This window comes from Pseudomonas sp. BNK-44-b (genome assembly GCF_047456245.1).
Taxonomy (GTDB): Bacteria; Pseudomonadota; Gammaproteobacteria; order Pseudomonadales; family Pseudomonadaceae; genus Aquipseudomonas; species Aquipseudomonas machongensis.
This window is the reverse complement of the sequence record NZ_CP179908.1, coordinates 3,404,788-3,462,458: the sequence shown is the minus strand read 5'-3', so window position 1 is coordinate 3,462,458 and position 57,671 is coordinate 3,404,788. Positions and strand designations below refer to the sequence as shown.

39 protein-coding genes and 1 pseudogene (2 of these 40 only partly in view) are annotated in these 57,671 nt (G+C 63.8%); 15 read left to right on the top strand and 25 right to left on the bottom strand.

Annotation, left to right across the window (positions count from 1 at the left end; translation table 11 throughout):
- From ACMGGG_RS15815 to ccoN (ACMGGG_RS15765), 11 genes are all read right to left on the bottom strand, one after another.
- Positions 1-1,522: the 5' portion of a heavy metal translocating P-type ATPase gene (locus tag ACMGGG_RS15815; protein ID WP_414154034.1), read on the bottom strand. The gene continues 923 nt to the left of window position 1, outside the view; only the first 1,522 of its 2,445 coding nucleotides appear in the window; its start codon is at positions 1,520-1,522; its stop codon lies beyond the left edge, outside the window.
- 148 nt (positions 1,523-1,670) lie between these two features.
- Complete coding sequence (locus ACMGGG_RS15810) at positions 1,671-2,201, bottom strand: FixH family protein (RefSeq protein WP_054894763.1); 531 nt, start codon at positions 2,199-2,201, stop codon at positions 1,671-1,673.
- Positions 2,202-2,216: 15 nt separating this feature from the next.
- A complete protein-coding gene (gene ccoG / locus ACMGGG_RS15805; protein WP_063545649.1) occupies positions 2,217-3,632 on the bottom strand; it encodes a cytochrome c oxidase accessory protein CcoG in 1,416 nt (471 codons plus the stop codon).
- A 290-nt stretch (positions 3,633-3,922) separates the two neighbouring features.
- A complete protein-coding gene (gene ccoP / locus ACMGGG_RS15800; RefSeq protein ID WP_197891584.1) occupies positions 3,923-4,903 on the bottom strand; it encodes a cytochrome-c oxidase, cbb3-type subunit III in 981 nt (326 codons plus the stop codon).
- Positions 4,900-5,097 carry a CcoQ/FixQ family Cbb3-type cytochrome c oxidase assembly chaperone gene (locus tag ACMGGG_RS15795; RefSeq protein WP_054894780.1) on the bottom strand — a complete coding sequence of 66 codons (198 nt, stop codon included), beginning with the start codon at positions 5,095-5,097 and terminating at the stop codon, positions 4,900-4,902. The genes ccoP (ACMGGG_RS15800) and ACMGGG_RS15795 overlap by 4 nt, the downstream gene beginning before the upstream one ends.
- A 5-nt stretch (positions 5,098-5,102) precedes the next feature.
- A complete protein-coding gene (gene ccoO / locus ACMGGG_RS15790; protein ID WP_054894766.1) occupies positions 5,103-5,711 on the bottom strand; it encodes a cytochrome-c oxidase, cbb3-type subunit II in 609 nt (202 codons plus the stop codon).
- The gene (ccoN, locus tag ACMGGG_RS15785; protein ID WP_054894767.1) at positions 5,711-7,153 is read right to left on the bottom strand and encodes a cytochrome-c oxidase, cbb3-type subunit I; all 1,443 of its coding nucleotides are present in this window, start codon (positions 7,151-7,153) and stop codon (positions 5,711-5,713) included. The genes ccoO (ACMGGG_RS15790) and ccoN (ACMGGG_RS15785) overlap by 1 nt, the downstream gene beginning before the upstream one ends.
- 400 nt (positions 7,154-7,553) lie before the next feature.
- Positions 7,554-8,495 carry a cytochrome-c oxidase, cbb3-type subunit III gene (gene ccoP / locus ACMGGG_RS15780; RefSeq protein ID WP_414154033.1) on the bottom strand — a complete coding sequence of 314 codons (942 nt, stop codon included), beginning with the start codon at positions 8,493-8,495 and terminating at the stop codon, positions 7,554-7,556.
- A complete protein-coding gene (locus tag ACMGGG_RS15775) occupies positions 8,492-8,683 on the bottom strand; it encodes a cbb3-type cytochrome oxidase subunit 3 (RefSeq protein ID WP_054894769.1) in 192 nt (63 codons plus the stop codon). The genes ccoP (ACMGGG_RS15780) and ACMGGG_RS15775 overlap by 4 nt, the downstream gene beginning before the upstream one ends.
- A 5-nt stretch (positions 8,684-8,688) precedes the next feature.
- Positions 8,689-9,297 carry a cytochrome-c oxidase, cbb3-type subunit II gene (gene ccoO, locus ACMGGG_RS15770; protein ID WP_054894770.1) on the bottom strand — a complete coding sequence of 203 codons (609 nt, stop codon included), beginning with the start codon at positions 9,295-9,297 and terminating at the stop codon, positions 8,689-8,691.
- 13 nt (positions 9,298-9,310) lie between these two features.
- On the bottom strand, positions 9,311-10,735 hold the full coding sequence (gene ccoN, locus ACMGGG_RS15765; RefSeq protein WP_063545645.1) for a cytochrome-c oxidase, cbb3-type subunit I: 1,425 nt from the start codon (positions 10,733-10,735) through the stop codon (positions 9,311-9,313).
- A gap of 49 nt (positions 10,736-10,784) precedes the next feature.
- Here ccoN (ACMGGG_RS15765) and ACMGGG_RS15760 point away from each other — a divergent pair, with 49 nt between their 5' ends.
- Positions 10,785-11,477 carry an alpha/beta family hydrolase gene (locus ACMGGG_RS15760; RefSeq protein ID WP_414154032.1) on the top strand — a complete coding sequence of 231 codons (693 nt, stop codon included), beginning with the start codon at positions 10,785-10,787 and terminating at the stop codon, positions 11,475-11,477.
- Positions 11,478-11,518: 41 nt separating this feature from the next.
- On the opposite strand, the gene ACMGGG_RS15755 is transcribed toward ACMGGG_RS15760, so the two are convergent.
- Both ACMGGG_RS15755 and ACMGGG_RS15750 read right to left on the bottom strand, forming a co-directional pair.
- Entirely contained in the window at positions 11,519-11,803 is a 285-nt protein-coding gene (locus tag ACMGGG_RS15755) for a pyrimidine/purine nucleoside phosphorylase (RefSeq protein WP_054894773.1), read from the bottom strand.
- A gap of 74 nt (positions 11,804-11,877) precedes the next feature.
- Complete coding sequence (locus tag ACMGGG_RS15750; protein ID WP_063545644.1) at positions 11,878-12,417, bottom strand: exonuclease domain-containing protein; 540 nt, start codon at positions 12,415-12,417, stop codon at positions 11,878-11,880.
- A gap of 346 nt (positions 12,418-12,763) precedes the next feature.
- Here ACMGGG_RS15750 and ACMGGG_RS15745 point away from each other — a divergent pair, with 346 nt between their 5' ends.
- On the top strand, positions 12,764-13,564 hold the full coding sequence (locus ACMGGG_RS15745; RefSeq protein WP_054894775.1) for a substrate-binding periplasmic protein: 801 nt from the start codon (positions 12,764-12,766) through the stop codon (positions 13,562-13,564).
- Between the two features lie 64 nt (positions 13,565-13,628).
- Entirely contained in the window at positions 13,629-14,651 is a 1,023-nt protein-coding gene (locus tag ACMGGG_RS15740; RefSeq protein WP_414154031.1) for a GNAT family N-acetyltransferase, read from the top strand.
- 80 nt (positions 14,652-14,731) lie between these two features.
- On the opposite strand, the gene ACMGGG_RS15735 is transcribed toward ACMGGG_RS15740, so the two are convergent.
- Positions 14,732-15,265: an RNA polymerase factor sigma-70 gene (locus tag ACMGGG_RS15735; protein ID WP_054894776.1), complete on the bottom strand. Its 534-nt coding sequence runs from the start codon at positions 15,263-15,265 to the stop codon at positions 14,732-14,734.
- A 317-nt stretch (positions 15,266-15,582) separates the two neighbouring features.
- Here ACMGGG_RS15735 and ACMGGG_RS15730 point away from each other — a divergent pair.
- Positions 15,583-28,537: pseudogene (locus ACMGGG_RS15730) on the top strand (non-ribosomal peptide synthetase).
- A 47-nt stretch (positions 28,538-28,584) separates the two neighbouring features.
- On the opposite strand, the gene ACMGGG_RS15725 reads toward ACMGGG_RS15730, so the two are convergent.
- The 5 genes from ACMGGG_RS15725 to ACMGGG_RS15705 form a co-directional block, all read right to left on the bottom strand.
- On the bottom strand, positions 28,585-31,467 hold the full coding sequence (locus tag ACMGGG_RS15725; protein WP_414154029.1) for an RHS repeat-associated core domain-containing protein: 2,883 nt from the start codon (positions 31,465-31,467) through the stop codon (positions 28,585-28,587).
- A 111-nt stretch (positions 31,468-31,578) separates the two neighbouring features.
- Positions 31,579-32,337 carry a thiol:disulfide interchange protein DsbG gene (gene dsbG, locus ACMGGG_RS15720; RefSeq protein WP_200602799.1) on the bottom strand — a complete coding sequence of 253 codons (759 nt, stop codon included), beginning with the start codon at positions 32,335-32,337 and terminating at the stop codon, positions 31,579-31,581.
- Between the two features lies 1 nt (position 32,338).
- Positions 32,339-33,175 carry a TlpA disulfide reductase family protein gene (locus tag ACMGGG_RS15715; RefSeq protein WP_063545640.1) on the bottom strand — a complete coding sequence of 279 codons (837 nt, stop codon included), beginning with the start codon at positions 33,173-33,175 and terminating at the stop codon, positions 32,339-32,341.
- Positions 33,175-34,905 (bottom strand): protein-disulfide reductase DsbD, encoded by a 1,731-nt coding sequence (dsbD, locus tag ACMGGG_RS15710; protein WP_414154028.1) that lies wholly within the window; start codon positions 34,903-34,905, stop codon positions 33,175-33,177. The genes ACMGGG_RS15715 and dsbD overlap by 1 nt, the downstream gene beginning before the upstream one ends.
- 113 nt (positions 34,906-35,018) lie before the next feature.
- Complete coding sequence (locus tag ACMGGG_RS15705) at positions 35,019-36,947, bottom strand: transglycosylase SLT domain-containing protein (RefSeq protein WP_063545639.1); 1,929 nt, start codon at positions 36,945-36,947, stop codon at positions 35,019-35,021.
- Positions 36,948-37,182: 235 nt separating this feature from the next.
- Between ACMGGG_RS15705 and ACMGGG_RS15700 the strand changes: the two genes are divergently transcribed.
- Entirely contained in the window at positions 37,183-39,114 is a 1,932-nt protein-coding gene (locus ACMGGG_RS15700) for an ATP-binding cassette domain-containing protein (RefSeq protein WP_112898836.1), read from the top strand.
- A 60-nt stretch (positions 39,115-39,174) separates the two neighbouring features.
- Here the strand turns inward: ACMGGG_RS15700 and ACMGGG_RS15695 are convergent, their stop codons facing one another.
- Entirely contained in the window at positions 39,175-39,615 is a 441-nt protein-coding gene (locus ACMGGG_RS15695) for a universal stress protein (protein WP_063545638.1), read from the bottom strand.
- Positions 39,616-39,724: 109 nt separating this feature from the next.
- Between ACMGGG_RS15695 and ACMGGG_RS15690 the strand changes: the two genes are divergently transcribed.
- The 7 genes from ACMGGG_RS15690 (at position 39,725) to ACMGGG_RS15660 (ending at position 47,923) form a co-directional block, all read left to right on the top strand.
- Entirely contained in the window at positions 39,725-40,162 is a 438-nt protein-coding gene (locus ACMGGG_RS15690) for a hypothetical protein (RefSeq protein ID WP_063545637.1), read from the top strand.
- A gap of 471 nt (positions 40,163-40,633) precedes the next feature.
- Positions 40,634-42,781, top strand: a complete 2,148-nt coding sequence (gene fadB / locus ACMGGG_RS15685; RefSeq protein WP_063545636.1) for a fatty acid oxidation complex subunit alpha FadB — start codon at positions 40,634-40,636, stop codon at positions 42,779-42,781.
- A 30-nt stretch (positions 42,782-42,811) separates the two neighbouring features.
- Positions 42,812-43,987: an acetyl-CoA C-acyltransferase FadA gene (gene fadA / locus ACMGGG_RS15680; RefSeq protein ID WP_054894450.1), complete on the top strand. Its 1,176-nt coding sequence runs from the start codon at positions 42,812-42,814 to the stop codon at positions 43,985-43,987.
- A 78-nt stretch (positions 43,988-44,065) separates the two neighbouring features.
- The gene (locus ACMGGG_RS15675) at positions 44,066-44,317 is read left to right on the top strand and encodes a DUF1653 domain-containing protein (protein WP_054894449.1); all 252 of its coding nucleotides are present in this window, start codon (positions 44,066-44,068) and stop codon (positions 44,315-44,317) included.
- A gap of 100 nt (positions 44,318-44,417) precedes the next feature.
- Positions 44,418-47,027: a type I DNA topoisomerase gene (gene topA / locus ACMGGG_RS15670; RefSeq protein ID WP_063545634.1), complete on the top strand. Its 2,610-nt coding sequence runs from the start codon at positions 44,418-44,420 to the stop codon at positions 47,025-47,027.
- A gap of 89 nt (positions 47,028-47,116) precedes the next feature.
- The gene (locus ACMGGG_RS15665; RefSeq protein ID WP_054894447.1) at positions 47,117-47,638 is read left to right on the top strand and encodes a DUF6586 family protein; all 522 of its coding nucleotides are present in this window, start codon (positions 47,117-47,119) and stop codon (positions 47,636-47,638) included.
- 51 nt (positions 47,639-47,689) lie between these two features.
- Entirely contained in the window at positions 47,690-47,923 is a 234-nt protein-coding gene (locus ACMGGG_RS15660) for a hypothetical protein (protein WP_011534820.1), read from the top strand.
- A gap of 50 nt (positions 47,924-47,973) precedes the next feature.
- On the opposite strand, the gene sulA is transcribed toward ACMGGG_RS15660, so the two are convergent.
- Positions 47,974-48,450, bottom strand: coding sequence for an SOS-induced cell division inhibitor SulA (gene sulA / locus ACMGGG_RS15655; RefSeq protein WP_054894446.1), 477 nt, complete (start codon positions 48,448-48,450; stop codon positions 47,974-47,976).
- Between the two features lie 13 nt (positions 48,451-48,463).
- Entirely contained in the window at positions 48,464-49,072 is a 609-nt protein-coding gene (gene lexA, locus ACMGGG_RS15650; RefSeq protein WP_054894445.1) for a transcriptional repressor LexA, read from the bottom strand.
- Positions 49,073-49,313: 241 nt separating this feature from the next.
- Between lexA and ACMGGG_RS15645 the strand changes: the two genes are divergently transcribed.
- Genes ACMGGG_RS15645 through nagZ form a run of 3 tightly spaced genes read left to right on the top strand, consistent with a single transcriptional unit; the run spans position 49,314 to position 51,613 of the window.
- Positions 49,314-50,027, top strand: a complete 714-nt coding sequence (locus tag ACMGGG_RS15645; protein ID WP_054894444.1) for a TetR/AcrR family transcriptional regulator — start codon at positions 49,314-49,316, stop codon at positions 50,025-50,027.
- A 40-nt stretch (positions 50,028-50,067) separates the two neighbouring features.
- Complete coding sequence (locus tag ACMGGG_RS15640) at positions 50,068-50,592, top strand: L,D-transpeptidase family protein (protein WP_414154027.1); 525 nt, start codon at positions 50,068-50,070, stop codon at positions 50,590-50,592.
- Positions 50,593-50,614: 22 nt separating this feature from the next.
- A complete protein-coding gene (gene nagZ / locus ACMGGG_RS15635; RefSeq protein WP_204360771.1) occupies positions 50,615-51,613 on the top strand; it encodes a beta-N-acetylhexosaminidase in 999 nt (332 codons plus the stop codon).
- Between the two features lie 52 nt (positions 51,614-51,665).
- Here nagZ and ACMGGG_RS15630 read toward each other — a convergent pair whose 3' ends face one another.
- From ACMGGG_RS15630 to mfd, 3 genes are all read right to left on the bottom strand, one after another.
- Positions 51,666-54,566 carry a DEAD/DEAH box helicase gene (locus ACMGGG_RS15630; protein WP_414155818.1) on the bottom strand — a complete coding sequence of 967 codons (2,901 nt, stop codon included), beginning with the start codon at positions 54,564-54,566 and terminating at the stop codon, positions 51,666-51,668.
- A 411-nt stretch (positions 54,567-54,977) separates the two neighbouring features.
- Complete coding sequence (locus ACMGGG_RS15625; RefSeq protein ID WP_063545628.1) at positions 54,978-55,553, bottom strand: CsiV family protein; 576 nt, start codon at positions 55,551-55,553, stop codon at positions 54,978-54,980.
- Between the two features lie 9 nt (positions 55,554-55,562).
- Positions 55,563-57,671, bottom strand: partial view of a transcription-repair coupling factor gene (mfd, locus tag ACMGGG_RS15620; protein ID WP_323453745.1) — the 3' portion only. Its footprint extends 1,341 nt past the window's final position; only the last 2,109 of its 3,450 coding nucleotides appear in the window; its start codon lies beyond the right edge, outside the window — the gene reads right to left on this strand; it ends in the stop codon at positions 55,563-55,565.

Here is a 57,671-nt window from a genome sequence, read left to right as displayed (position 1 = left end):
CCACGGTGTCGATCTGGTTCAGCCCTTCGAGCACGTGGCCGCGGGTCACCAGCAGGCCAAGTTTGTGCAGGGTACCGGTGGCCGTGGTCAGGGCGGTCGGGGTGGCGAGCGAGAGCGCGCAGGGGCAAGTCGCGACCAGCATCGCCAGGACGATCCAGAACGCGCGCTCGGCATCGAGGTGCCACCACCACAGGCCGATGGCCAGCGCCGCAGCCAGGCTGAACAACAGGAACCACTGCGAGGCGCGGTCGGCAATCTGCGCCAGGCGTGGCTTTTCCGACTGTGCGCGTTCGAGCAGGCGCACGATGGCCGACAGGCGCGAATCCTGGCCGAGGGCGTCGACCTCTACGGTCAAGGCGCTCTCGACGTTGAGCGTGCCACCGGTGACCCGGTCGCCAGCCCGTCGGGCCTGGGGCAGGTATTCACCGGTGAGCAGCGATTCGTCGATGCTCGAACGGCCTTCGAGGATACGACCGTCAGCGGGAATCACCGCGCCCGGCAGGACCTGCACATGATCGCCGCGGACCAGCTCGGCCAGCAGGATGCGTTCGGCACGCCCCTGCTCGTCGAGGCGCAGGCACGAGGCCGGCAGCAGGTTGACCAGTTGCGCGGTAGCCGCTGCCGTGCGTTCGCGGGCGCGCCGCTCCAGGTAGCGGCCGGTGAGCAGGAACAGGGCGAACATGCCCACGGTATCGAAGTACAGCTCGCCGCTGCCGGTGATTGCGGTCCAGATCCCGGCGCCATAGGCCAGGGCGATGGCCAGCGATACCGAGACATCCATTGTCAGATGGCGGGTGCGCAGGTCACGAGCAGCCCCTTTGAAGAACGGTGCGCAGCTGTAGAACACGATCGGCGTGGTCAGGAACAGCGCAACCCAGCGCAGGATGGTGTGCAGTTCGGGCGACAGGTCGATGTTGAATTCCGGCCAGGTCGCCATGGTCGCCATCATCGCCTGGAACCACAGCAGGCCCGCTACGCCGAGCCGTCGCAGCGCCGTGCGGTTTTCCCGGGCCAGTTGCTCGGCGGCCTGGTCGGGCTGGTAGGGGTGGGCGGCGTAGCCGATGCCGCGCAGTTCGGCGATCAGCCGCGAGAGCGGCAGTTGCCCGTCGTTCCACCTGACGTGCAGGCGGTGGTTGGACAGGTTCAGGCGCGCCTCGCCAACGCCTTCGAGATTGCGCAGGTGCTTCTCGATCAGCCAGCCGCAGGCCGCGCAACTGATGCCTTCGATCATCAAGGTGGTTTCGGCCAGGGCGCCCTGGTGCTGCACGAAGTTCTGCTGGACGTCGGCGCGGTCGTACAGCGCCAGTTCGTCCTGCAACTGCCGCGGCAGTGCCTCGGGGTTGGCACTGGTCTCGCTGCGGTGCTGGTAATAGTGCTCGAGCCCGCCTGCGACGATGGCTTCGGCGACTGCCTGGCAGCCAGGGCAGCAGAACTGCCGGGGCTGGCCGAGTACCACGGTGCTGAAGCGGTTGCCGGCGGGGACGGGCAGGGCGCAGTGGTAGCAGGGAGTGGGTTGAGTCATCGGGGTCATGCCTGGCCGTGGGCAACAGCGCAAAACCTGTGGGAGCGGGCTTGCCCCGCGATGGCGATCACCTGGACAACATCATTGCCTGGGCTGACGCTATCGCGGGGCAAGCCCGCTCCCACGGGGTCGGTGCTGTTGCAGCGGTTCATTCTTGATGCTCGGCGCCTTGCAGGGCTTCATCGCCCAACTGCAAGGTCACGCCATGCTCGACCTTCTCTTCCTCGAACAGGCGCCATACCTGGCCATTCTCGGTACCCAGCAGCTCGACGAAGCGCCGGCCCTCGACCTTGTCGTCGAGCTGGCCGACATAGCGCCCGGTTTCGCTACGGGCAAGCTGGACCTTGCGGTCCTTGTCCGGCTGGGTCGGCGAAATCAGGTTCAGCTCCAGGGTCTGCGGATCGCTGTTGCCGGTCAGGCGCAGTTCCACCTCGCCGGTCAGGTCGTCCAGATGCACGCTGGCCTTGAGGCCAAGCGTCTGGGCCAGCAGCTCGCGGTCCAGCGAGCGGTTGATGCCTTTGCCAGCCTCGTAGTAGTTGTCGTTGACCAGGTTGTCCGGGTTGCGCACGGCGATGCTGACCATGGTCAGGCTCAGGCACACCGAGGTGGTGAGGATGCCGATGATGATCCAGGGCCAGAGGTGCTTGTACCAGGGGCTGTTGGCGGTGGCGGCAGTCATTGTCGAACGTCTCTCTCAGCGGATCTGTGGGCCGATGAAGCGGCTCTTGGCTTCAACCTGGGTGCCGTTGTCGTCGGCATCCTTGAGGATGAAGGTGATGTCGTTGGTGCTCGAGGGCAGTTTCTCGGGGGCGACCGACAGCTGCACCGGCAGGCTGACGATATCGCCTGCGGCCACGCGGATCTCGCGTTGCCCGGACAGCTGCAGGCCAGGCAGGCCGGCGGCATCGAGCACGTAGACGTGGTCGCGCTGGTCCTTGTTCATCACCTTGAGGCTGTAGACGTTCTCGATCCAGCCTTGGGCGTTCTCGCGGTATAGCACGCGGTCCTTGCTGACGTCGAAGCCGACCAGTGAGCGGGTGGCGAAGGCGGTTGCCAGTGCACCGATCATCACCAGCAGCACCAGGGCGTAGCCAATCAGGCGCGGGCGCAGCATGTGGGTCTTCTGCCCGGAAAGATTGTGCTCGGTGGTGTAGCTGATCAGCCCGCGCGGGTAGTCCATCTTGTCCATGATGCCGTCGCAGGCGTCGATGCATGCGGCGCAGCCGATGCATTCGATCTGCAGGCCGTCGCGGATGTCGATGCCGGTGGGGCAGACCTGCACGCACATCGTGCAGTCGATGCAGTCGCCCAGGCCCTGGGCTTTATAGTCGACGCCTTTCTTGCGCGGGCCACGGGCTTCGCCGCGGCGTGGGTCGTAGGAGACGATCAGCGTGTCCTTGTCGAACATCACGCTCTGGAAGCGCGCGTAGGGGCACATGTACACGCACACCTGTTCGCGCAGCCAGCCGGCGTTGCCATAGGTGGCGAGGGTGAAGAAGCCGACCCAGAAATAGGCCCAGCCATCGGCCTGGCCGGTGAAGAATTCGATGGCCAGTTCGCGGATTGGCGAGAAGTAACCCACGAAGGTCAGGCCGGTGACGAAGCCGATCAGCAGCCACAGGCTGTGCTTGGCCAGCTTGCGCAGGAACTTGTTGCCGCTCATGGGCGCCTTGTCGAGCTTCATGCGCTGGTTGCGGTCGCCCTCGGTGACTTTTTCGCACCACATGAAGATCCAGGTCCACACGCTCTGCGGGCAGGTGTAGCCACACCAGACACGGCCTGCGTACACGGTGATGAAGAACAGGCCGAAGGCGGCGACGATGAGGATGCCCGACAGCAGGATGAAGTCCTGTGGCCAGATGGTGGCGCCGAAGATGTAGAACTTGCGTTCGGGCAGGTTCCACCAGACGGCCTGGTGCCCGCCCCAGTTCAACCATACGGTGCCGAAGTAGAGCAGGAACAGCAATGCGCCGCCGACCATGCGCAACCTGCGGAACACGCCGGTGAAGGCGCGGGTGTAGATTTTCTCTCGAGAGGCGTAGAGGTCGACGGAATCCTTTCCTTTGTTGGCAGGCGGGGTGACGTCATGTACCGGAATCTGCTTGCTCATCATCAAGTCCCACGGCAGTGGAGAAATGCCAGGGCCAGTGCATGCCGGCCGTGGTCGCGCGCCTGTGTTGGCGCTCTGCGGCCCATGATACGCCTGTGATGGCAGGGTAGGGCTTGGCTGCGACGTTTAGTCGCGTTGGGTGGTCGTTTGAATCGTGTTATGGCGAGTGTCAATTGATCCAGGTCAGCCAGTGGTGCATTTGCCGGCCTCATCGCGGGCAAGCCCGCTCCTACAAGTACTGCACCAGCCTTGTGGGGGCGGGCTTGTCCCGCGATGAGGCCAGCCCAGGCTTACTCAGCCGGTTGAGCCGGATCCGCCTGCTGCGACAGGCTGTACACATAAGCCGCCAGCAGGTGCACCTTGTCGTTGCCCTGGATTTCGGCCTGGGCGGGCATCTGCCCCTGGCGACCGTAACGAATGGTCTGCTGCAACTGGGCGAAGCTCGAGCCGTAGATGAACGCCTGCGGGTGAGTCAGGTTGGGTGCGCCCATGGCGGGGGTGCCCTTGCCTTCAGGACCGTGGCAGGCCACGCAGTTGGCGGCGAAGAGTTTCTGCCCGTTGGCCGCGTCGGCCTTGATGCCCTCGGGCAGGCTGCGCCCGTCCAGGTTGGTCAGCACGAAGGCGGCAACGTCCGCCACGCCCTGCTCGCCGATCACCTCGGCCCAGGCCGGCATCACACCATGACGGCCATTCATGATGGTGGTCTTGATGGTTTCCGGTTCGCCGCCCCAGCGCCAGTCGCTGTCGGTCAGGTTGGGGAAACCGTACGCTCCCTTGGCGTCCGAACCATGGCACACCGAGCAGTTGGAGGCGAACAGGCGTGCGCCCATCTTGAGGGCCTGCGGATCCTTGGCGACGTCTTCCAGCGGCATGGCCGCGAACTTGGCGAAGATCGGCCCGAAGCGGGCATCGGCCTTGGCCATTTCCTTTTCCCATTCGTGCACGCCGGTCCAGCCCGACTGACCATTGCTGAATTCGGTCTGCTTGTCGTTATCCAGGTACGTATAGCCTGGCAGGATGCCTTTCCAGTTGCCCAGGCCCGGATACAGCGCCAGGTAGCCGAGGGCGAAGACGATGGTGCCGACGAACAGCCAGAACCACCATTTGGGCAGCGGGTTGTCGTACTCCTCGATACCGTCGAACGCATGGCCGACGGTTTCGTCGGTGATCTCTTCGCGCTGGCCCTTGCGGGTCGACAGCAGCAGCCAGGTCAAGGCGAAGATGGTGCCCAGGGTCAGGACGGTGACGTACAGACTCCAGAAGGTTGTCATTGTTGTTTGCTCCCAGAAGCATTCTTTTGCGCGTGCTCGACATGCCGGCTGGCCTCGGGATCATCCGCGAAGGGCAGTTGCGTGGCCTCGTCGAAATCCTTCTTGCGCCGCGGGCTGAACACCCACAGCGCCAGGCCCACGAAGGCCACCAGCACGACGACGGTGCCCAGGCCGCGAATCATCCCGATATCCATCAGCGTCACCGTTTGCTCTTGATGAGGGTGCCAAGGCCTTGCAGGTACGCCACCAGGGCGTCCATCTCGGTCTTGCCCTTGACCGCATCGCGGGCACCGGCGATATCTTCGTCGGTGTAGGGCGTGCCGAGGGTGCGCAGCACTTCGAGCTTCTTGGCCGTATCCTTGCCATCGAGGTGGTTTTCCACCAGCCATGGGTAAGCGGGCATCTTCGATTCCGGCACCACGTTGCGCGGGTTGTACAGGTGTGCGCGGTGCCAGTCGTCGGAGTAGCGTCCGCCGACGCGGGCCAGGTCCGGGCCGGTGCGCTTGGAGCCCCAGAGGAAGGGGTGGTCCCACACGCTTTCACCGGCCACCGAGTAGTGGCCATAGCGTTCGGTCTCGGCACGGAACGGACGGATCATCTGCGAATGGCAGCCTACGCAGCCTTCGCGGATGTAGATGTCGCGCCCTTCGACCTCCAGCGCGGTGCGCGGCTTCATGCCCTCGACCGGCTTGTTGGTGACGTCCTGGAAGAACAGCGGGACGATTTGCGTCAGGCCGCCGATGCTCACGGCGATGACCATGAAGAAGGCCAGCAGGCCTATGTTCTTCTCGACTGCTTCATGCTTCATCAGTGCGCTCCCACGACGACGATCTTGGCGGCTTCATCGGCCTGCGCCGGATTGGCAGCGCGTACCGTGCGCAGCACGTTGTAGGCCATCAGCAGCATGCCCGAGGCGAAGAAGGCGCCGCCCAGTGCGCGGACGATATAGCCCGGATGGCTGGCCTGCAGCGCTTCGACGAAGGAGTAGGTGAGGGTGCCGTCATCGTTGATCGCGCGCCACATCAGGCCTTGGGTGATGCCGTTGACCCACATCGAGGCGATGTACAGCACGGTGCCGATGGTCGCCAGCCAGAAGTGCGCATTGATCAGGCCGACGCTGTGCATCTGCTCGCGGCCGTACAGCTTCGGAATCATGTGGTACACCGCGCCGATGGAGATCATCGCCACCCAGCCCAGGGCGCCGGCGTGGACGTGGCCGATGGTCCAGTCGGTGTAGTGCGACAGCGAGTTGACCGTCTTGATCGCCATCATCGGCCCTTCGAAGGTCGACATGCCGTAGAACGCCAGCGACACCACCAGGAAGCGCAGGATCGGGTCGGTGCGCAGTTTGTGCCAGGCACCGGAGAGGGTCATCATGCCGTTGATCATGCCGCCCCAGCTCGGGGCCAGGAGAATGATCGACATCACCATGCCCAGCGACTGCGCCCAGTCGGGCAGGGCGGTGTAGTGCAGGTGGTGGGGGCCGGCCCAGATGTACAGGGTGATCAGCGCCCAGAAGTGCACGATCGACAGGCGGTAGGAGTAGATCGGACGCTCGGCCTGCTTGGGCACGAAGTAGTACATCATCCCCAGGAAGCCGGTGGTGAGGAAGAAGCCCACGGCGTTGTGGCCATACCACCACTGGATCATCGCGTCAGTGGCACCGGCGTAGGCCGAGTACGACTTGAACAGGCTGACCGGCAGCGAGATGTGGTTGACGATGTGCAGCATCGCGGTGACCACGATGAAGGCGCCGTAGAACCAGTTGCCCACGTAGATGTGCTTGGTCTTGCGCTTGACGATGGTGCCGAAGAACACCACTGCATAGGTGACCCAGACGATGGCCAGCAGGATTGCGATGGGCCATTCGAGCTCGGCGTATTCCTTGGTGGTGGTGTAGCCCATCGGCAGGGTGATCAGCGCGCCGAGGATCACCGCCTGCCAGCCCCAGAAGGTGAAGGCGGCCATGCCGTCGGAGATCAGCCGGGTCTGGCAGGTGCGCTGCACCACGTAGTAGCTGGTGCCGAACAGGGCACAGCCGCCGAAGGCGAAGATCACCAGGTTGGTGTGCAGCGGTCGCAGGCGTCCGAAGCTGGTCCAGGGCAGGTCGAAGTTGAGCTGCGGCCACACCAGCTGCGATGCGATGAAGACGCCGAGGCCCATGCCAAGGATCCCCCAGACCACCGTCATGATGGCGAACTGGCGGACGACCTTATAGTTATAAGCAGTCGGACTGATTGCTGTGCTCATGCTAAGGTTCCACGGTTTAGGTGTTCTTGTTGGTGGAAAAATCGGCGCCAGTCTCGATAGCCGCAATGGCTATGGCAACGCAAGGTACCCTGCGCCGACCCGTGTCCATACCCTTCCCACCACCGTCCCGTGGCGTTTCGGGTCGAACGATTGTACACAAATAAATATCTGTAATGTGTACCGTTTTTCACCTTTTTCTGATCGATCGGTCAAGCTTTTTTTTTGATGTCTTTTTCGCGCGCGGCGTCAGGCAATGCGCCGCGTCGAGGCCATCGCTGCAACGCGAGGCCACTGTGGCAACAAGCTTAGTTCCGTTCGGAGGGGGTGCAAGGGAGGGGGAGCGGCGCACCCCTGTGGGAGGGCGAGTCGCCGCTCCCACAGGGGGGATTTGCAGGGGTACTTACTTGGTTGTCAGCGTTTCAGCGTTTTCATCATGGGACAGGCTGTACACGTAAGCCGCCAGCAGGTGCACCTTGTCGTTGCCCTGGATCTCGGCCTGAGCCGGCATCTGGCCCTGGCGACCATAGCGGATGGTCTGCTGCAACTGGGCGAAGCTCGAACCGTAGATGAACGCCTGCGGGTGAGTCAGGTCGGGTGCGCCCATGGCGGGGGTGCCCTTGCCTTCCGGCCCATGGCAGGCCACGCAGTTGCTGGCGAAGATCTCCTTGCCCTTGGCCACGTCGGCCTTGGCCCCTTCAGGCAGGCTGCGGCCATCGAGGTTGGTGAGCACGAAACCTGCGACATCCGCCACGCCCTGTTCGCCGATGACCTCGGCCCAGCCTGGCATCACGCCATGGCGGCCGTTCATGATCGAGGCCTTGATGGTCTCGGGTTCACCGCCCCAGCGCCAGTCCTTGTCAGTCAGGTTGGGGAAGCCGTAGGCCCCTTTGGCGTCCGAGCCATGGCACACCGAGCAGTTGGAGGCGAACAGGCGTGCGCCCATCTTCAATGCCTGCGGATCCTTGGCCACTTCCTCCACCGGCATGGCGGCGAACTTGGCGAAGATCGGCCCGAAGCGGGCGTCGGCCTTGTCCATTTCTTTCTGCCATTCGTTGACCTGGGTCCAGCCATTCTCGTAGCCGGGCAGGATGCCTTTCCAGTTGCCCAGGCCCGGGTAGAGGATCAGGTAGCCGACCGAGAACAGCAGGGTGCCGACGAACAGCCAGAACCACCATTTGGGCAGCGGGTTGTCGTACTCCTCGATGCCGTCGAAGCTATGGCCCATGGTCTGGTCGGTGGTGTTGTTGCTCTGGCCCTTGCGGGTGCCGAGCAGCAACCAGGTCAGGCCGATCAGGCTGCCGATGGTCAGTACGCTGATGTACGTACTCCAGAAGGTGGTCATTGCCCGTTACTCCTCATGGCAGGTTCCTGCCCGGCAGGGGGCAGGCGGTCGTCGTCGAAGGGCAGCAGGCGCGCTTCGGCGAAATCACGGTCGCGGCGGCGGTTGAACACCCAGAGCGACAGGCCGATGAAGGCGATCATCACCACCAGGGTGCCGAGGCCGCGGATCATGCCGATGTCGAATTCCATCGTGCTTACCTCTTGTTCTTGATCGAGGTGCCCAGCACCTGCAGGTAGGCGACCAGCGCATCCATCTCGGTCTTGCCCTTGACCGCGTCGCGGGCACCGGCGATGTCTTCGTCGGTGTAGGGCACGCCGAGGGTGCGCAATACGCGCAGCTTGGTGTCGGTGTGGCTGTTGTCGACCGGCTGTGCGACCAGCCACGGGTAGGCCGGCATCTTCGATTCCGGTACCACGTTGCGCGGGTTGTACAGGTGCGCGCGGTGCCAGTCGTCGGAGTAGCGTGCGCCGACGCGGGCCAGGTCCGGGCCGGTGCGCTTGGAGCCCCAGAGGAAGGGGTGGTCCCACACGCTTTCACCGGCCACCGAGTAGTGACCATAGCGTTCGGTCTCGGCGCGGAACGGACGGATCATCTGCGAATGGCAGCCTACGCAGCCTTCGCGGATGTAGATGTCGCGGCCTTCCAGTTGCAGCGCGGTGTAGGGCTTCATGCCCTCGACCGGCTTGTTGGTGACGTCCTGGAAGAACAGCGGGACGATCTGCGTCAAGCCGCCGATGCTGACGGCGAACACCATCAGCAAGGCCAGCAGGCCGACGTTTTTCTCGATGACTTCATGTTTCATCAGGCGTGTCTCCTCAAGCCAGCTGGGCGTTCGCAGGGGCGGCGTCAAGCGCTGGCGAACGCACGGTGCGCCAGGTGTTCCAGGCCATCAGGAACATGCCGCTGAGGAAGATCGCCCCGCCGACGAACCGCACGATGAAGCCGGGGTGGCTGGCCACCAGGGTTTCGACGAACGAGTAGGTGAGCGTGCCGTCGCTGTTGACCGCACGCCACATCAGGCCCTGGGCGATGCCGTTGACCCACATCGAGGCGATGTAGAGCACGGTGCCGATGGTTGCCAGCCAGAAATGCGCGTTGATCAGGCCGATGCTGTGCATCTGCTGCTTGCCGAACACCTTCGGAATGGTGTGGTACAGCGCGCCGATGGAGATCATAGCCACCCAGCCCAGGGCGCCGGCGTGGACATGGCCGATGGTCCAGTCGGTGTAGTGAGAGAGGGCGTTGACGGTCTTGATCGCCATCATCGGGCCTTCGAAGGTCGACATGCCGTAGAACGCCAGCGACACCACGAGGAAGCGCAGGATCGGGTCGCTGCGCAGTTTGTGCCAGGCGCCGGAGAGGGTCATCATGCCGTTGATCATCCCGCCCCAGCTCGGTGCGAGCAGGATCAGCGACATGATCATGCCCAGTGACTGGGCCCAGTCGGGCAGGGCGGTGTAGTGCAGGTGGTGCGGGCCGGCCCAGATGTACAGGGTGATCAGTGCCCAGAAGTGCACGATGGACAGGCGATAGGAATACACCGGACGCTCTGCCTGCTTGGGCACGTAGTAGTACATCATTCCCAGGAAGCCTGCGGTCAGGAAGAAGCCCACGGCGTTGTGGCCGTACCACCACTGCACCATGGCGTCGGTGGCCCCGGCGTAGACCGAGTACGACTTGGTCAGGCTGACCGGCATCTCCAGGTTGTTGACGATGTGCAGAATCGCCACGGTGAGGATGAAGGCACCGAAGAACCAGTTGCCCACATAGATGTGCTTGGTGGTGCGCTTCATCAGCGTGCCGAAGAACACGATGGCGTAGCAGACCCAGACGATGGTGATCAGGATGTCGATCGGCCATTCGAGCTCGGCGTATTCCTTGGAGCTGGTGTAGCCCAGTGGCAGGCTGATCGCTGCCAGCAGGATCACCAGTTGCCAGCCCCAGAAGGTAAAGGCCGCCAGTTTTGGCGCGAAGAGGATGGTCTGGCAGGTACGCTGCACCGAATAATAGGAGGTGGCGAACAGGGCACAGCCACCGAAGGCGAAGATCACCGCGTTGGTGTGCAGCGGTCGCAGACGACCGAAGCTGGTCCACGGAAGGTCGAAGTTGAGGCTCGGCCAGACGAGTTGCGCGGCGATGAAGACGCCGAGCCCCATGCCGACGATGCCCCACACCACCGTCATGAGGGCGAATTGGCGGACCACCTTGTAGTTGTAGGCGGTACTGCTGGTTGTGTTCATGTATGGGTTCCCATCCACGGTTATAGGCAGGCTAAACAGCGAGGCAAGCATGAAAGATGGGCAATGTGCCGGTATTGACGGGGATCAATGGGCCCAAGTGGGAAATGTCCCAGGCTTGCGCGTCGATCCGCCGCAAATCCGGGGCGATCAGGGGCGTTCCTGCAGCCTGATCCTGGCCCACGGCGCCGGTGCGCCGATGGACAGCGCGTTCATGGACGAGATCGCGCAAAGGCTGGCGGGGCTTGGGGTCGGGGTGATCCGCTTCGAATTTCCCTACATGGCCGAGCGCCGGATAAACGGCGGCAAGCGTCCGCCCAATCCGCAGAAGGTGCTGCTCGAGTGCTGGCGCGAGGTGTATGGGCAGGTGCGACCATTGGTCACGGGCACCTTGGCCATTGGCGGCAAGTCGATGGGCGGGCGCATGGCCAGTTTGCTGGCCGATGAGCTGCAGGTGGATGCGCTGGTGTGCCTTGGGTATCCGTTCTATGCCGTGGGCAAGCCGGAGAAGCCGCGGGTCGAGCATCTGGCCGAGCTGAAGACTCCGACGCTCATCGTGCAGGGCGAGCGGGATGCGCTGGGGAATCGGGAGGCGGTCGAGGGGTATGCGCTGTCACCGGCAATCGAGGTGAACTGGCTGGTGGCGGGGGATCATGATCTGAAGCCGCTGAAAGCTTCAGGGTTCAGCCATGAGCAGCATCTGCAGGCGGCGGCTGAGAAGGTGGCGGGGTTTCTGAAGGGTTAGCGCTGGATTCTTCGCGGGCAAGCCCGCGAAGCGCCTGATGCTTAGTCGCGATACTCGCACAGGTAGGCGGTATCGACCTTGACCTGCAGCTGGAACTTGCTGTCGGCAGGCACATTGAACTTGTCGCCGGCGTTGAAGGTTTCCCAGTTGTCGCTGCCTGGCAGCTTGACGATCAGGGCGCCGGAGACCACGTGCATGATCTCGCGCTTGGCGGTGCCGAACTCGTATTCGCCCGGGGCCATCACGCCCACGGTGGCCGGACCTTCTTCGCCTGCGAAGGCGATCGACTTGACGGTGCCGTTGAAGTACTCGTTGACCTGGAACATGGGCGACTCCTGAACAGAAGGGCTGAAAAAAGGCTGGCCAGTATGCCCAAGCCCTGCGCGGTCGTCATCTGCTTTCAGGTGAGGCTCAAGGGCAGCAACCGCGCGGTATTGCGTGCATCCTCCAGCGCCCGGTGCTGCTGGCCGACGAACTGCATGCCCGCCAGTTGCAGCGCACCGTTCAGGCCGGTGGGGCGCTGCAGGTGGCGGGCCTTGGCAAAGCGCTGCTTGAGGTTGATGTGCGGCAACTGCGCCAGCAGGCTGCTGACCTGATGCTGCTGCCATTCCTGCAACAACTGCTGGCGGTCGTAGTCGCCCCAGCTGACCCAGGCCTGCAACTGCGCCTGGTGATGACCGAGCCAGCGCTCGAACTGCGCCCAGATTTCGGCAAACGGTGCGGCGCTGTCGATACTGGCCTGGCCGATGTGCGTCAGCTCGCGGCAGAACGGTGTCAACTGCGGACGCCGCCGCGGCTTGACGAAGCGCTGGAAGTGATCGACCTCGCGGCCTTCGCGGGTGACCAGGCTTGCGCCGATTTCAATGATTTCCATCTCGGTGACCGGCCAGCCACCGTCGTCGGTCGTGGCTTCCAGGTCGATGACCAGCCAATGGCCCATACCAGGCTCCCTTGCAAGACGCTGTGGTCCGCGGCGTTAGGCATGGGCCAGGGCCGCGGGCCCCTAGGGTCTGTCTGAAATGTATCTGCACTCGCCCATACTGCGTTGAAACGGGGCTCGGAATGCTCATGTACTCCAGTACACTCCGCTTCCTCCCCCCGTTTCGCCTTGTCTGGCCTTCGCGCAGACACATTTCAGACAGACCCTAGAGCGTAGCCAATCCAGAACCCTTACGGCATCCCCTGGCAGAATGCCGCTATTTTGGCATAACCAGCGGTTGTGCCCTGACAGGAAAACGCCTAGCTTAGGCGCATCAAGGTCCACGCCCGTGATTTGAGTGCCTCACTTGACGCCACTGCCCGCCCTCAAGGCCCTGTCATCCCTGATGATGCTCGCTGCACTGTGGCTGGCCGGCTCGGCCTGTGCCGCCGAAATGGTGGAGGTGCGGATCGGGGCTGCGCATTTCCCGCCTTATACGGTGCGTCCGGAGCAGGGGGCCGATACGGGCCTGTTGCCGCAGCTCGCCGAGGCACTGAACCAGCTCCAGGCCGGTTACCGTTTCGTTCTGGTGCCGACCTCGATCCCGCGTCGTTTTGGTGATTTCCAGCAGGGGCGCACCGACATGGCGATCTTCGAGAACCCGCAATGGGGTTGGCAGCAGATCCCACACACGGTAGTCGACATGGGCCTGGAAGATGCCGAGATCTTCGTCGCCCATCGTCAGGCAGGGCGTGACCAGCATTATTTCGATGACCTCAAAGGCAAGCGCCTGGCGTTGTTCAATGGCTATCACTACGCGTTTGCCGATTTCAATCCCGACCCTGAGTACTTGAAGAAGACCTTCCGGGCCATCCTCTCCTATTCCCACGACAGCAACCTGTCGATGGTGCAACGCGAGCGTGCGGACATTGCCCTGGTGACCCGCTCGTACCTGAGTGACTACCTCAAGCGCAACCCGGCCAAGGGCAGCGAGCTGCTGGCCTCGGATCGGGTCGATCAGGTCTACCATCACTACGCGCTGCTGCGGCCTGGTGCGCCGATCCGCGCCGAAGTCTTCACCCAGTTGATGCAGCGCCTGCGCGACAGCGGTGAGCTGGCAGCGCTTTTCGGCCCTTATCGGATCACCGTGCAAACGCCGAACAATTAAATTCGCGGGCTGCGATCACGTTCAGACACTTGAGTGTGATTCCATTTTTCCGTGAGCCATGACCATGCCTTTCGACGCTGCTTCGACGCCGTTTTCCCTTCCTCGATGGCACAGCCTGCAAGGCGACGAGACCGGTTCCCGGTTGAGTCTGACCCTGGAGGGGCGCCCGCTGATCCAGGTACGCCTGGTGCCCGCCGACCCTGTGCAGGTTCACCTGGAAACCGTCTGCCCGGATCGCGGCGTCCAGGCCCTGTGGGCTGCCTGCTACTGGCTGCTGTCGCGCGATCCCGCCTGCCAGCGCCTGGCCTGGCATGTGCCGAAGGCGCCAGCGTGGGTACCGTCGTTGCTGGCGAGCGGCCTGCTGGTGCCCAGCGAGCAAGCGCACGTGTTGATCTGCGAGCGAGCGCTGTTCTGGCAGTTGCCGCAGCCCTGGCTTGGCGAGGTACAGAGCGGTGTCTACCCGCAGCAGATGCAGATCAGCAACGGCAAGCGCCATCCACGCCGCGCCCCCAAACCCCGGGGCGAGGTGTATCGCCGTTTCGATGCGCGCCTGGGGGCGTGGGTGTCGCTACGCACCCTGGAAGTCGAGCAGGACCTGGCGCGTTTCAACCGTTGGCAGAACGACCCCCGTGTCGCGCACTTCTGGCAGGAGCAGGGCAGCCTGGAGCAGCACCGCGAATATCTGAGCAAGCTCGAGGCAGACCCGCACACCCTGACACTCATCGGCTGTTTCGACGATGAGCCGTTCGCCTACTTCGAAGCCTATTGGGCCAAGGAAGACCGCATCGCGCCGTTCTATCCGGCCGACGACTACGACCGCGGTATCCATATGCTCGTGGGCGAACAGGCGCATCGCGGCCCGCACAAGGTGGCGAGCTGGATGTCGGCGCTGGTGCACTACCTGTTCCTCGACGACCCGCGCACCCAGCGCGTCGTCGCCGAGCCGCGCGCCGACAACGGCAAGATGATCGGCTACATGCACGATCAGTGCTTCCACTGCGACAAAGAGTTCGATTTCCCGCACAAGCGGGCGGCGCTGATGATCCTGGGGCGTGAGCGTTTCTTCGATCGTTGCACGCTGGTCTAGCGGCGCGCAGGGCGTGGGCCGCTGTGCGGCCCGATCACGCTGACAGGTGCCGTGCGGTGCGCGCGATACCTGTGAGGCGGTCAGCCCTCGGCCTGGCGGCTGTTCTTGCGGCAGTGGATCAGCGCGTCGCGGATCATGAAGTTGACCAGCGTTGGTGAGACCCCGAGCTCCTTGGCGATGTCTTTTTGCGGCACGCCGTGCAGGCGGTACATCTCGAACGCGTAGCGAGTGCGCTGGGGCAGCTCGTTGAGCGCTTCGGCGATGTGCTCGAGGGTCGCCAGGTTGATGTGGGTGGCTTCTGGCGAGGCATTCTGGATCACCACGTTCATGCCTTCTTCCTCGCTGCCCGAGTACTTCAGCTCCATCGCCTGCTTGCGGTAGTGGTCGATGGCCAGGTTGCGCACGATCTGGAACAGGTAGCTGAGCTGGGCCTTGAACGATGACGTGATTTGCGGCGCGGAACCGAGCCGGAAGAAGGCATCCTGCACCACATCCTCGGCGCGCGACCGACAGCCCGTGATACGGGCGGCAATCTTGACGAGGATGCTGCGATTGTCGACGAACGCCTGGAGTAATGGTGAATCGCACTTACTTGTGGATAGTTGTTCCGCCATGGAAATCACCTTGTCTCTGTGAGGAAAGGGAGCACACCGATTAGTCATGCTTCCTACAACGTGCGACAAACTATTCAGAATGATAATGATTGTCAAATACAGAAGTAAGTGAGTCTCTATTCGATTGCGGTCTAAGCTGCACGCCCTCCATGACCCCTGTGTGAACGTCGTTCGCAGGCCCGCGACGTTTCTAATTATTTCTCCGGCCCATCCGTTCCCCTGTGTACATCCGGCCGCCGACTGCCGCCCGCCCGACGTGCCTTGCGCACCTGGCCCGGCCCCGGCCCGACTTACCCAGACACTGGCAGGAACACTCCATGACGGACGCCTTCGAACTCCCGCTCACGCTGGTCCAGGCCCTGGCGCAACGCGCCGCGGCGACCCCGGACCGGATCGCCTTGCGCTTTCTGGCCGACGATCCCCGCGAACAGGCGGTGCTCAGCTACCGCGAGCTGGACCTGCGCGCCCGTACCATCGCCGCCGCCCTGCAGGCCCGTGCCACGTTCGGCGACCGGGCGATCCTGCTGTTTCCCAGCGGTCCGGACTATGTCGCGGCATTCTTCGGCTGCCTGTATGCCGGAGTGATCGCAGTGCCAGGCCTATCCGCCGGAGTCTTCGCGCCAGCACCATCAGGAGCGGCTGCTGTCGATCATCGACGATGCCCAGCCGCGTCTGCTGCTGACGGTAGAAGCGCTTCATGACAGTTTGCAGGGCCTTGATGCTCTGGCGACGGATGCCGCCCCGGGCCTGCTGGCGGTGGACCGCCTGGCCCCTGAGCTGGCCGACGACTGGCGTGAACCGGCGCTGGCCGGCGAGCACATCGCCTTCCTGCAGTACACCTCTGGCTCCACCGCGCTGCCCAAGGGTGTGCAGGTCAGCCATGGCAACCTGGTGGCTAACGAGCAACTGATCCGCCAGGGTTTTGGCATCGACCTCAACCCTGACGATGTGATCGTCAGCTGGCTACCGCTGTACCATGACATGGGCCTGATTGGCGGCCTGCTGCAACCGATCTTCAGCGGCGTGCCCTGTGTGCTGATGTCGCCGGGCTACTTCCTCGCCCGGCCCCTGCGCTGGCTGCAGGCGATCAGCGAATACGGTGGCACCATCAGTGGCGGCCCGGATTTCGCCTACCGCCTGTGCAGCGAACGGGTCAGCGAAGCGGCCTTGGCCGGGCTCGACCTCAGCCGCTGGCGGGTGGCCTACTCCGGTTCCGAGCCGATCCGCCAGGACAGCCTCGAGACGTTTGCCGGCAAGTTCGCCGCCTGCGGCTTCCAGGCGAGCAGCTTCTTCGCCAGCTACGGGCTGGCCGAAGCCACTCTGTTCGTCAGCGGCAGCCGACGCGGCCAGGGCATTGGCGCGCTGGAGCTCGATGCCGAGGCCTTCGCCGCCAACCGCGCCGAGCCTGGCAAGGGCAGCGTGCTGATGAGCTGCGGCTATCCGCAGCCGGGCCATGCGGTGCGTATCGTCGAACCGCAGCAACTGGCGGTGCTGGGCGATAACCGGGTGGGCGAAATCTGGGCCGGCGGCCCGAGCATTGCGCGGGGCTATTGGCGCAACCCCGAGGCCACGGCGCGTACCTTTGTCGAGATGGACGGCCAGATCTGGCTGCGTACCGGCGACCTGGGCTTCATGCGCGATGGCGAGGTGTTCGTCACCGGGCGGTTGAAGGACATGCTGATCGTGCGCGGCCAGAACCTCTATCCGCAGGATCTGGAGAAGACCCTCGAGCGTGAGGTCGATGTGTTGCGCAAAGGGCGCGTGGCGGTGTTCGCCGTGGACGATCGAGGCGAAGAGGGCATCGGCGTGGCGGTGGAAGTCAGCCGCAATGTGCAGAAGGCGATGCCTGCGCAAGCGCTGATCAAGACCCTGCGCCAGGTCATCGCCGACGCCTGCCGCCAGGCGCCGGCCGTGGTCTTGCTGCTCAACCCGGGGGCGCTGCCCAAGACCTCCAGTGGCAAGCTGCAGCGTTCGGCCTGCCGTCTGCGCATGAGCGACGGCAGCCTCGATTGCTATGCTCGCTTCCCGGCAGATGCCGCGTCCTCCGAGCGGGGTGCCAGCGGCGATGCCCTGCAGATGCGCATTGCGGCGGTATGGCGCGACCTGCTCAAGGTCGAGGCGGTGACGGCGGACGATCATTTCCTGCTGCTGGGCGGCAACTCCATCGCCGCCACCCAGGTCACCGCGCGGCTGTCCGACGAGCTGGGTGTCACGCTCAGCCTGCGTACCCTGTTCGAAGCGCCTGTACTGGCCGACTACAGCGCGGCAGTGGCCTGCGTGCTGGAGCTAGGCGGGCAGGGCACCGGCGCCATCGCCGCCCTCGATCGCGCCAAGGCATTGCCGCAGTCGCTGGCGCAGAACCGACTGTGGTTGCTGTGGCAACTGGAGCCGCAGTCCGCTGCCTACAACATCCCTGCCGGCCTGCACCTGCGTGGCGAACTGGACGAGGCAGCGCTGCAGGCGAGCTTCCAGGCGCTGGTCGAGCGTCACGAATCCCTGCGCACGCGCTTCAGCGAAGTGGATGGCGAGGCCCTGCAGCATGTGCTGGCGCATGCCGACTTTGCCTTGCAGCGTGTCGATCTCGAAGGGGTGGACGCCAGCGAGGTCGCCAATCGTCGCGAGCATGAGGCCCGCCAACCCTTCGACTTGCTCCAAGGGCCGCTGCTGCGCGTGACCTTGGCGCGCCTGGACGATGAAGAACACCAGTTGTGGGTAACCCTGCATCACATCGTCGCCGACGGCTGGTCGCTGAATATCCTGCTCGAGGAGTTCGCCCGACTCTACACCGCCCACTGCCAGGGCCAGCAACCCAATCTCGCGCCCCTCGCGCTGGGCTACGCCGACTACGGCACCTGGCAGCGCCAGTGGCTGGCAGAAGGTGAGGCTGCACGTCAGCTGGAATACTGGAAGGCGCAACTGGGCGACGAATTGCCGGTACTCGACCTGTGCACCGACCATCCACGCTCGGCGCTGGGCGAGCAGCGCGCTGCGCGCCTGAACATGAAGGTGCCCGCCAAACTCGGCGAAGCTCTCAAGGGCCTGGCCCGTGACCAGCAGGCCAGCCTGTTCATGGTCCTGCTGGCGGGCTGGCAAGCCTTGCTGCAGCGCTACAGCGGCCAGTCCGACATCCGCGTCGGCGTCCCCAACGCCAACCGCCCGCGCCTGGAAACCCAGGCCATGGTCGGCTTCTTCATCAACACCCAGGTCATGCGTGCCGAGTTCGACGGCCGTACGCCGTTCGACCAGTTGCTGGCCCAGGTGCGTGAGCGCACCCTTGGTGCCCAGGCGCACCAGGACCTGCCGTTCGAGCAACTGCTCGAAGCGCTGCCCCAGGCCCGTGAGCAGGGCCTGTTCCAGGTCATGTTCAACCACCAGCAGCGCGACCTGTCCGCGCTGCGCCGCCTGCCCGGACTGCTTGCCGAAGAGCTGCCGTGGCACAGCCGCGAGGCCAAGTTCGACCTGCAACTGCACAGTGAGGAAGACCACCAGGGCCGGCTGACACTGGCCTTCGACTACGCCGCCGAGCTGTTCGACGCCAGCACCGTCAAGCGCCTGGCCCAGCACCTGCTGGCGCTGCTCGAACAGGTCTGCGCGCAACCGCAGCTGGCCGTGGGCGAAGTGCAACTGCTGGATGAGCCAGGCCGCGCGCAACTGCTCGCCTGGGGGCAGGCCCCTGCCGAGCCCGCCAGAGCCTTGCTGGTCGAGCAGCTCAACGAGCAGGCACGCCTGACACCGGAGCGCGTCGCCCTGGTGTGGGAGGGCGGTCAGCTCGACTACGCCAGCCTGCACCAGCAGGCCAACCGCCTGGCTCACTACCTGCGCGACAAGGGCGTCGGCCCGGACACATGCGTGGCCATCGCGGTCGAGCGCTCGCCGCAACTGCTGGTCGGCCTGCTGGCGATCCTCAAGGCGGGCGGCGCCTATGTACCGCTGGATGTCGACTACCCGGCCGAACGCCTTGCCTACATGCTCGCCGACTGTGGTGCGGGCCTGCTGCTGAGCCAGAGCACCCTGCTCGAGCGCCTGCCCCAGGTCGAGGGCGTCAGTACCATCGCGCTGGACCAGTTGCACCTGGACACCTGGCCCAGCCAGGCCCCGGGCCTGCGCCTGGAAGGCGAGCACCTGGCCTATGTGATCTATACCTCCGGCTCCACCGGCCAGCCCAAGGGCGTGGGCAACACCCATGCTGCCCTGGCCGAACGCCTGCAATGGATGCAGGCCACCTATGCGCTGGACGACCGCGACGTGCTGATGCAGAAGGCACCGATCAGCTTCGACGTGTCGGTGTGGGAATGCTTCTGGCCGCTGGTCACCGGCTGCCGCCTGGTACTGGCAGGCCCTGGTGAGCACCGCGATCCGCAGCGCATCGCCGCACTGGTGCAGCAGCATGGCGTGACCACGCTGCACTTCGTGCCGCCGCTGTTGCAGGTGTTTGTCCAGGAGCCGCTGGCCGCAGGTTGCACCAGCCTGCGTCGGCTGTTCTCCGGCGGCGAGGCGCTGCCTGCCAGCCTGCGCGACCGGGCCCTGGCCTTGCTCCCCCAGGTGCAGTTGCACAACCGTTATGGCCCGACCGAGACCGCGATCAACGTCACCCACTGGCACAGCCAGCGCGAGGATGGCGAGCGCTCGCCCATCGGCCGTCCACTGGCTAATGTGCTGTGCCGTGTGCTGGATGATGAATTCGAACTGACCGCACCGGGCGTGCCGGGCGAACTGTGCCTGGGCGGCGCGGGCCTGGCCCGTGGCTATCTGGGACGTCCGGGACTCACCGCCGAGCGTTTCGTGCCGCAACCCGATGGCGACGGTCAGCGCCTGTACCGCAGCGGCGACCGCGCGCGCTGGCTGGTGCACGACGGTGCGCTGGAATACCTCGGGCGCCTCGACCAGCAGGTCAAGGTGCGCGGCTTCCGCGTCGAGCCTGAAGAAGTCCAGGCCGTGCTGCTGGCCCAGCAAGGTGTCGAGCAGGCGTTGGTGCTGATCCACCGCGACGCTGTCGGCGCGCAGTTGGTCGGTTACTACAGCGGCGTCGAGCAGAGCGCCGCCTTGCTGGCGACCCTCGGCGCGCAACTGCCCGCCTACATGGTGCCAGCGCAGTTGGTTCACCTCGCGCAGATGCCCTTGGGCCCGAGCGGCAAGGTCGATCGCAAGGCGCTGCCGGCGCCGGTCTGGCAGCAACGCCAACACGTCGAGCCGCAGTCCGCGCTGGAGCGGCAAGTGGCGGCGATCTGGCGCGAGGTGCTGAACCTGCCCCAGGTAGGCCTGCAGGACGACTTCTTCGCCCTCGGTGGCCACTCGCTGCTGGCCACCCAGATCGTTTCGCGCTGCCGCCAGGCCTGTGACGTCGAGCTGCCGCTCAAGGCGCTGTTCGAGGCCAGTGAGCTGGGTGCCTTCTGTGCCGAGATCGCGCGGATCCGCGCCAGCGGTGGTTGCAACCTGCAGGGGGCGATCACCCGTGTCGATCGCCGTCAGGCCGTGCCGCTGTCCTACTCGCAGCAGCGCATGTGGTTCCTCTGGCAGATGGAACCGGACAGCCCTGCGTACAACGTCGGCGGCATGGCGCGTCTATGCGGCGCGCTGCATGTGGACGCTTTCGAACGTGCCCTGCAGGCGTTGATCGTCCGCCACGAGACCCTGCGCACCACCTTCCCCAGCATCGATGGCAAGCCCTACCAGTGCGTGGCCGACGACAGCGGCCTGCACCTGGACTGGCAGGACTTCAGCGCGCTGCCGGCCGACAATCGCCAGCAGCGCCTGCAGCAACTGGCCGACGAGCAGGCGCACCAGCCGTTCGACCTGGAGCGTGGTCCGTTGCTGCGTGCCTGCCTGGTCAAGGTGCAGGAGCGTGAGCACTATTTCGTCCTGACCCTGCACCATATCGTCACCGAAGGCTGGGCGATGGACATCTTCGCCCGTGAGCTGGGCGAGCTTTACGAAGCCTTCGTCGACGAGCGCGAATCGCCGCTGCAGCCGCTGCCAGTGCAGTATCTGGACTACAGCGTCTGGCAGCGCCAGTGGCTTGAAGGCGGGGAGGGCGCGCGCCAGCTCGACTACTGGAAAGCGCGCCTGGGCGACGAGCATCCGGTCCTGGCACTGCCGACGGACCGCCCGCGCCCAGCGGTGCAGAGCCATCGCGGCGAGTTGTATCGCTTCGACCTCGATCCGGCGCTGGTCGAGCGTGTGCATGCGTTCAACAGCCAGCGCGGGCTGACCCTGTTCATGACCATGACCGCCACGCTGGCCGCACTGCTGCACCGCTACAGCGGCCAGCGCGACCTGCGTATCGGCGCGCCGGTGGCCAACCGCATCCGCCCGGAAAGCGAGGGGCTGATCGGTGCCTTCCTCAACACCCAGGTGCTGCGCTGCGAACTGGATGGGCAGATGAGCGCCGCCGCACTGCTCGAGCAGATGCGTCAGACCATCATCGACGGCCAGTCGCACCAGGACCTGCCGTTCGAACAACTGGTCGAAGCCCTGCAGCCGCCGCGCAGCAGTGCCTACAACCCGCTGTTCCAGGTAATGTGCAACGTGCAGCGCTGGGCCTTCCAGCAAAGCCGAACCCTGGCAGGCATGCAGGTGGACTACCTGGTCAACGACGCCAGCGCCACCAAGTTCGACCTGTACCTGGAAGTCACCGACCTGGACGGCCGGCTCGGCTGCTGCCTGACCTACAGCCGCGACCTGTTCGATGAGCCGCGCATCGCGCGCATGGCCGAACACCTGCAGCAGTTGCTGGCGGCGATGCTCGAAGATCCGCAGCAACGCCTGTGCGAGCTGCCGATGCTGTCGGGTGCCGAGCAGCAGGAGCTGGTCGGGCAGCTTCAGGGCGAACAGGATTTCGATCTTGACCAGACCCTGCACGGGCTGTTCGCCGCCCAGGTGGAGCGCACGCCGCAGGCGCGGGCCTTGACCTTCGCCGGCCAGCACCTGAGCTACGCCGAGCTCGATCAGCAGGCCAACCGTCTGGCCCGAGCCCTGCGTGAGCGCGGAGTTGGCCCGCAAGTGCGGGTGGGCCTGGCGCTGGAGCGCTCGTCGCAGATGGTGGTCGGCCTGCTGGCGATCCTCAAGGCCGGTGGCGCCTATGTGCCGCTCGATCCGGAATACCCGCTCGAGCGCCTGCACTACATGATCGAGGACAGCCGCCTGGAACTGCTGATCGGCCAGCGCGAGCTGCTCGCGACCCTTGGCGAACTGCCGGCCGGTGTCGTCACCTGGAGCCTGGAGGACGACGCAGCGTCGCTGTCCGCCTACAGCGATGCGCCACTGGACAACCTCAACCTGCCGCAGCACCAGGCCTACCTGATCTACACCTCCGGCTCCACCGGCAAGCCCAAGGGCGTGGTGGTCAGCCATGGCGAGATCGCCATGCATTGCCAGGCGGTGATCGCCGACTTCGGCATGCGCAGCGACGATTGCGAGCTGCATTTCTATTCGATCAACTTCGATGCGGCCAGCGAACGCCTGCTCACGCCGCTGCTGTGCGGGGCACGTGTGGTGCTGCGCGCCCAGGGGCAATGGGGCGCCGAAGAGATCTGCGACCTGGTGCGCGAGCAGCAGGTGAGCATTCTCGGTTTCACCCCGAGCTATGGCAGCCAGCTGGCGCAGTTCCTGGCCGGGCGTGGCGAGCAACTGCCTGTGCGCCTGGTGATCACCGGCGGCGAAGCGCTGACCGGCGAGCACTTGCAGCGCATCCGCCAGGCCTTCGCCCCGCAGCAATTCTTCAATGCCTACGGCCCGACCGAAACAGTGGTCATGCCGCTGGCGTGCCTGGCCCCCGAAACCTTGTCGGCCGATGCGGGCAGCGTGCCGATTGGCCGCATGATCGGGGCGCGCACCGGCTACATCCTCGACGAGGACCTGGCGCTGTTGCCCCAGGGCGGCATCGGTGAGCTGTATGTCGGTGGCGCGGGCCTCGCCCAGGGCTATCACGATCGCCCGGGGCTGTCGGCCGAACGTTTCGTCGCCGACCCCTTCAGCCATGACGGTGGCCGGCTGTATCGCACCGGCGATCTGGTGCGCCTGCGCGCCGACGGGTTGGTCGAGTACATCGGCCGCGCTGACCAGCAGGTGAAGATCCGTGGTTTCCGCATCGAGCTGGGCGAGATCGAAAGCCGCCTTCAGGAGCACGCCGATGTCGAGGAGGCCGTGGTTCTGGCCCTCGACCTGCCGGGCGGCAAGCAACTGGTGGGCTACCTGGTCTGCGCTCAGGCCAAGGCGAGCAGTGATGCCCAGGCGCACCTGCGCGAGGCGGTCAAAGCCCATGCACGGCAACACCTGCCCGACTACATGGTGCCTGCGCACCTGGTACTGCTCGATCGCCTGCCGCTGATGGGCAATGGCAAGCTCGACCGTCGTGCGCTGCCAGCGCCGGATCTCGAGCAGGCACACCAGCTGTACCAGGCGCCGGCCAATGAGTTGGAGGCGCAGTTGGCGCAAATCTGGCGCGAGGTGCTCAATGTCTCGCGCGTGGGTGTGCAGGACAATTTCTTCGAACTGGGCGGTGACTCGATCCTGTCGATCCAGGTGGTCAGCCGCGCCCGTCAGTTGGGCCTGCAGTTCACCCCGCGCGACCTGTTCCAGCACCAGACCATCCAGACCCTGGCAACCGTGGTCACCCACGGCGCGGGGCCAACGCATGTGGAGCAGGGGGCGCGTCAGGGCCGTATCGGCCTGACGCCGATCCAGCATTGGTTCTTCGACAGCGAAGTGCCGCAGCCGCAGCACTGGAACCAGGCTGTGCTGCTCGAAGCACGCAAACCGCTGCTCGCTGACCGGCTTGAGGCCGCGCTGGCGGCGCTGGTGCAGCATCACGACAGCCTGCGCCTGCGCTTCACCCAAGTGGCTGGCCGCTGGCAGGGGGAATACGACCAGGCCGGCGCCCAGCCGCTGCTGTGGACGGCGACCGTCGCTGACTTCGACGATTGCCAGGCGCTCTATACCGACGTGCAGCGCAGCCTCGACCTGCAGCAAGGGCCCCTGTTGCGCGGCCTGCTGCTGAGCGATGGCGCAGGCGCGCAACGCTTGTTGCTGGCCATCCATCACCTGGTGGTCGACGGCGTGTCCTGGCGTGTATTGCTGGAGGACCTGCAGGCGCTGTACCGCGGTGAAACCCTGGCGGCCAAGACCCATGCCATGGGCGACTGGTCGGCGCGCCTGGCCAGCTATGCCGGCAGCGACTCGCTGCGTGACGAGCTGGGCTGGTGGGAGGGACAGCTGGGGCGTGTGCGCCGCGAGCTGCCGTGCGATCACCCGCAGGGCGGTAACCTGCACCGCCATGCGCGCACCTTGGCCATCGAGCTCGACACCGAGCAGACCCGCCAACTGTTGCAGCAGGCGCCAGCGGCCTATCACACCCAGGTCAACGACCTGCTGCTGACCGCTCTGGCGCGTACCCTGAGCCACTGGAGCGGCGATGAGCAGGTGCTGGTACAGCTCGAGGGGCATGGGCGCGAAGGGCTGTTCGAAGATATCGACCTGACCCGTAGCGTCGGCTGGTTCACCAACGCCTATCCGCTGAGCTTGAGCCCGGCAACCGGCGACGACGATGCCGCGCGCAGTGCGTCGATCAAGGGCATCAAGGAACAACTGCGTCAGGTGCCGCACAAAGGGCTGGGTTATGGTGTGCTGCGCTACCTGGCCGATTCTGCGGGGCGTGAGCGCATGGCGGCGTTGCCACAGGCGCGCATCACCTTCAACTACCTCGGGCAGTTCGACCAGCAGTTCGACGCCAATGCCGTGTTCCAGCCGCTGGATGCCCCTGCGGGGCTGGCCCATGACCCGGACGCGCCACTGCCCAACTGGCTGAGCGTGGATGGCCAGGTCTATGGCGGTGCCTTGCAACTGCGCTGGACCTTCAGTACAGAGCGCTACGACGAGGCGACCATCGCCGAACTGGCCGAAGCCTATCGCCAGGAACTGCTGGCGCTGGTCGCCCACTGCCTGGTCGAGGGCAACGGCAGCTTCACGCCGTCGGACTTCCCGCTGGCCCAACTGACCCAGGAGCAGATCGACACGCTGCCGGTGCCGGCTGGCGAGATCGAGGATGTCTACCCGCTGACGCCAATGCAGGAAGGGCTGCTGCTGCACACCCTGCTGGAACCCGGCACCGGCATCTACTACATGCAGGACCGCTACCGCATCAACAGTGCGCTGGAGCCGGAGCGCTTCGCTCAGGCCTGGCAGGCGGTGGTGGCGCGCCACGAGGCCCTGCGCGCGTCGTTCAGCTGGAACGCCGGCGAAGCGATGCTGCAGATCATCCACAAGCCCGGCAAGACCGCCGTCGACTACCAGGACTGGCGCGACCTCGACGACGCCAGCCAGGAAGCCCGCCTGCAAGCCCTGCACAAACAGGAGCGTGAGGCCGGATTCGAGTTGCTGCGCGAGGCGCCGTTCCACCTGCGCCTGGTGCGCGTGGCCGATGAGCGCTACTGGTTCATGATGAGCAACCATCACATCCTCATCGATGCCTGGTGTCGCTCTTTGCTGATGAGCGATTTCTTCGAGATCTACCAGGCGCTGGGCGAAGGCCGTGCCGCGCAGTTGCCGGTGCCGCCGCGCTATCGCGACTACATCGGCTGGCTGCAGCGCCAGGACCTGGACGAAGCACGCCAGTGGTGGCAGGCCAACCTGGCCGGCTTCGAACGCGCCACGGCGATCCCCAGCGACCGCCCGCTGCGCCATGACCACGCCGGGGACGGCATGATCGTCGGCGATTGCTACACCCGCCTCGAGGTGAGCGAGGGGGCGCGTCTGCGTGAACTGGCGCAGGCTCATCAACTGACCGTCAACACCTTCGCCCAGGCGGCCTGGGCACTGGTACTGGCCCGCTACAGCGGCGAGCGCGACGTGGTGTTCGGGGTGACCGTTGCCGGGCGCCCGGTGGGCTTGCCGCAGATGCAGCGCACGGTCGGGCTGTTCATCAACAGCATCGCCTTGCGCGTGCAGCTGCCGGCGGCCGGCGAGCGCCAGAGCGTGCGTCAGTGGCTGCAAGGCCTGCTCGATCGCAACATGCAGTTGCGTGAGTACGAGTACCTGCCGCTGGTGGCGATCCAGGAGTGCAGCGAGCTGCCCAAGGGGCAGGCGCTGTTCGACAGCCTGTTCGTGTTCGAAAACGCGCCGGTCGAGAGCAATGTGCTTGACCACGCCCAGCACTTGAACGCCAGCTCCGACTCGGGCCGTACCCACACCAACTTCCCGCTGACGGCGGTGTGCTACCCGGGCGACGACCTGGGCCTGCACCTGTCGTTCGACCAGCGCTACTTCGACTACCCGACCGTCGAGCGGCTGCTGGCCGAATTCAAGCGTCTGCTGCTGGCGCTGGTCGAAGGCTTCGAGGGTGAGGTCCAGGCACTGCCACTGCTGGGTGCCGACGAGCAGCGCTTCCTCCTCGAGGACTGCAACCGCACCGAGCACGCCTATACCTTGGAGCAGAGCTATGTCGAGCTGTTCGAGGCACGCGTTGCGGCGCACCCCGAGCGTATCGCCGCCCGTTGCCTGGAGGCGTCCTACGACTATGCCGGGCTCAACCTGGCCGCCAACCGCCTGGGACATGCGCTGGTCGCAGCCGGTGTAAGCATCGATCAGCCCGTTGCCCTGCTGGCCGAGCGTGGTCTGCCGCTGTTGGGGATGATCGTTGGCAGCTTCAAGGCCGGTGCGGGTTACCTGCCGCTGGATCCGGGCCTGCCCCCCGCGCGCCTGCAGCGTATCGTCGAGCTCAGCCGCACGCCGGTGCTGGTGTGCAGCGCCGCCTGTGCCGAGCAGGCGGGTCAGTTGCTCGACGAGCTGAGCGGGGCGGTACGGCCGAAGCTGCTGGTGTGGGAGGATATCCAGGCCAGCCAGGTCGCTGGCCACAACCCGGGTATCCACAGCGGGCCGGACAACCTGGCCTACGTGATCTACACCTCGGGCTCCACCGGGCTGCCCAAAGGCGTGATGGTCGAGCAGCGCGGCATGCTCAACAACCAGCTGAGCAAGGTGCCGTACCTGGCGCTGGACGAACACGATGTTATCGCCCAGACCGCTTCGCAGAGCTTTGACATCTCGGTGTGGCAGTTCCTGGCAGCACCGCTGTTCGGGGCCCGTGTCGAGATCGTGCCAAATGCCATTGCCCACGATCCCCAGGGCTTGCTGGCGCATGTCCAGGCCAGCGGTATCACCGTGCTGGAAAGCGTGCCTTCGTTGATCCAGGGCATGCTGGCCAACGATCATCAGGCATTGGATGGCCTGCGCTGGATGCTGCCGACCGGCGAGGCGATGCCTCCGGAGCTGGCCGCCCAGTGGCTGGAGCGCTATCCGCAGATCGGCCTGGTCAACGCCTATGGTCCGGCCGAATGTTCGGACGATGTGGCGTTCTTCCGTGTCGATGCCGACTCGACCCGCGGCAGCTACCTGCCCATCGGCACCCCGACCGACAACAACCGCCTGTACCTCTACGGCGAAGAGCAGACGCTGGTGCCGTTGGGCGCGGTGGGCGAGCTGTGCGTGGCCGGCACGGGGGTCGGTCGCGGTTATGTTGGCGACCCGGTGCGTACGGCCCTGGCCTTCATCCCGCATCCGCATGGAGCGCCGGGCGAGCGCCTGTATCGCACCGGCGACCTGGCGCGGCGCCGTGCCGATGGTGTGCTCGAATATGTCGGGCGCATTGACCACCAAGTGAAGATCCGCGGCTACCGTATCGAGCTTGGCGAAATCGAAGCGCGCCTGCACGAGCAGCCGCAGATTCGCGATGCGGCAGTCGGTGTCCAGGAGGGCGCCAATGGCAAGCATCTGGTTGGCTACCTGGTAGCCCACCAGGGCGTGGTGGCCGATGCCGGTCTGCTCGAGCAGATCAAGCAGCGTCTGCGTGCCGAGTTGCCGGAGTACATGGTGCCGCTGCACTGGGCCTGGTTCGATAACCTGCCGCACAATGCCAATGGCAAGCTCGATCGCAAGGCGCTGCCGGTCATCGAGATCGGTGCCCAGCACAGCCAGGACTACCTGGCGCCGCGCAGCGAGCTGGAAGAGACCCTGGCCGCTATCTGGGGCGAGGTGCTCAAGGCTGAGCGGGTCGGGGTGCGCGACAACTTCTTCGAACTGGGCGGGCACTCGTTGCTGGCCACGCAGATTGCCTCACGCGTGCAGAAGCGCCTGCAACTGAATGTGCCGCTGCGGGCGATGTTCGAGTGCAGCACCGTGGAAGAGCTGGCGGCGTATGTCGAAGGGTTGCAGGGCAGTGCGTTGGATGAGGATAAGGTGGATCGGTTGAGTGATCTGATGGCGGAGTTGGAAGGGTTGTAACAGGCACGACACCAGCGCGGGCAAGCCGCGCTGGTGTCGTGCTGTATTTAACGCGGTACTTTGTTGATGCTCTTTCTACGTTTGGGTTCGCCCATGTTTTTTCTTACCGTCGAAGAGTTACTTGACAGCGTCGAAGAGTTACTTGATAGGCTTGAGCGCCGGCTGGAGTTTGAATCATCGTCGGAGGTGTCAGGAAACAGTGTCTCCAGGTTGAGAGTATTCTCTTCGCTCGATGTGCTGTGCGTGCGAGCTAGCGTCGGCACTTGTTGAGTATCATTTGTATCTGGGTCGTCAATATTGATGGCGAGGTGCTGCGGTGCAGAGAAGTCCTCTCCTGCGTTGGTATGTGCCGATGGAGCGGGCAAGGCGACCCTCTCTATAGCGTCGTGCGTATCCGGGCGCTGTTCCCCAAGTCTGGGAGAGTGTGGTCTGCTAGGGGCGTATTGGTGAACAAAGTTTTCGCCGCCCGCGGAGTTTTGATTATCGGGTGATTGAGCATCATTTCTGAACGGGGGAGCCTCTTCAGATTCCAACTGAGCACGGCGAATTTGTTCAGCTGTACGTTGTTTCATAAACACCCGATATTGTGCAAGATTTTGGGTTCCGACCGATGTGATGGCGCCAAACATGGTTAAATATCGCGCGGAGGAATCATCGGGGGAGATCCAGCCCAAGAACATTAAAGTAATCGCATTAAGGATGTTAAGCACCCTGAGTCCGCTGGATGCAGCATGGAGGCGGCCACCCGGTTCTCTCCAGTGCTTCCATAAGGGAGCTGTCAGTGATGTTCCGTTTCTCTCTGCATCTTTCACCTGGTAGTAGAGGGGTTGGTTGTTCGTAATAAGCGTCGCTATGTTCAGCAGAAGCAGCCAGATGGCAAATATTTCTATGGCTATAGTCATAACGGTCTCTGCTGGAGACATCCCCGTAGCGTCACGAAAGCGCAGAGGATTATTTCTATTCGTCCGATACAGATTCGGGCCATCAATAAGCCTACCGGGATCGGCACTCAGCCATCGGCCCAACCCCGTCTGATAGTATCGCCAGCCGTAGTAGTAAAGACCGCTGGCATCGAGCTCCTTGCCGGCATGACGCGACGTACGTTGGGTTAATCCGCCGACTTCCGCCGCTTGCTCATCCAGGCCAACTGTTTCGCCATAGGGGGCGTATTCCTCACGCGAGACGATGTTTCCCATCTCGTCCGTTTCTCCCGCACTGCTGCCCAGATGGTCGCTAAACCCATAGCGCAGGTGAACCTCGGTACTCAGGCGATTTTCAATCCAACGCGTCTCCTCGACTTCGCTGATCACGACGTGCTTGAGCGCCTGGGGCTGGCCTTCGAGCGTGCGCAGGCGTACCTCGCAGTCATCGAGGTAGGTCGTCAGGGTGGTCTGGATTGCGTTGGCCATGCGCACCGTACTGATTTTGCGACGGCGGGTGCCGCCATTGGCGTAGCGGTACTGCTCGATATCATCCGCCGCTCCGTTGGTGCGTTTGATCAGCGACACCTGACCCAGCTGGTGATCGGCCAACCAAGCCAGTGCCCGGCCATCGACCAGTTGTTTCTGCAGGCCGCCAGGCAGGAAGCCGTTGTCTGGTGTCAGCCCGTGGCCCTCGGGCATTGCGCGGTTGCTTTGGGTCGACACACACAGGTGCTGTGTGCGCTTGCCGGCACCACCGTTGTGACTCAAGGTGATCAGGTTGTCACCGTCGTCGTATTCGTAGCGTTCGCTGTAAGGTGTCCAGACCATGCCGCCCTGGCGGTCGGACGTTCCGAAGGAGGACGACCAGTAGGCACCGACCGGGCTGCGCTCGCGCCCGCTGGCCTCGACCAGGCGGTAGAGGGTGTCGTAGGCGTATTCGCGCAGGCCGTCGGACTGTTGGTTGTCATGCCACTGAGGGTCGGCACCTTGGTCATCGAGGGCGAGGATGTTGCCTGCGGGATCGTAGCCATAGTGCAGGTCGCTGATCAGCAGATAGCCCAGCGCATGGTCACTTGGGCGCTGCGTACGATGTTGAATCAGGCGCTGACTGGTGGGCGAGCGGCCATAGAGGTCGACCACGCCATTGCCAGACGTCTGCGCCATGACCATGCCATCGGCCCTGCGCGTGACAGCCGCGAGCGCCATGGCCTCCTTGGCACCCTGGCGCAAATGTATCTGGCGTACTGCGCCACTGACGTCCAGTGTCTTAGAGCTCGTGACCCCGGCTGCGTTGGTGCGTACCAGCACATCGCCCACTGCGTTGTATCGGTTAACGGTGATCAGTATGATCTCTTCCAGATCACCCTCACTGCTGCCAGCCCAATCGGGTTGTTCGGCGTGAGGCTGCAACAACTGTTGCCGGGTTTCGAGAGGTTTGCTGGTCAGCGATAGCAAGGCTGTGTGGGTCAGGCCTGCGTTGTCGAAATGCTTGAGCGTGGCACCTGCCAGGTTGCGCTGGCGGTCGGCAGCAGTGGCTGGTGCATACACCAGGCGCTCGCGCATACGTGCGATGCCGGCGGCCGGTTGCTCGAAAACCGCGCTTTTGCGCCCGCCTTGTTCTGGGGTTTCATAGGTGTGCGTGTGGTGGGTGCCCTGGGCGTTGCAGGTCCACAGCGGTCGACCAGTGGCATCATCAAGCGACAGTGAGGTATCGCCGTCGGTGGTGTGCAGCTTCAACTGCCGGCCGCCGAGGCTGGCGACCGTCGTGGCATCGGCCAGCGTCGTTGAGCCTGCCGATACCTGCAATGCTCGGGCACCGAACTGGCGGACGGTGCGGGTCAGTGCATCTGCATGGATGCGGTTACGCAGCAGTTTTGCTGCGGGTATGTCTGCTCCATCCTGCGGGGAGCGCAGCAGGCGCAGCGTCACCATAGCGCCTGCTGCACCGGACAGCACCGTCACGTCCGGTGTTTCGGCATGGTAGCGTGCAGCCTTGGTGGCAGGCATCGGCGATCCCTCTTCTCATCGCATCCTGCGCACCGATCGCGTGGCCGCGAGGGTGCGATAAGAGGAGTCTAGGGAGACTGCGTCGGTCTCGCACCTGACAGATTTATCAGGTCAGCGCTTGCCCAGAATCTTGCCGAGCATTTCCGGGCGTGGCGCGCCTTGTTGGCTTTGCAGTTGTCCCTGTTCATCCTGGTAGAAGATCGCAGGCGTTGCGCCCAGCCCCATTTCTTCCATCAACGCCTGGTTGGCTGCGAGTTGCTTCTGTGTGGGTTCGGGAATGGTGTCCAGTGCCTTGAGCGTGCTGGCCTTGCCAGCGCTTTCGTGTTCTTGCAGTGCCTTGGCAGGGTCTTTTGCCGACAACAGCGCGGCGGACTTGCCCGGGCTGTCCGGACGGATGATGCCGACCATGATATGGCGCAATTGCACCTTGCCCGAGTCGACCCAGGGCCGCGCCTGTTGCCAGAACATGTTGCAGTAAGGGCAGTTAGGGTCGCTGAACAGGTAGACGATGCGTGGCGCATCGGCCTTGCCGTCCTGGATCCAGGCGGTCTTTTCCATCTTTGCCCAGATTTCCTTGCTCATCGGTGTGTAGACCAGCTTGTCCAATGGCTCGGCGCTCAGGTCCTGGCCTTGTTCATCGAACAGGCTGCCAACCAGTACGTGCTTGCCGTCGGGAGTCAAATACAGGGCGATGCCGTTGCTATGGTACTCGGCGGCATAGCCGCGCAGGCCATTGGGCGCGTCGAACGTGCCCTTGATCACCGCGCCCTTGGCCTCCATCTGCTGAATCGGCTTGGGCCAGGGCTCTGCTTGGGCCAGGGGCGCGACGAGCAGGGCCAGGGAGAGGGGCAGGAGAGCAGTCAGTCGCATGTCATTTTCCTTGTACGGCGGGGGCGGGCGCCACGGCCCGCTTCAAAGGTTCCAGGGCGTTGTGCAGGCTGGCGCGGGACAGCTCGCCGAGATGGCTGCCGACCAGGCGGCCCTCGGCGTTGTAGAACAAAGTGGTGGGCAGGGCCATGGAGCCGACCCGTTGCGCCAGTTGCCCACTGCCGTCGAACAGCACGTGGTTCAGGCTCAGGCCGGTCGTGGCGAGGAAGGTACTGACGCTTTCGGGTGTTTCGCCTTGGTTGACGAACAGGAAGGTCACGTCGGGGTAGTCGCTCTGAGCCTGCTGCAGCACGGGCATCTCCCGTCGGCACGGTGGGCACCAGGTGGCCCAGATGTTGATGACCAGGGGGGTGCCGCGGTAGCTGTGCAGGGCCACTGACTCGCCGCTGGCGTTGCGCAGGCTAAGATCGGGCAGTTCGGTGCCTTTGCTGTACAGGTGGCTGCCCAGGCTTGCCAGTCCCCAGAACAGGGCGCCGCTGAACAGTGCCCAGCCCAGTGGCCGGCGCAGGCCCGGACGGCGTCGACCTTGCCACAAGGCAGCAGCGACGATGCCCGCCAGGCCGCTCCAGAGTTGGAAGCCGCCATCGCGAATGTCGATGATCTGCAGTGGCTCGTCGCGGTACATCGCCCAGTACTCCAGGACGAAGCCTGCACGGGCGCTGAGGACTCCGACCAGAAACAGATTGAACAGTGCCGACTCGGGGCTTTCGCCGCCACGGCGGGCCACCCACCAGCCGACCAGGCAAGCGATGCCCAATGCACTGAGCAGCAGCAGGTGGTTCAGGGCCATCGTCAATGGCCCCAGGGTTACCGTCAGCATCAACCTTGACTCCTGGTCTGGGCCCAGTGTTGCAGGAACGCTGCCGCGTCGATTTCGCCGGTGATGCGTCGGGCACGGCGCTCGTCACCTTCCGGGCCGATCCAGATCAGGCTGGGCGGGCCTGGAACCTGGTAGCGCTGCAGCAATGCGTGGCTGGCGGGGGTGTCGGCAGTGACATCCAGGCGCAGCAATTGCACGCCGTCGAGGCTGGCCTGCACGTCGCTGCGGGCAAAAACCTGTTTCTCCATCACTTTGCACGATACGCACCAGTCGGCGTAGTAGTCGACTAACACCCATTGGTTGCGCGCTTTGGCGGCATCCAGTTCGCGCTGCAGGTCCTGCGGGTTGTCGATGGTGATGACCCGCTGGTCATGGGCGCTGCTCATCGGCGCGGCGCCACCACCGGTGAATGGCTGCAGCGGTTGCCACAGATCGCTGCCACCCGCGGCAGCGCCGACCAGCAACAGGCCACCCCAGAGCGCACCCAGCAACGGCAGGGCTCGTAGCGCCGGCAGACGCTGCAGGGCAGGCCATGCAGCCCAGGCCAGGGCAATCAGCCAGGCGCCGACCAGTGCCAGCAGCAGTGGTTCTGGCAGCAGGCTGCGCAGGGTGTACAGCGCCATTGCCAGGAAGACGAAGCCGAACACGCCCTTGACCAGGTTCATCCAGGCTCCAGGGCGTGGCAGGTAGCGGTTGCCCAGGGTGACCAGCAACAGCAGTGGTACGCCCATGCCCAGCCCCAGGCTGAACAGCACCAGCGCACCCTGAACCACATCGCCGCTCTGGGCGATATAGAGCAGCGCACCGGCCAGTGGCGCGGTCATGCACGGCCCCATCAGCAGGCCCGAGAGCGCGCCAAGCAACGCTGCGCCATACAGGTTGCCGCCACGCGTTCCCTGGCCTGCACGATCGAGGCGGTCACGCACGGCGGCGGGCAGTTGCAGTTCGAAGGCCCCGAACATCGGCAGGGCGAGGATCACGAACAGGCCGGCCAGGCTGCCCAGCAGCCAGGGTTGCTGTAGCCAGGCCTGCAGGCTGGCGCCGAGCAGCGCGGCGACCACACCCAGTGCGGCGTACACCAAGGCCATGCTCAGAACGTAGACGCCGGCCAGAATCCAACCACGTCGTGCACTGGCACCATTGCCCATGACCAACCCGGCGAGGATGGGCAGCATCGGTAGCGAGCAGGGGGTGAAGGCCAGCAGCAGACCCAGGCCGAAGAACGCCAGCAGGCTCCAGGCCAGGCTGCTGTGCTGAAGGCCGCTGGCCAGGGCCTGGTCGCTGGCTTGTCCGCCATCCGGTGCCGCTGGCGCAGCAGAAGCCGGCTGGCCGCCCAGGTCGATCACGGTGGTTTGCGGTGGATAGCACAGCCCGGCATCGGCGCAGCCCTGCCAGCCCAGTCGCAGTTCGCCAGTGGTATTGGCGGGCAGCAGCAACTCGAGTTCGGTGCGATAGACGGCGCTGTCGCCGAAGAACTCGTCATGATGGTTGAGAGCCGCAGGCAGTTGCGGTTGCTGATCGACGGGAATGCCGTCGAACTTCAGGCGCTTCTGGTAGAGGTAGTAGCCATCCTTGATCTGGAAATACAGGCGCATCTGCCCGGAAGGCAAGCGGTCCTGGCTCAGGACGAAAGCCTGACTCACCGGCAGGAAATCCGACTTGGGAGCGAAGGGATTGGCCTGGAGCGGGCCGGCGAGCAGGAATGTCAGGAAGAGCAGGAGAACACGCATGTCGACGCCTTGGCAGTGCATTGAGTGCACCATGCTGGAGCAGACTGATTAACCGAAAGTTAACCCGGTCCGACATGAGGCCCTGTCGGTGCTCCGACAGGGCCTGGGCCGGATCACATGTCGTCGAAGTAGCGTTCGTGCCAGTCCACCAACGGTTGTGGTGCGTTCAGTTTCTGGCCATAGATCACCGAGTACGACAGCACGTTCTGCACATACTGACGTGTCTCATCGAACGGGATCGACTCGACCCAGACATCGAAGCTCAGGTGCTTGGCGCCCTTGAGCCACTGACGTACGCGACCGGGGCCTGCGTTGTAGGCGGCCGACGCCAGCACGCGGTTGCCGTTGAACTGGCCGTGCACCTGGCTCAGGTAGGCGGCGCCGAGCTGGATGTTCTTGTCCGGATCGAGCACCTGCGCAGGCGAGGCCAGTGGGATGCTGAACTTGCGCGCGGTTTCCTTGGCGGTTCCTGGCATCAGTTGCATCAGGCCGCTGGCGCCTACTGGCGAGCGGGCATCGTCCATGAAGGCACTTTCCTGACGGGTGATGGCGAATACCCAGCTCGAGTGCAGGCCGCGGACTTTGGCTTCGCGCACCAGGGTGTCGCGGTGGGCCATCGGGAAGCGGATGTCCAGGTCGTCCCAGTACTTGGCCTGGCTGATGGTGCGGATAGCCGGGAAGTACCAGCGCAGGTCGTAGGCCAGGCGGGCCTGGGCGACCATTTCGTCACGGTTGAAGTGGCGGCTGACGTGGTACCACTCGCGGCGCCCCTCGACAATCTGGCCACGGGCGTGGAACTCCAGGGCGCGGCGCACGCCGGGGGTGTTACGCACCTTGTTGATCAACTGCTGGCTCAGTACCAGGGGCTTGTTGTTGAGCTGGTACGGTGTTTGCGCGCGATCGGCAGCAAGAAAACCATAGAAGTCGCGCTCACGTGAGACGTTCTTGTAGAGCAGCGGGATCTGCGGGTTGTTGGGTTGTGCCAGCTCCAGGCTGCGCGCCTGCCAGTAGCGCCAGCGGCTGCTGTCGGCCAGATCCTGGGGCAGGCGGCGGCTCAGTTCGTAGGCTTCTTCCCAGCGCCCGAGACGCAGCAGCAGGCGCATGCGCCATTCGCTGACGGTGTTGTCGCGCAGTTCAGGGTCGTAGCGGGTCATCAGGTCGAGGGCACGCGGATCGTAGCGCCGTGCGAGCGTGAGGCCGATCTCGCGGGCGATGGCGACCTTCTCGTCGCGGGAGAAATGCATGCGCTGGGCGTAGTCGTCGAGCAGGGCCATGGCTTGCTCGGGATCCTGCCGCGCCAGGCGGCGCAGGCCGAGGCTGACCACATCGGACATCGCTTCGTTGACCGGCATGAAGCGCGAAGGCTGCTTGAGCAGCTCGGGTTTCTGCGCCACATCGATCAGCAGCTTGCCTTGCGGGCCGAGTGTGGTGAGCGTTTGCACCAGGTTGTTGGCCAGGCTGTAGTTGCGCGCCTCGGCCGCCAGTTTGGCTCGCTGCCAGCGGCGGGCCTCGGTGAGCTGGCCTTCTGCGGCCCACAGGCCGAACAAGGTGTCGCAGGCCGCAGGTTGCGACTTGCCGACGTTCCACAGTTTTTCGGCAGTGGCGAAGCCTTCGGCGCGCAGGCCGTTGGTCAACTGGTACTGGCCGTTGAGGCAATCCAGTTCGGTGAAGTTCAGCTTCGGGTCGTAGTATTTGGCGAAGGTCTTCCAGTCGCCGCGTTCGGCCTGCCAGCGCAACCAGCGCAGTTTCATCCAGTTGGCCTGGGGCAGGTCACCGTGTTTGGCGAGGAAGCCTTCGACTTCCTCGTTGCTGGCAGTCTTCAGCCGCGCGGTGAGTTCGTCGTAGGCCAGGTAGGGTGTGAGCGGATAGTCGCTGAGCGCTTGGGCATAGCGCAGGTAGGGACCCTTGTCGCCTTTGGCGAGGGCACGCTTGGCCTCGTCGTAGTACTGGCGCTGCTGGGTGATGTCGATGGCCTGTGCAGCACTCGCGGTCGTGGCGGTGAGCACCAGGCAGGAAACGAATTGGAACAGGCGGCTGCGCATGATACGTCCGGGCAGTTGAACCATGAAAAGTGACGGCGAGGCCAGCACTGTTGAAATCTAGTTTCCTTAGCTTAGCCGTTTGCCGGCGATGGATGAAAGCACTGTGCTTGTATCGAATCGTTAACACCGACCACGCGTCGCCAAGCGCTCGCTGCCATCGCACCTGGAATGTCACGCAGGGGCGAAGTAGGCGTGAAAGTCAGGTAGAATGCGCGCCCGGTTTTTGGAGATGATCATGACCCTGCTCAAATTCAGCGATGTGTCCCTCGCGTTCGGCGCCATGCCGCTGCTGGACAAGGTGTCCTGGCAGATCGCCCGTGGCGAGCGGGTGTGCATTATCGGCCGTAACGGCACCGGCAAGTCGAGCATGTTGCGCCTGGTCAAGGGTGAGCAGAAACCCGACGAAGGGGAAATCTGGCGTGCGCCGGCACTGAAGATCGGTGAGCTTCCGCAGGAATTGCCGGTGGCCGACGATCGCAGTGTGTTCGATGTGGTCGCCGAGGGCCTCGACGGCGTCGGTGCGCTGCTTGCCGAATATCACCACCTGAGCCAGAACATCCAGAATGATGCCGACCTGGACAAGCTGATGCATGTCCAGCATGAGCTGGAGGCCCGCGACGGCTGGCGTCTGCAGCAGGTCGTGGAGAGCACCCTGAGCCGCCTGCAACTGCCGGCCGACAAGACCCTCGCCGAGCTGTCCGGCGGCTGGCGCCGTCGCGTGCTGCTGGCCCAGGCGCTGGTGTCCGAGCCTGACCTGCTGCTGCTCGACGAACCGACCAACCACCTGGACATCGGTGCCATCGCCTGGCTCGAAGAGGCCCTGAGCGGCTTCAACGGCGCTGTGTTGTTCATCACTCACGACCGCTCGTTCCTGCAGAACCTGGCCACGCGGATCCTCGAGCTGGACCGCGGTGGGCTGATTGACTGGAACGGCGACTACGCCAGCTTCCTGGTGCACAAGGAGGCTGCGCTGGCCGCCGAGGAAACCGCCAATGCGCTGTTCGACAAGCGCCTGGCCCAGGAAGAGGTCTGGATCCGCCAGGGCATCAAGGCCCGGCGTACCCGTAATGAAGGCCGTGTGCGTGCCCTCAAGGCCCTGCGCGTGGAGCGCAGCGAGCGTCGCGAGCGCCAGGGCAGGGCGAACATCCAGATCGAGGTCGCCGACAAGTCCGGCAAGCAGGTGATGGTGCTGGAAAACGTCAGCTTCGCGCACCCTCAGGGGCCGAAGCTGGTCAAGGATTTCTCCATGGTGCTGCAGCGCCAGGACCGTATCGGCCTGCTCGGCGCCAACGGCACCGGCAAGACTACCTTGCTCAAGCTCATGCTGGGTGACCTGGAGCCGACCGCCGGCAAGGTCGATCGCGGCACCAAGCTGGAGGTGGCCTACTTTGACCAGATGCGTCACCAGCTCGACCTCGAGAAGACGGTGATCGACAACCTCGCCGAAGGTCGCGACTTCATCGAGATCGATGGTCAGAATCGCCACGTGCTGAGCTACCTCGGCGACTTCCTGTTCAGCCCCCAGCGTGCACGCACGCCGGTCAAGGCGCTGTCTGGTGGTGAACGTGCGCGTCTGTTGCTGGCCAAGCTGTTCAGCAAACCGGCCAACTTGCTGGTGCTGGACGAGCCGACCAACGACCTGGACGTCGAGACGCTCGAGCTGCTCGAGGAAGTGCTGTCCAACTTCAAGGGCACGGTACTGATGGTCAGCCACGACCGGGCCTTCCTCGACAACGTGGTCACCAGCACGCTGGTGTTCGAGGGTGAGGGCAAGGTGCGTGAGTACGTGGGTGGCTACGAAGACTGGATCCGCCAGGGGGGCTCGCCGAAGCTGCTGGGCGTGACCGAGAGCAAGGGCGGCAAGTCCGAGCTCAACAGTGCGGTGGTCGAGAAGGTTGCGGTCGAGGTCGCCCCGGAGCCCGCGGCGCCTGTGGTGGCCGACAGCAGCAAGAAAAAGCTGAGCTATAAACTGCAGCGTGAGCTGGAGATGCTGCCTGGGCAGATCGATGCGCTGGAGCAGAAGATGGCGGTGCTGCAGGAAGAGGTGAACGCGCCTGGCTTCTATCAGCGGCCGATTGGCGAAACGTCGGACGTACTGGCCAAGCTCGAGAAGTTGCAGGCCGAGCTGGATGTGCTGGTCGAGCGCTGGGCCGAGCTGGAAGGTTGAGTCGATCGAGCCGGCCCTATCGCGGGACAAGTCGCAGCGATAGGGCCGGCTCGGGCTATATCATTCTTTCTTCTGCAAGCGCACCGCCAGTACATCGCACGGTGCCCCATGCAGCACGTCATTGGCCGTAGAACCCAATAGCAGCGCCAGACCATGGCGGCCATGGCTGCCGACCACGATCAGGTCGCACTTCTGATCCTTGGCCAGTTGGTGGATTTCCTGGCGCGGCTGGCCGTAGATCAGGTGCGAATCGCCGCGATTGATGTCTGGATATTTGTTGAACAGGCGATCCATGCGTTCCTTGGCTTGGTCGAACTGCTGTTGCTGCAGTTGCGACAGGTCCATCGGCACGTCGCCACCAAATGCCATGGCCATCGGCTCGACGATATGCACCAGGGAAACCTTGGCTCCGTTGGGTTCGGCGAGCTTCATGGCACGCTTGATCACCGGGTCGCATTCCTCGGTCAGGTCGACGGCAACCAGAAGATGTTCGTAGGACATGAGCGGCACTCCTGACAATCGCAATAGTGAAAGTATGGTCGCTTTCTGGCAGGTCTTGCGTGAAAAAGACTAACCCGCTCATTTGCAACGCTTTATGGGAACTACAGATATGACGGTATGGCTGGTGGTGTCAATCCTTGCGCTGATTCTCAGCCCGTTGGCCTGGTTGCGACCGTCGCGCAAGCAGAGCGAACAGATGAGTTTGCGCCTGGAGGGGCGACGCATGGGCCTGGCCATGCAACTGGCGCCCCAGCAGTGGCCGCACTGGCTGCAAAGCGAGCCCCCAAGCCCGTGTCCGCAGTATCACCGAGGCCGGCGCAAGGGGCGTGAGGATAGCTGGTGCTATTGGCAGGTCAGCCCGGGAGTGTGGTGGAACAAATGGCGTGAGCCGTGCGAGGAGCCGCGTCTGGCGGAGTGTTTTGCGCGGTTGCCGGCCAACGTCTACAAGGTGGAGGCCGATACCCGCATGATCGCCTTGTACTGGAGCGAGCGCGGGGAAAAATCTGTATTGCAGGATATTGCCCACACCCTCGAAACCCTCGCCTGAGGCATGCGCAAAAAAAAAGTGGGAGCAGGGCAACCCTGATCCCACAGTGGTGAAGCTGGCCAGGCAGGCCGGGAAAACATTCGATTCGAGGGCAGTGTAGACCCTTGTCTCGAATGTGCGCATGAAAAATCAGCAGGCTGGCAGCGCAACTAACCTCACCAGCCATTGGCCGATCGTCGACATGAATGATCGACAATCACTGTCATCATGCTTTATCCCCTGGTGTTACAAAATGACTGGAAAGTCGCGTTTTCCGGGTGCTTTTGAGCATTTGACAACGCCGACCTTTTCGGAGAATGTGTGCGTACCCAAATCAAACGGGCGTATGAATTGAGCGTTTGTATGTTCACATCGCTCGTACAGAATCCCGACTATCGCGCTGACGGGTGTGCCTGGGGGAGGGCTTGAAGATGGCCTTCCTGCCAGTGATCGGCGTGTACAGTTCAGCTTCCATATCGTGGAGATCAGTTGATGATTTACGAAGGTAAAGCCATCACGGTTAAGGCTCTTGAAAGCGGCATCGTCGAACTGAAGTTCGACCTCAAGGGTGAGTCCGTCAACAAATTCAACCGCCTTACCCTGAACGAGCTGCGTCAGGCCGTGGATACCATCAAGGCCGACGCTTCCATCAAGGGTGTGATCGTCAGCAGCGGCAAGGACGTGTTCATCGTCGGTGCCGACATCACCGAATTCGTCGACAATTTCAAGCTGCCCGAGGCCGAGCTGGTGGCCGGCAACCTGGAAGCCAACCGTATCTTCAGCGACTTCGAAGACCTCGCGGTGCCGACCGTCGTGGCCATCAACGGCATCGCCCTGGGCGGCGGCCTGGAAATGTGCCTGGCGGCGGATTACCGCGTCATGTCCAGCAGCGCCAAGATCGGCCTGCCGGAAGTCAAGCTGGGCATCTACCCAGGCTTTGGCGGCACCGTTCGCCTGCCGCGTCTGATCGGCTCGGACAATGCCATCGAGTGGATCGCCTCGGGCAAGGAAAACCGCGCCGAAGACGCCCTGAAAGTAGGTGCCGTCGATGCCGTGGTCGCGCCTGAACTGCTGCAGGCCGGTGCTCTGGACCTGATCAAGCGCGCCATCGCCGGTGAGCTGGACTACAAGGCCAAGCGTCAGCCCAAGCTCGAGAAACTCAAACTCAACGCCATCGAGCAGATGATGGCCTTCGAAACCGCCAAGGGTTTTGTCGCCGGTCAAGCCGGCCCGAACTACCCGGCCCCGGTCGAAGCCATCAAGACCATCCAGAAGGCCGCCAACTTTGGCCGTGACAAGGCCTTGGAAGTCGAAGCTGCCGGTTTTGCCAAGTTGGCCAAAACCTCGGTCGCCGAGAGCCTGATCGGCCTGTTCCTGAACGATCAGGAACTCAAGCGCAAAGCCAAGGCCCACGACGAGATCGCTCGTGACGTGAAGCAAGCCGCCGTACTCGGCGCCGGCATCATGGGCGGCGGTATTGCCTACCAGTCGGCGGTCAAGGGCACGCCGATCCTGATGAAGGATATTCGCGAGGAAGCTATCCAGCTGGGCCTTAACGAAGCGTCCAAGCTGCTGGGCAAGCGCGTCGAGAAAGGCCGCCTGACCCCGGCGAAGATGGCCGAGGCCCTCAACGCCATTCGCCCGACCTTGTCGTATGGCGATTTCGCCAACGTCGACATCGTCGTCGAGGCTGTGGTCGAGAACCCGAAGGTCAAGCAGGCGGTGCTGGCCGAGGTGGAAGGGCAGGTCAAGGAAGATGCGATTCTGGCGTCGAACACCTCGACCATTTCGATCAACTTGCTGGCCAAGGCGCTCAAGCGTCCGGAAAACTTCGTTGGCATGCACTTCTTCAACCCGGTGCACATGATGCCGCTGGTCGAAGTCATTCGTGGCGAGAAGTCCAGTGAAGTGGCTGTCGCCACCACCGTGGCCTACGCCAAGAAAATGGGCAAGAATCCGATCGTGGTCAACGACTGCCCGGGCTTCCTGGTCAACCGCGTACTGTTCCCGTATTTCGGTGGCTTCGCCAAGCTGGTCAGCGCAGGCGTCGATTTCGTGCGTATCGACAAGGTCATGGAAAAGTTCGGCTGGCCGATGGGCCCGGCCTACTTGATGGACGTGGTCGGCATCGACACCGGCCACCATGGTCGTGACGTGATGGCAGAGGGCTTCCCGGACCGCATGAAGGACGACCGCCGCTCCGCCGTCGACGCCCTGTACGAAGCCAATCGCCTGGGTCAGAAGAACGGCAAGGGCTTCTATGCCTACGAGACCGACAAGCGCGGCAAGCCGAAGAAAGTCGCCGATGCGTCCGTGCTGGACGTGCTCAAGCCGGTGATCTTCGAGCAGCGTGAAGTCAGTGACGAGGACATCATCAACTGGATGATGGTGCCGCTGTGCCTGGAGACCGTGCGTTGCCTGGAAGATGGCATCGTCGAAACTGCAGCCGAGGCGGACATGGGCCTGGTCTACGGCATCGGTTTCCCTCCCTTCCGCGGTGGTGCGCTGCGCTACATCGATTCGATCGGTGTCGCCGAGTTCGTTGCCCTGGCCGACAAGTACGCCGATCTGGGTCCGCTGTACCACCCGACTGCGAAGCTGCGTGAAATGGCCAAGAACGGCCAGCGCTTCTTCAACTGAACGGCCACGAGCTAGAGCGAGATTATTGATATGAGCCTGAATCCAAGAGACGTGGTGATTGTCGACTTCGGTCGCACGCCGATGGGCCGTTCCAAGGGTGGCATGCACCGCAACACCCGTGCCGAGGACATGTCGGCGCACCTGATCAGCAAGCTGCTGGAGCGCAACGACAAGGTCGATCCGAAAGAGGTCGAGGATGTGATCTGGGGCTGCGTCAACCAGACCCTGGAGCAGGGGTGGAACATCGCGCGCATGGCGTCGCTGATGACCCCGATCCCGCACACTTCCGCTGCGCAGACCGTCAGCCGCCTGTGCGGCTCGTCGATGAGCGCGCTGCACACCGCTGCCCAGGCGATCATGACCGGCAACGGCGATGTATTCGTGATCGGTGGTGTCGAGCACATGGGGCACGTCAGCATGATGCACGGCGTCGACCCGAACCCGCACCTGTCCTTGCACGCTGCCAAGGCTTCCGGGATGATGGGCCTGACTGCGGAGATGCTCGGCAAGATGCACGGCATCACCCGTGAGCAGCAGGACCTGTTCGGCCTGCGTTCGCACCAGTTGGCCCACAAGGCCACGGTCGAGGGCAAGTTCAAGGATGAGATCATCCCGATGCAGGGCTACGACGAGAACGGCTTCCTCAAGGTCTTTGATTACGACGAAACCATTCGCCCCGAGACCACCCTCGAGGGCCTCGCTGCGCTCAAGCCGGCGTTCAACCCCAAGGGTGGCACTGTCACCGCTGGCACCTCGTCGCAGATCACCGACGGTGCCTCGTGCATGATCGTCATGTCCGGCCAGCGTGCCATGGACCTCGGCATCCAGCCATTGGCCGTGATTCGTTCGATGGCAGTAGCCGGTGTGGATCCGGCGATCATGGGTTATGGGCCGGTGCCTTCGACTCAGAAAGCCCTCAAGCGCGCGGGTCTGACCATCGCCGACATCGATTTCTTCGAGCTCAACGAAGCCTTCGCCGCACAGGCCCTGCCAGTGCTGAAGGATCTGAAAGTGCTCGACAAGATGGATGAGAAGGTTAACCTGCACGGCGGCGCCATCGCCCTGGGCCACCCGTTCGGTTGCTCCGGTGCGCGGATTTCCGGCACTCTGCTCAACGTCATGAAGCAGAATGGCGGTACGCTGGGTGTTGCGACCATGTGTGTCGGCCTGGGTCAGGGTATCACCACTGTCTTCGAACGCGTCTGATCGCTTCGCAGGACAGCAGCCGGGGCCTTGTGCCCCGGTTTTTGTTTTTTACAGGATTTGTTCAAGAGGGTGAGCAGCATGCAGATACAACCAGGCGTATACCGGCATTACAAAGGGCCTGAGTACCGTGTCTTCAGCGTTGCGCGGCACTCGGAGAGCGAAGAGTGGATGGTGTTCTACCAATGCCTGTATGGTGACTATGGGTTTTGGGTGCGGCCACTTTCGATGTTCCAGGAGTCGGTCGAGGTTGACGGCGAGCAGGTGCCACGCTTTGCTTTGGTCAAGGCCGAAGAGGGGCTTGCGGCACTGGCCGGGAAGCCTCGCGAGTGAACGACCGCGCTTGACCTCACTCTTTTGCCACTATATATAGCGGTGCCGCGTCCGGCACCTGACGCGTTTTTCATCTTCAGATTCAGGAATACTCCGATCCATGGGCAAATCGCTGGTCATTGTGGAATCCCCGGCCAAGGCCAAGACCATCAACAAGTACCTGGGCAGCCAGTACGTGGTGAAGTCGAGTATCGGCCACATCCGAGACCTCCCCACCAGCGGTTCGGCCAGTACGGCCAAGGAACCGGCGGCCAAGCGCGGCAAGACCGCGAGTGAGGCTCCGGCGCTGACGCCGAAGGAGAAAGCCCGGCGCCAACTGGTGGCGCGCATGGGTGTCGACCCAGAGGCCGGCTGGAAGGCCAAGTACGAGATCCTTCCCGGCAAGGAGAAGGTGATCGACGAGTTGCGTCGTTTGGCCAAGGATGCCGACACCATCTATCTCGCAACCGACTTGGATCGCGAGGGGGAAGCCATTGCCTGGCACCTGCGCGAAGCCATCGGGGGAGACGACAGCCGCTACAAGCGCGTGGTGTTCAACGAAATCACCAAGAAGGCCATTCAGGAGGCGTTTTCGCAGCCTGGTGATCTGGATATCGCCCGGGTCAATGCCCAGCAGGCGCGGCGCTTCCTAGACCGCGTGGTGGGCTACATGGTTTCGCCGCTGCTGTGGTCCAAGATCGCCCGTGGCCTGTCCGCCGGCCGTGTGCAATCGGTGGCTGTGAAGCTGGTGGTCGAGCGGGAGCGCGAGATCCGTGCGTTCAATCCCGAAGAGTACTGGGAGGTCCATGCTGACCTGGGCACGGCGAAGAACGCCAAGGTGCGCTTCGAAGTGGCGCGCGAGAACGGTGAAGCCTTCAAGCCGTTGAACGAAGCGCAGGCCATGGCGGCGCTGGAGAAGCTCAAGGCTTCCAGCTACAGCGTGGTCAAACGTGAAGATCGCCCGACCAGCAGTAAGCCATCGGCGCCTTTCATCACCTCGACCTTGCAGCAGGCGGCGAGCAACCGCCTGGGCTTCGGGGTGAAGAAGACGATGATGATGGCCCAGCGTCTGTATGAAGCCGGCTACATCACTTACATGCGTACCGACTCGACCAACCTGTCGACTGATGCCGTTGAAATGGCGCGCAGCTACATCGAAAGCGAGTTCGGCAAGCAGTACCTGCCGGCCGCTCCGGTCGTCTACGGCAGCAAGGAAGGCGCACAGGAGGCGCACGAAGCGATTCGTCCGTCCGACGTCAACACCCACCCGAGCAAGCTCAGTGGCATGGAGCGTGATGCCGAGCGCCTGTACGAGCTGATCTGGCGCCAGTTCCTGGCCTGCCAGATGCCACCGGCGCAGTACCTGTCCACGAGCGTCACCGTGGCGGCTGGCGATTTCGAGTTGCGTGCCAAGGGCCGTATTCTCAAGTTCGACGGTTACACCCGTGTGTTGCCACAACAGGCCAAGCCGGGCGAGGACGACGTGCTGCCGGAAATGGGGCAGGGTGAGACGCTCAAGTTGATCCAGCTCGACCCAAGCCAGCACTTTACCAAGCCGCCGGCGCGTTTCACCGAGGCGAGCCTGGTCAAGGAAATGGAAAAACGTGGTATCGGTCGTCCGTCGACCTATGCAGCGATCATTTCCACCATCCAGGATCGCGGCTATGTGACCCTGCACAACCGCCGCTTCTATTCCGAGAAGATGGGCGACATCGTGACCGAGCGCTTGTCCGAAAGCTTCTCCAACCTGATGGACTACGGCTTCACCGCCGGCATGGAAGAGAATCTCGATGACGTGGCCCAGGGCGAGCGTGACTGGAAAAACGTGCTCGACGAGTTCTACGGTGATTTCAGCAAGAAGCTGCAGACAGCAGAGTCCAGCGAAAACGGCATGCGAGCCAATCAGCCGACCCTGACCAACATTGCCTGCAAGGAATGCGGTCGGCCGATGATGATCCGTACCGCCTCGACCGGGGTATTCCTGGGCTGCTCGGGTTACAGCCTGCCGCCGAAGGAGCGCTGCAAGGCCACCGTCAATCTGGTGCCGGGTGACGAGATCGCAGCTGACGACGAGGGTGAATCCGAGTCGCTGGTGCTGCGTGGCAAGCACCGCTGCCCGATCTGCTCGACGGCGATGGACGCTTACCTGCTCGACGAGAAGCACAAGCTGCATATCTGTGGTAACAACCCGGATTGCCCTGGCTACGAGATCGAAGAGGGTAGCTACCGCATCAAGGGCTACGAAGGGCCGAGCCTGGAGTGCGACAAGTGCGGCAGCGAGATGCAGCTCAAGACTGGCCGCTTCGGCAAGTTCTTCGGTTGCACCAACCCGGCGTGCAAGAACACCCGCAAGTTGCTCAAGAGCGGCGAGGCTGCGCCACCGAAGATGGACAAGGTGGACATGCCGGAGCTCAAGTGCGAGAAGGTCGACGACACCTACGTGCTGCGTGACGGCGCTTCGGGGTTGTTCCTGGCGGCCAGCCAGTTCCCGAAAAATCGCGAGACCCGTGCGCCGCTGGTGCTGGAAATCATCCCGCACAAGCATGAGATCGATCCGAAGTATCACTTCCTCTGTGACGCACCGCAGAAGGATCCGGACGGTCGTCCTGCGGTGATTCGCTACAGCCGCAAGACCAAGGAGCAGTACGTGCAATCCGAGGTCGATGGCAAGCCGACAGGCTGGAAGGCGTTCTACGACGGCAAGGCGTGGAAGGTCGAAGACAAGCGCTGATTCGTCGGTGTTGTAATTGGGGCCGCTTTGCGGCCCCAATCATTTATGATGCAGCTATTCGCCTTGCTGCCCATGGGAGGTCATCCGAAATGGCCCAGGAACTCTACACCCGCACCAACCAGAAACTGTTCTTTGCAGGCCTGGCTCTTGAGTCCATGGCCAAGGCCGAGCAGAGCCAGGCCATGAATGCCCAGGGCCTGATCCAGGCTGAGCGCGAGGCGGCGGTGTTCCATTTGTATGGGGCGTTGCTCGGGCTGTGCCATGAGATTGCCGGCTTCTATCGTCTGCCCCAGGCGAACGCCGCGCGTGCAGAGCTGTTGCTTAACGATGACACGCTGAAGACCGTCGCCATTCCGGAAATGGCCGAGATGCTTGAGCTGGCACGCCAACCGCAGACCTGGCTGGCGCAGTTGATCAAGGCTTATGCCGATTTGTTCCAACCACCGGTCGCGAAGAAAGTCGCCAAGACAGATGTCACGCAGCCGTTGATCCAGGCTGTCAATCTCGATGAAGTCGAGGATGTCGTGCTGTCTCGGGCGGAGTTGGAGCGCTGGCGGCAGGACCTAAAAGGGCTTGTAAGACGTTTCCGAGAAGCGTTGAGTGAGTGCTGACAGTCGGCGCGGCTGGTACACTACTCGCCTTTCGTGAACAGCAGGCCCTTTATGTCAACGTCCTTTCTAGAAATTGTCGAATTGCCTGATGGCCGGATCGAACTGCGCCGTGCCGAGGACGAGGGTTCGCTGGTTACCCTGGATTTCTCCGAAGATGCCAAGGCATTTCTTCAGGGGCAGCATGTAGAAGTGGCCAAAGCCATGCTCAGCGTTGGGGTGCAGATGGCAGGTAAGCTGGTCGAAGGTGACTTCGAGCGTGATGAGGGACCGCGGGTTCTGCACTGAACACGCCAGTTGGGCCATCACTGCAGTGCGTCACAGGCAAAGCCTGGACATCAGCCGAGGCGGATGTTCAGGCTTTGTGCGTTTCCGCAGGTGGCGGCACGAACGAGCTGCTGGCGGATGCTGGCATTGACGTTGCCGAACCAGCTGACCACCGTGTGGCTATGACCCAGGCGTAGCGCTTCGCAGGCCAGTTGCAGGGCGCTCTGGTTGCTTCCGGGTTGCAGCAGCAGGATGCGTTCGCGATTCAGGCCGGCGTCACGCAGCCAGGTTTGTGTGAGACTCGCCGGCGGTGCGATCAGTGTCAGCCAGCGTGCGTCATCTTCTTCGCTCAGCTCGCGCAGGATAGGGGCCAACAGGCTCTGGCAGTGCCCTGGCGCGCCGCGCAGGGACAGTTCACTGAACAGTTCTGGTTGGCCGGGCTTGCGCGACTGCTCGCGACTTTTCAGGCCTGGCAGTACCGGCTGTGCGAGAAAGGCTTCGAACAATGGCAATTGTGCGGGCTGCGATAAATGGGCGGACTGCTGCATGACGCCTCCTGGATCAGCGGCGAATGACGCCGACGCTCAAGCCCTCGATCACCAGTTCCTGATCTTTCAGGTCGACTTCGATGGGGGCGAATTCGGGGTTTTCGGCAATCAGCCAGACTTTGCTGCCCTCGCGCTTGAAGCGCTTGACGGTCACTTCGTCACCGATGCGGGCGACCACGATCTGGCCGTTGCGGGCTTCGCGGCAGGTGTGCACGGCGAGCAGGTCGCCGTCGACGATGCCGATATCCTTCATGCTCATGCCGTGAACGCGCAACAGGTAGTCGGCGCGAGGATGGAAGAAGGCTGGATTGATATTGCAGGATTCCTCGATGTGCTGCTCGGCGAGGATCGGGGCACCTGCTGCAACACGGCCGATGATCGGCAGGCCGCTGTCGTCAGGCTTGGCTTCGAGACCCGGGATGCGAATGCCGCGGGAGGCGCCTGGCGTCATCTCGATGGCGCCCTTGCGCGCCAAGGCCTTGAGGTGCTCTTCGGCGGCATTGGGCGATTTGAACCCTAGCTCTTGTGCGATTTCTGCGCGGGTAGGCGGGAAGCCGTTGTCTTCAAGGCAACGTTTGATGAAGGCCAGGATCTCGGCTTGGCGTGGCGTCAGTTTCAGCATGGCGAGTGGCTCTGTCTTTTTATACAGTGACTGGGATTATATACAGTACAAGGCCTGCTGCAAGCACCACGCTTGAAGAAAATCGCCGAGGTCTTCCAAGCGTTGTGCCCAGCCCTTGATATTTGTGGCTTGCAGCTTGAGCTCCGGCGCTTTAAAAAGGGCGACCGTCGGGTCACCGAACCTTGACATGCGCGTGCTTGAAACGTATGTTTCAAACAACTGTTTGTCAGGCGGATAAGTCATGGCCCAATCGGAAACCGTTGAACGCATTCTCGATGCTGCCGAGCAGCTGTTCGCGGAAAGAGGTTTCGCGGAAACTTCGTTGCGTTTGATCACTAGCAAGGCCGGGGTCAACCTGGCGGCGGTGAACTACCATTTCGGCTCCAAAAAGGCGCTTATCCAGGCGGTCTTCTCGCGCTTCCTCGGTCCGTTCTGTGCCAGCCTGGAGCGTGAACTCGAGCGCCGTCAGGCGCGCCCTGAGCAGAAGCCGACGCTCGAAGAACTGCTGGAGATGCTGGTGGAGCAGGCCTTGGCCGTGCAGCCGCGCAGCAACAACGACCTGTCGATCTTCATGCGCCTGCTGGGCTTGGCCTTCAGTCAGAGTCAGGGCCACCTGCGCCGCTATCTTGAAGACATGTACGGCAAGGTGTTCCGGCGCTACATGCTGTTGGTCAACGAAGCGGCACCGCGTATTCCCCCCATCGAGCTGTTCTGGCGCGTGCATTTCATGCTGGGTGCCGCCGCGTTCAGCATGTCCGGTATCAAGGCGCTGCGCGCCATCGCTGAAACCGATTTCGGCATCAACACTTCGATCGAGCAGGTCATGCGCTTGATGGTGCCGTTCCTCGCCGCCGGCATGCGTGCCGATAGCGGGGTAACCGACGAGGCCATGGCGGCCGCGCAACTGCGGCCACGCAGCAAGAGCGCAGCCACCGGCGCGCCAGCCAAGGCTTGAACACTGGGCGGGGCAGGGCGCTTCGGCTAAGCTAGCGCCCATGCCCGACCTTGATTTCCTGCACATCTCCCTCGCTGACCAACGCCTTTACGGATTTTCCCGGGGGACGTTGTGCGTGCGCCTGGACGTTTCCACTGCACGTCTGGGGGCGGGTGAACTCAAGGGTTCTGGCTGCACGCCGCGTGGCCTGCATCAGGTCAGGGCGAAGATCGGCGCCGGATTGCCGCAAGGGGCTGTGCTCAGCAGCCGACGCTGGACCGGTGAAGTCTGGTCGCCCGCCTTGCACGCGCGATCTCCAGGCCGTGACTGGATCCTCACCCGCATCCTCTGGCTCAGTGGCTGTGAGCCAGGCGTCAACCGCCTGGGACGGGTCGATACCTTTCGTCGCTACATTTATCTGCACGGCACGCCGGACAGCGAACCGCTGGGCGTGCCGTTGTCCCATGGCTGCGTGCGCCTGCGCAACCGCGAGCTGTTGGACCTGTTCGAGCGCGTGCCGGTCCATTGCCCCGTGCGCATAAGCGAGGCTGCCTGCCCGCAATGGGCCTCTCTGGATATTCAATGAAGGACACCCTATGACTGCCAGCCTGCAAGGCTCCCTGATGGTGGATATCGCCGGTCAATGGTTGACCGCCGAGGATCGTCACCTCCTGCGCCAGCCCGAAGTGGCCGGTCTGATCATCTTTGCCCGTAACATCGACAGCCCACGCCAGGTGCGCGAGCTGTGCGCCTCGATCCGTGCTATTCGTCCTGACCTGATCCTGGCGGTCGATCAGGAAGGTGGTCGGGTCCAGCGTCTGCGTCAGGGCTTCGTGCGTTTGCCGGCCATGCGTGCCATTGCCGACAATGCCAACGCCGATTACCTGGCCGAACAATGCGGTTGGCTGATGGCCACCGAAGTTCTGGCGGTCGGCCTGGACCTGAGTTTCGCACCGGTACTGGATCTTGATCACCAGCGCAGCGCGGTCGTGGGCAGCCGTGCCTTCGAAGGGGATCCGCAGCGTGCCACGCAACTGGCCGGTGCCTTCATTCGTGGCATGAACGCGGCTGGCATGGCGGCCTGCGGCAAGCACTTCCCCGGACATGGCTGGGCGGAAGCCGATTCGCACGTGGCGATCCCCACCGATGAGCGCAGCCTGGAGCAGCTACGCCAGGCTGATCTGGTACCGTTCACTCGCCTCAGCGGCCAACTGGCAGCAGTGATGCCGGCGCATGTGATCTATCCGCAGGTCGACAACCAGCCGGCGGGCTTCTCGCGGCGCTGGCTGCAGGACATCCTGCGCGGCGAGCTGGGCTTTGAGGGGGTGATCTTCAGTGACGACCTGTCCATGGCTGGCGCGCATGTGGTGGGCGATGCCGCCAGTCGCATCGAGGCAGCGCTGAGTGCCGGTTGCGACATGGGGCTGGTGTGCAATGACCGAGCTGCGGCGGAGCTCGCGCTGAGTGCGGCGCAGCGCTTGAAGGTGCGGCCGTCGCCGCGCATCGCCGGCATGCGTGGGCAAGGCTTCGCGCGCACCGACTACCGCCAGCAGCCGCGCTGGCTTGAGGCGCTGGGGGCGTTGAAGGACGCGCAGCTGGTGGATTGACCGTGGTGTTCACTTCGCGGGCAAGTCGGGACGCGAAGGGGACGCCCCGGATTCAGCGCCCTCGCTTGCCCGGCAGCGGGGCGAACAGTGCCTCGATTTCTTCATCCCCGAGCCGCCACTGACCGGCCTGCCCGCCATCGAGCAGACCGGCCGCCAAGGCGGCTTTCTCTTGCTGCAACTGCTGGATCTTTTCTTCCACCGTGCCGCGGGTGATCAGCTTGTAGACGAACACCGGCTTGTCCTGGCCGATACGGTACGCGCGGTCGGTTGCCTGGTTCTCGCTGGCCGGGTTCCACCAGGGGTCGTAGTGAATCACCGTATCGGCAGCGGTCAGGTTCAGGCCTGTGCCACCGGCCTTGAGGCTGATCAGGAATACTTCGCTGTCGCCGTTCTGGAACTGTTGAACCGGCGCGCGGCGATCGCGGGTGTCACCGGTCAGCAGGCTGTAGCGAATGTCGCGCTTTTCCAGTTCCTGCTCGATCAGTGCGAGCATCGAAGTGAACTGGGAGAACAGCAGCACTCGGCGACCTTCGCTGAGCAGTTCCTCGAGCATTTCCATCAAGCTGCCCAGCTTGCCCTTGTCGGCTTGATTGCCCTTGGCTTCCACACCCTTGACCAGACGCAGGTCACAGCACACCTGGCGCAGCTTGAGCAAGGCATCGAGGATGACGATCTGGCTGCGTGAGGCGCCATTGCGGGCGATTTCATCGCGCACCTTCTTGTCCATGGCCACGCGCACCGTTTCGTAGGTGTCGCGCTGTGCGTCGCTGAGGTCCACCCAGTGAACCATCTCGCTCTTGGCCGGCAGCTCTCGGGCCACCTGCTCCTTGCTGCGGCGCAGCAGGAAAGGGCGTACGCGGCTGGCCAGGTGGGCCAGCCGCTCGCGGTCGCCATGACGTTCGATGGGGGTGCGGTAATCCTGGTTGAAGCGTTTCTGATCGCCCAGCCAGCCGGGCATCAGGAAGTGGAAGATCGACCATAGCTCACCCAGGTTGTTCTCCATGGGTGTGCCGGTCAGGCAAAGGCGCTGGTTGGCCTGCAGCTCCCGGGCGGCCTGGGCGGCCTTGCTGGTACTGCTCTTGATGTTCTGTGCTTCGTCCAGCACCAGCACGTGCCAGGGTTGGGCCTGCAATGGCTCGAGGTCGCGTGGCAGCAGGGCGTATGTGGTCAGGATCAGGTCGTATTCGTGCAGTGCACCAAAGAACCGGGTGCGTCCGGGGCCGTGCAGGGCCAGAACGCGCAGATTGGGTGCGAAGCGCTGTGCTTCGTCCAGCCAGTTGGGCACAAGGCTGGTGGGCATCACTGCCAGGGCTGGATGGTTCAGGCGCCCGGCTTCTTTTTCCAGCAGCAGATGGGCAAGGGTCTGCAGGGTCTTGCCCAGACCCATGTCGTCGCCGAGGATGCCACCGGTGCCCATCTCGCGCAGGGCTTGCAGCCAGTTCAGGCCCTGCTGCTGATAGGGGCGCAAGGTCGCGGCCAGCCCCTTGGGTGGCTCGACTTCCAGGTCACGCGCATCGCGCAGGCGCCGGCCGAGATCGCGCAGTTGTTCGCCACCTTCCCATTGCAGGGGCAGGTGCTCGATATCGTTCAGGCGTGCCGCATCGGCGCGCTCCATGCGCAGCGTCGGTCCGCTGGCATCCTCGTGCAGATACAGCTCGCCGAGGGTGCCCATCACTGCCTTGATCCGGCCGTAGGGCAGGGCGACCCGCATGGCCGGGCTGTCCAGGCGACCGCGGTTGAGGTCGATCAACAGGTGTTCATCGTCGCCGCGCCGCGCAAGTTCGCTGGGGCGCAGCAGTTCGGGGCTGCTGCGCAGCAACTGCAGGACGATCGGCAGCAGGCTATGGCGCTGGCCGTCGACGACGATGCCCAGTTCCAGATCGAACCATTCGTGGCCGGGGGCTTCCTGAATGTTGGCGTACCAGTCCTCCACGTCGTGGAGGTTGAAGGCGAAGTCACGGTGGATGTCCACCTTCCAACCTGCCTCGCGCAGTCGCAGCAGGTCTTCGCGGGCGAAGCGCAGCCAGGTCTCGTCGTCGGGCAGTTGGAACATTTCGCCGGCGCTGTCGGGCAGGGCCTTGCTCTGACGTGTGGCAGGCTTGAAACCGAGTTTGTGCAGGGTGTCGCGCAGGCGTTTTTCATGCTGCGGCTGGCGACGAATATGCTGGCTGGTACTGTCCACCAGGCGGCTCAGCGGCTTGTCGTCGGGGCCGCTGGCGCGCAGCCCGTCGTAGTCGAACGACAGCGCCGCGCGATGCTGCATCTGGCGCTGCATGCGTCCGGTCTTGGGCGTGTAGGCGCTGAATTCCAGGCTGCCAAGGGTGAGGTGTGGTGTGGGTTCGATGTCGTCGAGCAGTTCCTGCTTGACCGTTGTCGGGGTCGGCAGTTGGTGGTTCAGGGCGTTGAGCTTGTGGCTGAGTGGCACGATCAGGTGTTCCGGTACATCGGGTGCGAGCGAGAGCTGGATGGCGGTGTGCGGGTCGAGACTGTGGGCGACGGTACCGACTTCACTGGTCATGACGTCGAAGTAAAACAACGGCACCAGCGGCAGGACGCAAAGCAGCGGTTTGTCGGCGTTGTACCACATGCCGCGGTATTCGCCGCTGTCCAGGCGCACCCAGCGAAATTCCGCCTGGCGCTCCTGGCCGCGGCGCAGCAGCGGCAATTCTTCCATGAACATCAGGCGTCCGGTTTCCAGCACCCGTTGCAGTAGCTCGCCGCCTTCCTGGCCTTTTAGCACGTAGCCGCGCTCCTGGCCGTAGGGGGCGTTCTGTGCGGACAACTGGCGCAGGATGCGCAGGTCTTCTTCCTTGACGAACTTGGGCGGCTCGTAGAGCAGTTCATACAGCGATTGCACCCGGCTGTAGCGTATGTCGCCATCGTTGCGAGTGCCCTTGCGCACGCGCAGGGCGCAGCCTTGATCGCCCAGCAGCATGAGCTGGTAGCAGACCATGCGTCCGCGCTTGTCTTCTTCAGGCCGGTGGGGGGTGGCGCGTTGCTCTAGGCCCTGCAGCCAGTGTTGCAGGTGGTGCGGCAGGTGATCGCTGGCCGCCGGTTGTGCCGTATGGCGGTGGGCGAGCGTGTAGAGCACGGCGGCGCAGTGCTTGCAGTTCTCGCCGACCGGGCAGGTGCACTGGCCGCGAACATGACAGTGTCCGGCGGAGTTGAAGGTGATGGTAATCCGCTGACGATAACGGTTGTCGCCGTTGCCGCTGCAGGTTGCCTCGATACGTGCGTCGCCGTGGGAGAGAATCTCTACCCTCCCTTGCTCGGCATAGCGCTCACCGCGCTGCAGAGCGCCGGCGTTGAATTCGCGCTTCCAGCTCGGGTTTTCCGCAACCTGCTTCTGCACGTCACTCACGTGTCACTGCTCCATCATCTCCGGGTCCATCGTTGGCAGCTTGCGCATGCCAGCCGGTGCGACCCTGATCAGCAGCGCCAGGTGGCCCCCGTCGAGGAAGGTCAGCTGGCCGTTTTTCACATTGCTGTTGCTTTGCTTGAATTGCTCGCTGCGCAGCACGCTGCCGTTGCCGTCCAGGTCGTTGACCCAGAAGTTGGCCTCGATGCGGGTGAAGCGGCCCTCGGCGATGCTCAGGTTGCCCTCGATGGGGAAGTGCCCGAACTGCTCGTCACCGGCGCCCACGGCGATGCGGCTGGGCTCGCTGCCCACCTGCTGCTGCCAAGCCTTGTGCAGCAGCACAGTGTAGTCGGCAGTGGCTTGCAGGCGGGTGGCTTCGTCGACCAGTGCCAGTGGGCGTTCGGCGTCCTTGGCCAGGCGTGGGGCGCCGGCGCTCCAGTTCTCGGGGGCGAACGGGCTGGTCACGGCAGGCACGGCATTCTGCCGCAGGAGGAGGATTTCCACCTGATAAGGGCCTTCGGCGAAGGCCGTCACTGGCGCGATGAGCGACAGCAACAAGGTCAGGCAACGAATGGCACGCATGGAGCTTCCTTAATTTGACTGTGGGGCCAGGCGCTCGAACAGCGCCTCGAGAGTGTTGAAGCGTTCTTCCGGGCGTTCCATGGGCACCAGGAAGCGGAACTGGGTCGCGCCTTCGAACTTGTAGCGCTTGGGCTGGCCCTGGATCAGCTTGATCAGGGTCAGTGGATCGACCGGCGTTTCGGCCTCGAACTCGAGCTTGCCGCCATTGGGGCCGGCATCGACCTTCTTGATGCCAAGCTTCTCGGCCTGCAGTTTGAGCAGCGTCAGGCGCATGAGGTTCTTGGTCGGCTCGGGCAGCAGGCCGAAGCGGTCGATCATCTCCACCTGCAGGTCCTTGAGGCCTTCTTCGTCGGCCGCCGAAGCGATGCGTTTGTACAGGATCAGGCGGGCGTGTACATCGGGCAGGTAGTCCTCGGGGATCAGCGCCGGCAGGCGCAGGTTGATCTCCGGGCCGCCGCCCAGTGGTTGCTCGAGATTGGGTTGGGTGCCCTTGCGGATCGCCTTGACCGCGCGTTCGAGCATCTCCATGTAGAGGGTGAAACCCACTGCCTGGATCTGCCCGCTCTGGCCTTCGCCGAGCAACTCGCCGGCGCCGCGGATCTCCAGGTCGTTGGTGGCCAGCACGAAGCCTGCGCCCAGGTCCTGGGTGTTGGCGATCGCCTCCAGGCGTTTCTCGGCATCGCCGCTGATCTGTTGGCGTGGCGGGGTGAGCAGGTAGGCGTAGGCCTGGTGGTGGCTGCGTCCGACCCGGCCGCGCAACTGGTGCAACTGGGCCAGGCCGAACTTGTCGGCACGTTCGATGACGATGGTGTTGGCACTGGGTACGTCGATGCCGGTCTCGATGATGGTCGAGGCAATCAGCACGTTGAAGCGCTTGTGGTAGAAGTCGCTCATCACCTGTTCGAGCTCGCGCTCGCGCATCTGCCCGTGGCCAATGCCGATGCGCGCCTCGGGCACCAGCTCGGCGAGGTCGGCGGCGCATTTCTCGATGGTTTTCACGTCGTTGTGCAGGTAATAGACCTGGCCGCCACGCAGCAGCTCGCGCAGCAGCGCCTCCTTGACCGTGCTCTTGTTCTGCTCCATGACGAAGGTGCGCACCGACAGGCGTCGAGCCGGCGGGGTGGCGATGATCGATAGGTCGCGCATGCCGGCCACGGCCATGTTAAGGGTGCGCGGGATTGGCGTGGCGGTGAGGGTGAGGATGTCCACCTCGCTGCGTAGCGCCTTGAGCTGTTCTTTCTGGCGTACGCCGAAACGGTGCTCTTCGTCGATGATCGCCAGGCCCAGGTCCTTGAAGCGCACATCGTCCTGCAGCAGCTTGTGGGTGCCGATGAGGATGTCGATCTTGCCTTCGGCAAGGTCTGCGGCGGCGGCGGCCACTTCCTTGGCGGACTTGAAGCGGCTCATCACCTCGACCGTCACGGGCCAGTCGGCAAAGCGATCACGGAAGCTGTTGTAGTGCTGCTGGGCGAGCAGGGTGGTGGGTACCAGGACCGCGACCTGGCGGCCGCTGTGCACGGCGATGAAGGCTGCGCGCATGGCCACTTCGGTCTTGCCGAAGCCGACATCGCCACACACCAGCCGATCCATGGGCTTGGCGGCGAGCATGTCGAGGCGCACGGCCTCGATGGCTGCCTGCTGGTCGGGCGTCTCTTCGAAGGGGAAACCGGCGCTGAAGGTGGCGTAGTCGGCGGCCGGGTCGGCGAAGGCGTAGCCCTTGCGCGCAGCACGGCGGGCATAGATGTCGAGCAGCTCGGCGGCCACGTCGCGCACCTGTTCGGCGGCCTTGCGCTTGGCTTTCTGCCAGGCTTCGGAGCCGAGTCGGTGCAGCGGCGCCAGGGCGTCGTCGCTGCCGGTGTAGCGGGCGATCAGGTGCAGGTTGGCCACCGGCACATAGAGCTTGGCGCCCTCGGCGTATTCAAGGGTGAGGAACTCGGCGGCCTGGCCGTCGATCTCCAGGGTGGCCAGGCCCAGGTAGCGGCCCACGCCGTGATCGATGTGCACCACAGGGGCGCCTTCGCGCAGCTCGGTGAGGTTCTTGATGACTGCATCGTTGGCCGCTTCGCCGCGCTTGTCGCGACGTCGGCGCTGCATCACGCGCTGGCCGAACAGCGGGCT

Excerpts from the sequence above, each read along its gene's own strand:
- ACMGGG_RS15810 (WP_054894763.1), bottom strand. The coding sequence starts at position 2,201 with ATGACTGCCGCCACCGCCAACAGCCCCTGGTACAAGCACCTCTGGCCC.
- ccoG (WP_063545649.1), bottom strand. The coding sequence starts at position 3,632 with ATGAGCAAGCAGATTCCGGTACATGACGTCACCCCGCCTGCCAACAAA.
- ccoP (WP_197891584.1), bottom strand. The coding sequence starts at position 4,903 with ATGACAACCTTCTGGAGTCTGTACGTCACCGTCCTGACCCTGGGCACC.
- ACMGGG_RS15795 (WP_054894780.1), bottom strand. The coding sequence starts at position 5,097 with ATGGATATCGGGATGATTCGCGGCCTGGGCACCGTCGTCGTGCTGGTG.
- ccoO (WP_054894766.1), bottom strand. The coding sequence starts at position 5,711 with ATGAAGCATGAAGCAGTCGAGAAGAACATAGGCCTGCTGGCCTTCTTC.
- ccoN (WP_054894767.1), bottom strand. The coding sequence starts at position 7,153 with ATGAGCACAGCAATCAGTCCGACTGCTTATAACTATAAGGTCGTCCGC.
- ccoP (WP_414154033.1), bottom strand. The coding sequence starts at position 8,495 with ATGACCACCTTCTGGAGTACGTACATCAGCGTACTGACCATCGGCAGC.
- ACMGGG_RS15775 (WP_054894769.1), bottom strand. The coding sequence starts at position 8,683 with ATGGAATTCGACATCGGCATGATCCGCGGCCTCGGCACCCTGGTGGTG.
- ccoO (WP_054894770.1), bottom strand. The coding sequence starts at position 9,297 with ATGAAACATGAAGTCATCGAGAAAAACGTCGGCCTGCTGGCCTTGCTG.
- ccoN (WP_063545645.1), bottom strand. The coding sequence starts at position 10,735 with ATGAACACAACCAGCAGTACCGCCTACAACTACAAGGTGGTCCGCCAA.
- ACMGGG_RS15760 (WP_414154032.1), top strand. The coding sequence starts at position 10,785 with ATGAAAGATGGGCAATGTGCCGGTATTGACGGGGATCAATGGGCCCAA.
- ACMGGG_RS15755 (WP_054894773.1), bottom strand. The coding sequence starts at position 11,803 with ATGTTCCAGGTCAACGAGTACTTCAACGGCACCGTCAAGTCGATCGCC.
- ACMGGG_RS15750 (WP_063545644.1), bottom strand. The coding sequence starts at position 12,417 with ATGGGCCATTGGCTGGTCATCGACCTGGAAGCCACGACCGACGACGGT.
- ACMGGG_RS15740 (WP_414154031.1), top strand. The coding sequence starts at position 13,629 with ATGCCTTTCGACGCTGCTTCGACGCCGTTTTCCCTTCCTCGATGGCAC.
- ACMGGG_RS15735 (WP_054894776.1), bottom strand. The coding sequence starts at position 15,265 with ATGGCGGAACAACTATCCACAAGTAAGTGCGATTCACCATTACTCCAG.
- ACMGGG_RS15725 (WP_414154029.1), bottom strand. The coding sequence starts at position 31,467 with ATGCCTGCCACCAAGGCTGCACGCTACCATGCCGAAACACCGGACGTG.
- dsbG (WP_200602799.1), bottom strand. The coding sequence starts at position 32,337 with ATGCGACTGACTGCTCTCCTGCCCCTCTCCCTGGCCCTGCTCGTCGCG.
- ACMGGG_RS15715 (WP_063545640.1), bottom strand. The coding sequence starts at position 33,175 with ATGCTGACGGTAACCCTGGGGCCATTGACGATGGCCCTGAACCACCTG.
- dsbD (WP_414154028.1), bottom strand. The coding sequence starts at position 34,905 with ATGCGTGTTCTCCTGCTCTTCCTGACATTCCTGCTCGCCGGCCCGCTC.
- ACMGGG_RS15705 (WP_063545639.1), bottom strand. The coding sequence starts at position 36,947 with ATGCGCAGCCGCCTGTTCCAATTCGTTTCCTGCCTGGTGCTCACCGCC.
- ACMGGG_RS15700 (WP_112898836.1), top strand. The coding sequence starts at position 37,183 with ATGACCCTGCTCAAATTCAGCGATGTGTCCCTCGCGTTCGGCGCCATG.
- ACMGGG_RS15695 (WP_063545638.1), bottom strand. The coding sequence starts at position 39,615 with ATGTCCTACGAACATCTTCTGGTTGCCGTCGACCTGACCGAGGAATGC.
- ACMGGG_RS15690 (WP_063545637.1), top strand. The coding sequence starts at position 39,725 with ATGACGGTATGGCTGGTGGTGTCAATCCTTGCGCTGATTCTCAGCCCG.
- fadB (WP_063545636.1), top strand. The coding sequence starts at position 40,634 with ATGATTTACGAAGGTAAAGCCATCACGGTTAAGGCTCTTGAAAGCGGC.
- fadA (WP_054894450.1), top strand. The coding sequence starts at position 42,812 with ATGAGCCTGAATCCAAGAGACGTGGTGATTGTCGACTTCGGTCGCACG.
- ACMGGG_RS15675 (WP_054894449.1), top strand. The coding sequence starts at position 44,066 with ATGCAGATACAACCAGGCGTATACCGGCATTACAAAGGGCCTGAGTAC.
- topA (WP_063545634.1), top strand. The coding sequence starts at position 44,418 with ATGGGCAAATCGCTGGTCATTGTGGAATCCCCGGCCAAGGCCAAGACC.
- ACMGGG_RS15665 (WP_054894447.1), top strand. The coding sequence starts at position 47,117 with ATGGCCCAGGAACTCTACACCCGCACCAACCAGAAACTGTTCTTTGCA.
- ACMGGG_RS15660 (WP_011534820.1), top strand. The coding sequence starts at position 47,690 with ATGTCAACGTCCTTTCTAGAAATTGTCGAATTGCCTGATGGCCGGATC.
- sulA (WP_054894446.1), bottom strand. The coding sequence starts at position 48,450 with ATGCAGCAGTCCGCCCATTTATCGCAGCCCGCACAATTGCCATTGTTC.
- lexA (WP_054894445.1), bottom strand. The coding sequence starts at position 49,072 with ATGCTGAAACTGACGCCACGCCAAGCCGAGATCCTGGCCTTCATCAAA.
- ACMGGG_RS15645 (WP_054894444.1), top strand. The coding sequence starts at position 49,314 with ATGGCCCAATCGGAAACCGTTGAACGCATTCTCGATGCTGCCGAGCAG.
- ACMGGG_RS15640 (WP_414154027.1), top strand. The coding sequence starts at position 50,068 with ATGCCCGACCTTGATTTCCTGCACATCTCCCTCGCTGACCAACGCCTT.
- ACMGGG_RS15630 (WP_414155818.1), bottom strand. The coding sequence starts at position 54,566 with ATGGTCTGCTACCAGCTCATGCTGCTGGGCGATCAAGGCTGCGCCCTG.
- ACMGGG_RS15625 (WP_063545628.1), bottom strand. The coding sequence starts at position 55,553 with ATGCGTGCCATTCGTTGCCTGACCTTGTTGCTGTCGCTCATCGCGCCA.